At 55.5% G+C, this 48,728-nt stretch carries 45 protein-coding genes and 1 pseudogene; 30 read left to right on the top strand and 16 right to left on the bottom strand.

The features are described 5' to 3' along the window. The coding region (locus ABWQ15_RS14115; RefSeq protein WP_353909422.1) for a transposase at positions 1 to 123 on the bottom strand (123 nt) is incomplete at its 3' end. A 202-nt stretch (positions 124 to 325) separates the two neighbouring features. On the opposite strand from ABWQ15_RS14115, the gene ABWQ15_RS14110 reads away from it, so the two are divergent. Continuing rightward, a complete protein-coding gene (locus tag ABWQ15_RS14110; protein WP_353909420.1) occupies positions 326 to 1,507 on the top strand; it encodes a DUF3644 domain-containing protein in 1,182 nt (393 codons plus the stop codon). A 112-nt stretch (positions 1,508 to 1,619) separates the two neighbouring features. On the opposite strand, the gene ABWQ15_RS14105 is transcribed toward ABWQ15_RS14110, so the two are convergent. The 5 genes from ABWQ15_RS14105 to ABWQ15_RS14085 all read right to left on the bottom strand — a co-directional run bounded on the left by ABWQ15_RS14105 (position 1,620) and on the right by ABWQ15_RS14085 (position 5,506). After that, a complete protein-coding gene (locus ABWQ15_RS14105) occupies positions 1,620 to 2,861 on the bottom strand; it encodes a tyrosine-type recombinase/integrase (protein WP_353909419.1) in 1,242 nt (413 codons plus the stop codon). A gap of 72 nt (positions 2,862 to 2,933) precedes the next feature. Then, entirely contained in the window at positions 2,934 to 3,152 is a 219-nt protein-coding gene (locus ABWQ15_RS14100) for a helix-turn-helix domain-containing protein (RefSeq protein ID WP_353909418.1), read from the bottom strand. Between the two features lie 95 nt (positions 3,153 to 3,247). Further along, positions 3,248 to 3,940: a tetratricopeptide repeat protein gene (locus ABWQ15_RS14095; protein ID WP_353909417.1), complete on the bottom strand. Its 693-nt coding sequence runs from the start codon at positions 3,938 to 3,940 to the stop codon at positions 3,248 to 3,250. Further along, complete coding sequence (locus ABWQ15_RS14090; protein ID WP_353909416.1) at positions 3,933 to 4,796, bottom strand: tyrosine-type recombinase/integrase; 864 nt, start codon at positions 4,794 to 4,796, stop codon at positions 3,933 to 3,935. Before ABWQ15_RS14090 ends, ABWQ15_RS14095 begins: the two co-directional genes overlap by 8 nt. Next, complete coding sequence (locus tag ABWQ15_RS14085; protein ID WP_353909415.1) at positions 4,793 to 5,506, bottom strand: site-specific integrase; 714 nt, start codon at positions 5,504 to 5,506, stop codon at positions 4,793 to 4,795. The genes ABWQ15_RS14090 and ABWQ15_RS14085 overlap by 4 nt, the downstream gene beginning before the upstream one ends. 105 nt (positions 5,507 to 5,611) lie before the next feature. On the opposite strand from ABWQ15_RS14085, the gene ABWQ15_RS14080 reads away from it, so the two are divergent. The 9 genes and pseudogenes from ABWQ15_RS14080 (at position 5,612) to gltS (ending at position 13,337) form a co-directional block, all read left to right on the top strand. After that, entirely contained in the window at positions 5,612 to 6,160 is a 549-nt protein-coding gene (locus tag ABWQ15_RS14080; RefSeq protein ID WP_353909414.1) for a CDP-alcohol phosphatidyltransferase family protein, read from the top strand. A 24-nt stretch (positions 6,161 to 6,184) separates the two neighbouring features. Further along, positions 6,185 to 6,643, top strand: a complete 459-nt coding sequence (locus ABWQ15_RS14075; protein WP_353909413.1) for a SufBD protein — start codon at positions 6,185 to 6,187, stop codon at positions 6,641 to 6,643. 18 nt (positions 6,644 to 6,661) lie between these two features. Continuing rightward, positions 6,662 to 7,249 (top strand): GNAT family N-acetyltransferase, encoded by a 588-nt coding sequence (locus ABWQ15_RS14070; protein ID WP_353909412.1) that lies wholly within the window; start codon positions 6,662 to 6,664, stop codon positions 7,247 to 7,249. An 83-nt stretch (positions 7,250 to 7,332) separates the two neighbouring features. Continuing rightward, complete coding sequence (locus tag ABWQ15_RS14065; protein WP_353909411.1) at positions 7,333 to 7,731, top strand: SRPBCC family protein; 399 nt, start codon at positions 7,333 to 7,335, stop codon at positions 7,729 to 7,731. A 101-nt stretch (positions 7,732 to 7,832) separates the two neighbouring features. Further along, positions 7,833 to 8,567: pseudogene (locus ABWQ15_RS14060) on the top strand (N-acetyltransferase); the annotation flags it as partial. A gap of 589 nt (positions 8,568 to 9,156) precedes the next feature. Next, positions 9,157 to 9,729, top strand: a complete 573-nt coding sequence (locus tag ABWQ15_RS14055; RefSeq protein WP_353909410.1) for a CatB-related O-acetyltransferase — start codon at positions 9,157 to 9,159, stop codon at positions 9,727 to 9,729. A gap of 186 nt (positions 9,730 to 9,915) precedes the next feature. Further along, positions 9,916 to 10,236: a TfoX/Sxy family protein gene (locus ABWQ15_RS14050; RefSeq protein ID WP_353909409.1), complete on the top strand. Its 321-nt coding sequence runs from the start codon at positions 9,916 to 9,918 to the stop codon at positions 10,234 to 10,236. A 793-nt stretch (positions 10,237 to 11,029) separates the two neighbouring features. Next, the gene (locus ABWQ15_RS14045) at positions 11,030 to 11,920 is read left to right on the top strand and encodes a metallophosphoesterase (protein WP_353909408.1); all 891 of its coding nucleotides are present in this window, start codon (positions 11,030 to 11,032) and stop codon (positions 11,918 to 11,920) included. A 226-nt stretch (positions 11,921 to 12,146) separates the two neighbouring features. Further along, positions 12,147 to 13,337 (top strand): sodium/glutamate symporter, encoded by a 1,191-nt coding sequence (gltS, locus tag ABWQ15_RS14040; protein ID WP_353909407.1) that lies wholly within the window; start codon positions 12,147 to 12,149, stop codon positions 13,335 to 13,337. Positions 13,338 to 13,587: 250 nt separating this feature from the next. On the opposite strand, the gene ABWQ15_RS14035 is transcribed toward gltS, so the two are convergent. Continuing rightward, the gene (locus ABWQ15_RS14035; protein WP_353909406.1) at positions 13,588 to 14,433 is read right to left on the bottom strand and encodes a DNA-binding domain-containing protein; all 846 of its coding nucleotides are present in this window, start codon (positions 14,431 to 14,433) and stop codon (positions 13,588 to 13,590) included. Beyond that, positions 14,430 to 15,485 (bottom strand): sensor histidine kinase, encoded by a 1,056-nt coding sequence (locus ABWQ15_RS14030; RefSeq protein ID WP_353909405.1) that lies wholly within the window; start codon positions 15,483 to 15,485, stop codon positions 14,430 to 14,432. Before ABWQ15_RS14030 ends, ABWQ15_RS14035 begins: the two co-directional genes overlap by 4 nt. Before the next feature lie 510 nt (positions 15,486 to 15,995). Between ABWQ15_RS14030 and ABWQ15_RS14025 the strand changes: the two genes are divergently transcribed. Then, positions 15,996 to 16,205: a hypothetical protein gene (locus ABWQ15_RS14025; RefSeq protein ID WP_353909404.1), complete on the top strand. Its 210-nt coding sequence runs from the start codon at positions 15,996 to 15,998 to the stop codon at positions 16,203 to 16,205. A 16-nt stretch (positions 16,206 to 16,221) separates the two neighbouring features. Beyond that, positions 16,222 to 16,662 carry a flavodoxin family protein gene (locus tag ABWQ15_RS14020; protein ID WP_353909403.1) on the top strand — a complete coding sequence of 147 codons (441 nt, stop codon included), beginning with the start codon at positions 16,222 to 16,224 and terminating at the stop codon, positions 16,660 to 16,662. Positions 16,663 to 16,715: 53 nt separating this feature from the next. On the opposite strand, the gene ABWQ15_RS14015 is transcribed toward ABWQ15_RS14020, so the two are convergent. The 6 genes from ABWQ15_RS14015 to ABWQ15_RS13990 form a co-directional block, all read right to left on the bottom strand. After that, entirely contained in the window at positions 16,716 to 17,957 is a 1,242-nt protein-coding gene (locus tag ABWQ15_RS14015) for an AI-2E family transporter (protein WP_353909402.1), read from the bottom strand. 47 nt (positions 17,958 to 18,004) lie between these two features. After that, a complete protein-coding gene (locus ABWQ15_RS14010; protein WP_353909401.1) occupies positions 18,005 to 18,487 on the bottom strand; it encodes a gamma carbonic anhydrase family protein in 483 nt (160 codons plus the stop codon). A 20-nt stretch (positions 18,488 to 18,507) separates the two neighbouring features. Further along, a complete protein-coding gene (locus ABWQ15_RS14005) occupies positions 18,508 to 19,740 on the bottom strand; it encodes an aminopeptidase (protein WP_353909400.1) in 1,233 nt (410 codons plus the stop codon). Positions 19,741 to 19,761: 21 nt separating this feature from the next. Beyond that, the gene (locus ABWQ15_RS14000; RefSeq protein ID WP_353909399.1) at positions 19,762 to 20,625 is read right to left on the bottom strand and encodes a YihY/virulence factor BrkB family protein; all 864 of its coding nucleotides are present in this window, start codon (positions 20,623 to 20,625) and stop codon (positions 19,762 to 19,764) included. Between the two features lie 213 nt (positions 20,626 to 20,838). After that, positions 20,839 to 22,560 (bottom strand): hypothetical protein, encoded by a 1,722-nt coding sequence (locus ABWQ15_RS13995; RefSeq protein ID WP_353909398.1) that lies wholly within the window; start codon positions 22,558 to 22,560, stop codon positions 20,839 to 20,841. After that, entirely contained in the window at positions 22,560 to 23,486 is a 927-nt protein-coding gene (locus ABWQ15_RS13990; protein WP_353909397.1) for an AAA family ATPase, read from the bottom strand. Before ABWQ15_RS13990 ends, ABWQ15_RS13995 begins: the two co-directional genes overlap by 1 nt. Before the next feature lie 379 nt (positions 23,487 to 23,865). Between ABWQ15_RS13990 and ABWQ15_RS13985 the strand changes: the two genes are divergently transcribed. The 9 genes from ABWQ15_RS13985 to rpoC all read left to right on the top strand — a co-directional run bounded on the left by ABWQ15_RS13985 (position 23,866) and on the right by rpoC (position 38,777). Next, positions 23,866 to 25,704 carry an NAD(P)-binding protein gene (locus tag ABWQ15_RS13985; RefSeq protein ID WP_353909396.1) on the top strand — a complete coding sequence of 613 codons (1,839 nt, stop codon included), beginning with the start codon at positions 23,866 to 23,868 and terminating at the stop codon, positions 25,702 to 25,704. After that, positions 25,698 to 27,440 (top strand): [FeFe] hydrogenase, group A, encoded by a 1,743-nt coding sequence (locus ABWQ15_RS13980; protein WP_353909395.1) that lies wholly within the window; start codon positions 25,698 to 25,700, stop codon positions 27,438 to 27,440. Before ABWQ15_RS13985 ends, ABWQ15_RS13980 begins: the two co-directional genes overlap by 7 nt. Before the next feature lie 68 nt (positions 27,441 to 27,508). Further along, the gene (locus tag ABWQ15_RS13975) at positions 27,509 to 27,880 is read left to right on the top strand and encodes a RidA family protein (RefSeq protein WP_353909394.1); all 372 of its coding nucleotides are present in this window, start codon (positions 27,509 to 27,511) and stop codon (positions 27,878 to 27,880) included. Positions 27,881 to 28,145: 265 nt separating this feature from the next. Beyond that, the gene (locus ABWQ15_RS13970) at positions 28,146 to 28,373 is read left to right on the top strand and encodes a permease of phosphate ABC transporter (protein WP_353909393.1); all 228 of its coding nucleotides are present in this window, start codon (positions 28,146 to 28,148) and stop codon (positions 28,371 to 28,373) included. A gap of 74 nt (positions 28,374 to 28,447) precedes the next feature. Continuing rightward, entirely contained in the window at positions 28,448 to 29,758 is a 1,311-nt protein-coding gene (gene dsdA, locus ABWQ15_RS13965) for a D-serine ammonia-lyase (RefSeq protein ID WP_353909392.1), read from the top strand. A gap of 113 nt (positions 29,759 to 29,871) precedes the next feature. Next, positions 29,872 to 30,057, top strand: coding sequence for a hypothetical protein (locus ABWQ15_RS13960; RefSeq protein WP_353909391.1), 186 nt, complete (start codon positions 29,872 to 29,874; stop codon positions 30,055 to 30,057). 213 nt (positions 30,058 to 30,270) lie between these two features. Beyond that, complete coding sequence (locus tag ABWQ15_RS13955) at positions 30,271 to 30,837, top strand: rubrerythrin family protein (RefSeq protein WP_353909390.1); 567 nt, start codon at positions 30,271 to 30,273, stop codon at positions 30,835 to 30,837. 362 nt (positions 30,838 to 31,199) lie between these two features. Continuing rightward, a complete protein-coding gene (gene rpoB / locus ABWQ15_RS13950; protein WP_353909421.1) occupies positions 31,200 to 34,919 on the top strand; it encodes a DNA-directed RNA polymerase subunit beta in 3,720 nt (1,239 codons plus the stop codon). Between the two features lie 66 nt (positions 34,920 to 34,985). Beyond that, positions 34,986 to 38,777 carry a DNA-directed RNA polymerase subunit beta' gene (rpoC, locus tag ABWQ15_RS13945; protein WP_353909389.1) on the top strand — a complete coding sequence of 1,264 codons (3,792 nt, stop codon included), beginning with the start codon at positions 34,986 to 34,988 and terminating at the stop codon, positions 38,775 to 38,777. Positions 38,778 to 38,891: 114 nt separating this feature from the next. Here the strand turns inward: rpoC and ABWQ15_RS13940 are convergent, their stop codons facing one another. Next, positions 38,892 to 39,779: a LysR family transcriptional regulator gene (locus ABWQ15_RS13940; protein ID WP_353909388.1), complete on the bottom strand. Its 888-nt coding sequence runs from the start codon at positions 39,777 to 39,779 to the stop codon at positions 38,892 to 38,894. A gap of 167 nt (positions 39,780 to 39,946) precedes the next feature. Here ABWQ15_RS13940 and ABWQ15_RS13935 point away from each other — a divergent pair, with 167 nt between their 5' ends. The 9 genes from ABWQ15_RS13935 (at position 39,947) to ABWQ15_RS13895 (ending at position 47,141) form a co-directional block, all read left to right on the top strand. Beyond that, on the top strand, positions 39,947 to 40,642 hold the full coding sequence (locus tag ABWQ15_RS13935; RefSeq protein ID WP_353909387.1) for a F0F1 ATP synthase subunit A: 696 nt from the start codon (positions 39,947 to 39,949) through the stop codon (positions 40,640 to 40,642). 42 nt (positions 40,643 to 40,684) lie between these two features. Continuing rightward, positions 40,685 to 40,900, top strand: a complete 216-nt coding sequence (gene atpE, locus ABWQ15_RS13930) for an ATP synthase F0 subunit C (protein ID WP_353909386.1) — start codon at positions 40,685 to 40,687, stop codon at positions 40,898 to 40,900. 14 nt (positions 40,901 to 40,914) lie between these two features. After that, positions 40,915 to 41,406: a F0F1 ATP synthase subunit B gene (gene atpF / locus ABWQ15_RS13925; RefSeq protein WP_353909385.1), complete on the top strand. Its 492-nt coding sequence runs from the start codon at positions 40,915 to 40,917 to the stop codon at positions 41,404 to 41,406. Then, positions 41,399 to 41,923, top strand: a complete 525-nt coding sequence (atpH, locus tag ABWQ15_RS13920) for an ATP synthase F1 subunit delta (RefSeq protein WP_353909384.1) — start codon at positions 41,399 to 41,401, stop codon at positions 41,921 to 41,923. The genes atpF and atpH overlap by 8 nt, the downstream gene beginning before the upstream one ends. Further along, a complete protein-coding gene (gene atpA, locus ABWQ15_RS13915) occupies positions 41,920 to 43,449 on the top strand; it encodes a F0F1 ATP synthase subunit alpha (protein WP_353909383.1) in 1,530 nt (509 codons plus the stop codon). The genes atpH and atpA overlap by 4 nt, the downstream gene beginning before the upstream one ends. A 6-nt stretch (positions 43,450 to 43,455) precedes the next feature. Beyond that, entirely contained in the window at positions 43,456 to 44,334 is an 879-nt protein-coding gene (gene atpG, locus ABWQ15_RS13910; protein ID WP_353909382.1) for an ATP synthase F1 subunit gamma, read from the top strand. A gap of 40 nt (positions 44,335 to 44,374) precedes the next feature. Then, the gene (gene atpD / locus ABWQ15_RS13905) at positions 44,375 to 45,775 is read left to right on the top strand and encodes a F0F1 ATP synthase subunit beta (RefSeq protein ID WP_353909381.1); all 1,401 of its coding nucleotides are present in this window, start codon (positions 44,375 to 44,377) and stop codon (positions 45,773 to 45,775) included. A gap of 36 nt (positions 45,776 to 45,811) precedes the next feature. Then, positions 45,812 to 46,216, top strand: coding sequence for an ATP synthase F1 subunit epsilon (gene atpC, locus ABWQ15_RS13900; protein WP_353909380.1), 405 nt, complete (start codon positions 45,812 to 45,814; stop codon positions 46,214 to 46,216). Between the two features lie 190 nt (positions 46,217 to 46,406). Beyond that, a complete protein-coding gene (locus tag ABWQ15_RS13895; protein WP_353909379.1) occupies positions 46,407 to 47,141 on the top strand; it encodes a flavodoxin family protein in 735 nt (244 codons plus the stop codon). A 171-nt stretch (positions 47,142 to 47,312) separates the two neighbouring features. Here the strand turns inward: ABWQ15_RS13895 and ABWQ15_RS13890 are convergent. Next, on the bottom strand, positions 47,313 to 48,728 hold a 1,416-nt coding region (locus tag ABWQ15_RS13890), incomplete at its 5' end, for an S-layer homology domain-containing protein (protein ID WP_353909378.1).

Genomic DNA, 48,728 nt, shown 5'->3' with positions numbered 1-48,728 from the left:
CTTCTGCCGCCACTCCGCCAGAGAGTAATACGGAATGCCAAGTTGTGCCGCCGCCTGCTTCACGCCGATTTCATCGGACAGCTTGACCGCTTCTTCTTTGAACTCCTTGTCATATTTGCGCATTGCAAACACCACCTTGTTCTTTCTTTGATTCTATCACTTTTGGGGTGTTTGTCCTCTGCACTTCTATGATATCCCTCCAAAGAAAATCCGCCGCCAAAACGCTCAAATCCCTAACCCATCCCAAACGGGAGCGAAAACGGGAAATTAAAGTGCTGGCTCGACAAGTTTATTGTAAATCTAGGGAGTTAGAATTATACTTAAAATGACTATAGGCATTGCGATTGCAGGGGTAACTAAGCATTTTTTTACGGGACTATTATTTATTTTCGGATTGGGAGGAATCGCTGTGATTATTCTTCGGCAAGGAAAGACGAAAAGCATATTAGAGAACTCCATCAACAGCGCACTAACTGCAGTCGAAACATATAATCGTCCGCGTGTCCAGTTCAGGATAGAAAACTATATCATACTTATGATTCTTGCATGGACAAAGCTGTTTCACGCTTACTTTCAGAGTGAAATAGGTGAGCGTTATTTTTACAAAGAGAAGAATGGCCGCTATAAAAAAGTGGATGGGGAGAAAAAAGCATGGGAGTTGACTGAATGTATCAAGGAGTATCAGAAGATGCAAAAAGCATATCCTAATCTTTCTGAACCTGTTGTTGCAAACCTGCGCTTTTTTATTGGTATCCGAAACAAAATTGAGCACCGATATTGGGAAGGCTCTTCTTTAGATATTCTACTTTTTGGTGAGTGCCAATCGTTGCTTTTTAACTACGAAACGTTCTTGGTCACACTTTTTGGTGAAGACTATTCGATTAACACCTGTCTTGCTTATGCATTACAATTTTCTCACTTACGTGCAAAAGAGCAATTGCAAGCTCAACGTGATTTATTGTCAAAAGACATGCAGGATATCAAGAAGTATATTGATAAGTATAAAACGGACTTACCCCAAGTAATTTTTGACAGCCAAGAATACAGTATTAAGCTGTTACAAATTCCTAAAATCAGCAACACTAACCGCAATGATTTAGCAGTCGAATTTGTAAACTGGAATAGTCTTACTGAGGAAGATCGTGTAAACTATCAGCAAATCTGTACCATCATCAAAGATAGAATTGTTGTGCAGCAAGTATTGAATGCAGATTTGCTCAAGCCTGGTGCTGTCATACAAGCAGTTGAAGGCAAAACCGGAATAAAGATTTCGCAGAATGATCATAGCTTACTCTGGAAGGCGTTCCAAGTTCGGCCTGTATCAACAGCAGAATCCAAGTTCGATACCGTATCTAAGTTTTGCATATATGATGAACCACACAATGATTACTTGTATACGGATGAATGGGTCGCGTTTATCGTGAATTTACTTGAAAAGCATGGCTTTACAAAGGATAACATCAGAATTAAGTGTAAGCAAAAGCTGCTTTTTTCTGACTACGCATAAAAACTTATTGTCATAAAATAATGCAGCGATATGCATGCAAGAACTGAACACATAAAACTGATAGCGGTGCCCTTTGAATGAGGGCACCGCTGTCCGCTGAGAAATGTCTTTCTCATCCCACTCTCTGGAACGGAATAATCTTGCAGCCGCTTTTCGCGGACGTTGGTTCCGGATCGGGCGGCTCCGGCGCAGGCGCGGTGCCTGTGACCTCGGCCATGAATCCGCCGACCTTGGCGGCGGCGCTTTGCTGCATCCCGTTCGTCACATGGGTGTAGGTGTCCAGTGTGAAGCCTGCCGAATAATGTCCCAGCATACTGGAGAGCGTCTTGACGTCCACGCCGCTCTGCATCGCCATGGTGGCGAACGTATGCCGAAGGTCATGAAAGCGCACGGCAATGTCGATGCTGGCGCTTTTCAGCAGCTTTTTGTGTACCCGCCCAAGGGCATCCGGACTCCAGTACGTTCCCGTTTTGGGAGACGGAAACATAATGGGATTGTCAAGATGCTTCTCATGCTCAGCAGTCAGAAGATCCACCGCCTGTTGGGGAATTGCCACCTTGCGGACGGAGTTTTCCGTTTTGGGCACCGTCACGGTCAGCACGCCGTCGATGCGGGTGACCTGCTTGTCCACCGACAGGATGCGGTGCTGCACGTCCAGATCCTCCCACAGCAGCCCCACCAGCTCGCCGCGCCGCAGGCCGCTGGTCAGCTCCAGATAGAAGATGGGCAGCACGCCATAAGTCTCAGCCTCCCGCAGATAGGTCCCGACCTGCTCCGGCGGGATGATCTTCATCTCGGGCTTGTCCTTTTTGGGGATGCGGCAGCCGTCGCAGGGGTTATACGGAATGAGGCGTTCCTTCACCGCCTGCTGCAGGCAGCTGTGTAGCACCATGTGCGTCTGCCGCACGAAACCGCCCGACAGTGTGAAATCCTCCATCTTCTTGCCGCGTTTGACCCGGCCGTGATGCCGTATGTCGTTATACATCTGCTGAATATGAATCGGCATAAGCAGTCGTAACTTGAGGTTCCCGATGGCGGGGATGATATGCTGCTCCAGCACATTGGCGTAATTGCGGACCGTGTTGGGCCGCAGGTTTGGCTTGCTGTAGGTTTCAAACCACAGGCGGCACCATTCTCCCACGGTGTAGTCGCCGGTATGACTCGTGGACACGCCGCGGTTATCGGCGATGGCGCGCCTCAGCTTATCCCGGCACTCATTCTGTGTCTTGGCGGACACGCTTCTCTGGATGGCGCGGCCGGTGGCTGGGTCGATGCCTACGGTATAGCGCCCTTCCCAACTGCCGCTGGGCTTTTTTCGGATGCTGCCTTCGCCGTTCGCTCGTCTTTTACTCATGAAATAACCTCCTTTTCCTGACTTTCCGCAACACCAACCAATACCACAAAATTGAGTAAATAGCTACTGTTTTCAATGGATTTCTCCCTTTTCTTCGGTGAGCTTTGCGATCCATTCGGTAAACTGATCCCGCGGAATAATGATGCGGGAGCCCAGCGTTATGGAGGGAAAATCCGGACGCCGTACAATGCTGTAAGCGTTGGCGAGACCGATGCCCAGCACGTTGGAGACATCCGGCACCGTCAGCATCAGGGGTAGTTCGTCGAAGGATTTGAATTGTGATTTTTTCATGGTTGTCCTTTCTCCGCATCGCGGCGGAAGCATTTTAAATTGTTGTTCTGCGTCTTGTTGATTTATTTCCCCCTCGTTGCGTAAAGGGGGATGGGTTACATCGACATGGTTGGGCCGGTGTATTCCTCGTGGTCGTCCGGCTTGTGACCCATGGCGATCTTCTTCTCCCGAATCTTTTGCAGCCGTTTGCGGTCGATCTGCATTCCCATGGGGCTGGACTTCGGCAGAGAGTTGTCCTGGAAGATGCGGCTCATGTGATGAAGCAGCCGGGTCGTTGATAGCATGACGGAGGTTGGCTTGAGGGAATCCATGCGGTCGAGGAAGAATTGTGCATACTGATTTCCTTGCTGGGCAGATCGTAAAAACCAGTGTTCTGCCGTGGGTATGTCACGTTTCGTTACGGACCCGGTCAGATACAACTTGCCCAGCGTGTACTGGGCGTACTGGTTTCCATTCTTAGCGGAGACCGTCAGGCAGTCCACCGCCTTTGCCGCGTCTTGCGGCACGTGCGTTCCCGCGAGATACTCCTTGCCCAGCCGGTAGGCGGCTTGGGCGTTTCCGTTTTCCTTCGCCATCTCCAGCCACTCGATTCCGAGCGGCGGGTCACGGATTGCGGCATCGTCGGAGAGCAGCATTTTCCCAAGCTGATACTGGGCAACGGGGAGCTTCTGCCGTGCTGCCTGATAGAACCAGTTGATGGCCAGCTTTGGGTCGGGAATCAGCAAACCGCCGTCGCGGTAGATCGTTCCGAGAAAATATTGGGCGTAGACGTCGCCGCCATCAGCCAACTTCCGCAGCTCCAACATAAGGGCGGGTGTGGCCCAGCAACGCCGACACCGTTTTTGCTTCCGTTTTGCTTTCCAGCGCATGGACAGCCACCGTGTGCCGCAAATCTTCAAAGCGAATATGGTCAAGTCCCGCTTTTTCGATGATCCGTTGGTGCAGCAGGCGTACCATGGCGGGCGCGTAGGGCTTTCGTGTGCCAGAGTGGACGAATATTGCCTCGCTGCTGGGGTGCCGGTTATGCTCCTGCCGGAGCAGAGCGATCGTGTCTATGCTCAGGGGAATTTGCCGCGTGTTGCCACCATAGTCTTTCAGTTTGCCCTTCACCACACTGCGCCCTGACCACACGGTGAGGATGCCGGTCCGCTCATCCAGATCGCTCCATTTTAAGGCAAGGAGTTCCCGTTGACGCAGACCAATGGTCAGCATAAGTGTGAACATGGGCAGATAGCCCAGCGCTTCTGCGGCATCCAGATAGTCCTCGACCTCCGAGTCTCCGAGTACGCTTGCCTTGACCTTCCGCTGTGTGGGGTAGTGGAAAGCTCGCGCCGGATTGACCGGAATCATACCGGTTGAGACGGCGCTGTCGAGACATTCCTGCAGGCAGCGATGGATGTGGCGCATGGTGACCTGGCTCAGGCCGGGGTATTCAGCGCTCTCGGGACGGTGGCTACCAAAGCGTTTTCGCTCGTCGAGAAAACTGCCGATCTGCACCTCGGTCAAGTCGGAGAGCGGAATGTCGCCCAGCTTGGTCAGAATGTGGTTTTGCAGGACATAGCGCTTGGCCTCGTAGGTTGTGGGGCGCACCTTGGGGCGGACGTCGGCTTCCATCCACCGCTCCGCCCATTCCTTCATCGTCATAGTTTTCCCTCCATACATTGCGTTTGCAGATCGCGGAAGCCCCGCTTTGGCATCCGCGCCTGTTCCAATAGCTTTCTGTGCAGGTAATAAAACTCGTGCAGACGGAACGGCTCACCGGTCTTGGGATTGAGGAAGGCATGGGGGATGTCCGGGTGCCGCTCATGCTCCGCAGTCAGCAGGGAGACGGCCTGTTCATCCAGCGTCAGCAGCCGCTTGCCCCGCAGAATATATCGGTGCTGTAAATTGAAGTCGGCCCACAGCAGTGTGAACAGTTCACATTGCCGCAGGCCGACGGTAAGTCCAATATAAATGATGGGTAGCACACCCCCGCATTCCGCCGCGTCCAGATAACGGCGAATCTGCCCAGACCGGACCCGCATGGCAGGCCTGCGTTCCGAGGTCGGGACTTCGCATAAGTCCGCCGGATTGACGTCGAGGAACCCATCCTTGCAGGCGTCGTCCAGACAGTGCCGAAGGAGCAGATGAACGCACCAGATACTGCGGGAACCGAGCCCGCTTTCCGCCAGCGCTTTATAAAAGGCACTGATGTGATGTGGCTTCAGCTCGGCGAGCTTGATTTTCCCCACACCGAGGACGATGTGCCGGTAAATCAGATTGCGGTATCCGCCCTCGGTGCTGGCACGCCACTTTCCGGCGTTCCGCGCAAACCAGATCTCTGCCCACGCGTCGACTGTGTATTCTTCCTGCATTGTCCTCGCTTCCTTTTGCAATACGGACAATATCACAGAAAGAGGAAAATAGCTACTGCAAAGAGACTTTATCCCAGGAATAAAATATGGTATGATGATAAAAAAGTGCGAGGGGATATTGCCATCAAAAATCTTGCCAATGGAATCACTTCCACGCGGTTTCTGTTTGCAGTCGGAATGATGCTGGCCGCTCCATTCTCCACCGCTTTTTGGACTTGCTATCTGTGCGGTGGAATCAGCGATCTGATGGATGGCGCGCTGGCCCGCAGGCTGAAAACGCAAAGCGTTGCTGGAGCGAAGCTGGACAGCGCCGCGGATCTGTTTTTTGCCGCGGCGATTGCAGTTTTCGCCGTGCGGTATCTCCCATTTCCCATATGGCTGTGGATCGGTGCCGCTTTCATCGCGGCTTTGCGTCTTGCGGGCTATGCCATCGGGTTTGTGAAACACCAAACCTTTTCCGCCCTGCATACTTACGCGAACAAGGCCACGGGCGCGCTGATTTTCACATTCCCGGTTCTGTATGCGGCGCTGGGGCTGACTGCCGCGGGTGTCATCCTTTGCGCCGCGGCGCTGTTATCGTCTCTGGAGGAACTCGTGATTACCATAAACGCTCCGGTGCTGAACCGCGACTGCCGGGGCATCTTCCTAAAATAAACAACCTTTCAGGAGGCCGGAAATATGACCGATCAAGAGGAACTGCTTGAGCGTCTGACCGACAAGGACGCCAAGTCCGCCTGCGCCTACGCGGATAAACTTGCGGCGGAAAGCCGGGAGAGCGACCGGTTTTATCCGTATCTCGACGACTTCGCCGCACTGCTGCACCATAGAAATTCACTGGTACGGAACCGGGCTATCTCCATTCTTGCTGTCAACGCCCGCTGGGACAGCGAAAACCGCTATGACGCTTTGATTGACGATTTTCTCGCCCATGTTACGGACGAAAAGCCCATTACAGCCCGACAGTGCATTCAGGCGCTGCCGGAGATCGCGGCGGCGAAGCCGAGCTTGATTTCCCGAATTCGAGCGGTATTGGAAAATGCGGATCTGTCCGGATACCGCGACAGTATGCGACCGCTGATTTTGAAGGACATCGTGAGCGCTTTGCAGAAGATAGCGGAACAGGAAAAGAAGATTTAGTTGAAGGGGCGGGAAATTATGGAGATTCGAGAGCTTGCGAAAGAGGAGTACGGCGCGGCGCTGGATTTGGCGTGGGAAGTCTTTGGGGAGTTTGAAGTGCCGGACTACACCCCACAGGGTGCTCAGGCGTTCTATGCCTCCATCCATGACCCGGACTACCTTGCCCGGCTCCGTATCTACGGCGCTTTCGAAGGAAACACACTCATCGGCGTTCTTGCCACCCGCAATGGCGGCGCGCATATCGCGCTGTTCTTTGTGCGCGGCGCGTACCACCGGCAGGGCGTGGGCAGGCGGCTGTTTTTCCGCGCCTGTCAGGAGAATTCCGCCGGACAGATGACAGTGAATTCCTCGCCCTATGCGGTGGAGGTTTACCGGCGTCTGGGCTTTTGCGAGACAGGCGCGAAGCAGACGACGGACGGCATCCGCTATACGCCCATGCTCTGCGTAACTCAGCGTACGGACTGCCCCTGCAAACGTACGCGCTGCGCGCGGCACGGCGATTGCGTCGCCTGTCGGGAGCATCATAAGACGGACAAAAAAAATACGGTTTACTGCCAACGGCCCACGAGAGAGGAAAAGCGCCTACGCCGCAGGCGGGACTCCTAATAAACACAATCGGGGAACAGCGCAAATAAAAGGCAGTCGGAATTTGAAAGTGAGATTATTGGTATACAGCGAAGGGATGCAGAATGAAAAAAGCAACCGTTATTGCAAGGTTCCATAGTTCAATAGAAGCTGTTTGGAATATAGTTACGGATAACACAGCCTTTGGCTGGCGCAGTGATATCGTTAAAATAGAAGTATCCGACGACGGTAATCGTTTTACTGAATTTACGAAAGACGGATTAAAAACTGAATTTACGATTGCACTCAAAAAGCCCTATGAACGCTATGAATTTGATATGAAAAATAAGAATATGGACGGACATTGGATTGGGCTTTTTTCAAGAGACGACTCTGGTACAAAAATTGAATTTACTGAAGAAGTTGAAGTCGCTAATCCCATTATGAATTTATTTGTAAAGGCGTATCTTAAAAAGCAGCAAGCAACTTATATTACGGATTTAAGAAAAGCAATGGGTGAATAAGGCGAGCACAACTCGTGGATGATCAATTTTTTGGTTAATATTGGAATCGCAGGCATGCGCGCTGCGTTTTTTCCGTATTTTGTTCCGACAAGGGGGTTCCTATGGAGTATATTCAGATGACCCCGGAAAATCTGGAGCGGGAGCACATCTGCTGCGCCATCTCCAGTAATAAGGACCCGCAGGTGGCCTCCAAAAAGGCGTGGCTGCGGGACAGATTGGACGAAGGGCTGGTCTTTCTCAAGGCGGCAGAGCGCGGCAAGTGCTTTATCGAGTACATCCCGGCAGAATTTGCGTGGGTACCGATCGAAGCGGACGGGTACCTCTACATAGATTGCTTCTGGGTATCCGGCGCGCTCAAGGGCCACGGCTACGCAGACGACCTGATGGAGCGCTGTATCGCGGACGGGAAAGCAAAGGGGCGGCAGGGCCTTTGCGTGATCGCATCAAAGAAAAAGCAGCCGTTTTTGTCCGACCCAAAGTATCTGGCCCACAAGGGCTTCCGGCTGGCGGATACGGCGGAGCCGTTTTTCACGCTGCTGTATCTGCCCTTTGACAAGAGCGCACCTGTGCCGCAGTTCAGGCCCTGCGCCAAAACGCCGCATATTGACGAGAACGGTTTTGTGCTCTATTATACCGCAGGTTGTCCCTATACGGCAAAATATGTGCCGCTTATCGAACGCTCGGCAAAGGATGCAGGCATCCCGTTTAAAAGTATTATTCTGGATAGCCGGGAGAGGGCCCAAAACGCGCCCGCCGCGTGGACAAACTATGCGCTTTTTTATAACGGCGTCTATGTCACCAACGAGATATTGTCAGAGAAGAAATTCCTCGCGCTGGCGGCGGAAAAATCAAAAATAGAAAAGGAAGGTCAGTTTGACATGGAAAATGAATGGGAGCGCTTTAACCAGAAGTTTTTCAATACGCTGGAGAGCGGCATCGAAAAGTTGCCCCAGAGCGAGCGGGAGGAGTTGTACCGCCCCTGCGCCGTGAGCTGCGTACAGAATTATGTCCTGAAAGAGCAGCAGCGGCAGTTTGACGAGTGCGGCGGCGATCTTGATTTGCAGTATGAAAAATACGGGCGGTCGGAGTTCTTCTTCGCGGACATCATCGAGCGCGGCCGCGTCTACGAGATCGGCTATCCGCGCTGTCTCTGCCCGGTGGTGGACGCGAGGCTTGCCTCCGCGCCGGTACACTGCGAGTGCTCCCGGCAGAGCATCCTTTATGTGCTGGGGACACTGCTGCCGGAGAAGAAAATCCAGGTGGAGCAGATACATACGGTCCTCTCCGGCGCACAGGAGTGCCGCTTCCGTGTGACCGTGGAATAAAAGGAGATCCGCAGGGATTTTGCTGTAAAACCTTATGAAAAGCAGAGGTGGTGCGCGGTGAAGCGCTGCATTGGCATGACCGGAATAGCAGACGGTCTATTTGAAAAATGTTGTTGATGACCCGAATATCGAGGTCGGCGACTACACGATGTACAACGATTTTGCGGACAATCCCTGCGATTTTCAGAAGAATAATGTGCTCTATCATTACCCCATCAACCATGATCGGTTGGTGATCGGAAAGTTCTGCTCCATTGCCTGCGGCGCAAAATTCCTTTTTACCAGCGCCAACCATACCATGCGGGCCCTCTCCACTTATCCGTTCCCTCTGTTTTTTGAGGAATGGGGGCTGGACAAGGCGGATGTGACGCAGGCGTGGGACAACAAGGGCGACATTGTCGTGGGCAATGACGTGTGGATCGGTTACGAGGCGGTGATTCTGGCGGGCGTGACCATTGGGGACGGGGCTATCATCGGCGCCCGCGCCATGGTCACAAAGGACGTGGAGCCATATACCATTGTGGGCGGCGTACCGGCAAAGCCCATCCGCAGACGGTTTTCGGACGAAACCGCTGCGCAGCTGGAATCCATGCAGTGGTGGAATTGGCCGCACGAACGCATCGCGCGAAATATTCCCTACATTCAGGCCGGACAGCTCGACCGAATCGAATAACATATATCCAATCATCGAAGGGCCGGTACACAGGCACGTGCGTACCGGTTCTTTTAGCAATCCTTGCGCGCGAACTACCGGCGTGCTAAAATGGAAAAAACGTGCAGTTGCCGTGGAAATACCCGGCCACTGGAAGCATGGCACGGGTTACGGATCACTTTTATGCTCTGCTGAAGGAGGACGATTATGGCGTCGAGTAAAGAATACCTGGACTTCATTCTGGAACAGCTTTCCGGTTTGGAGGATATTTCCCACCGCGCCATGATGGGCGAATATCTCCTCTATTACCGCGGCAAGCTCGTGGGCGGCATTTACGATGACCGACTGCTGGTCAAGCCGGTGAACGCGGCGCTGGCGCTGATGCCAAATGCGCGCCGGGAGCTACCCTATGGCGGGGCGAAGGAAATGCTGCTGGCGGAGGATGTGGACAATCCGGAATTTTTGGAGCGGCTGGTGAGCGCCCTGTACGAGGAGCTTCCCGCGCCGAAAGCAAGACGAAAGAAGTAGAGGAGGGGTACCATGGCGAAGGCCAATTATATCGCGATGCGCGGTGTCGGCGACCCCAACGAGGAGGACGGCACATAAAAATACATATTTGAAGAAACAGATATCCTACGCATTTTGCAGAGGCTTTTGCCTACAATACCGACTCCCGGCGTGAAGAAACGCATCATCGCCTTCGATAACGATGGCAGATACATGGAGATGCTCAACCCCAAGATTATGAAAAAGTCCGGACTTTACGAGGTTACGAGGACTGTTTGTCCCTTGACGGACCCAAAAGGCAAAGCGATGGAAGTCGATTAAGATGCGGTATCAGAATCGGGTTTTCGAAACGCCTTAAGATCTTTACCGGCTTCACGGCGCAGATCCTCCGGCTGGAAATCGATCACTGCAAGCCGCTCAGGACCACACTTTTTCGCAGAGATGAACTTGCAGTTTAAGACTTTTCGCCTCAAGGGTTTTTTATGCGGATATATGCAAAAGTACACGGCTTAAATGACAGATGGCGGGGAATACTAGGGCTTGTTGCCTGTAGCTTTATTTACAGCTTGACAGTCAAGTTGATGATAGATCCATTTCCGGTAAGAAAGTGGAAGCAGTATTGAGTCGGATTTCATTTCGCACTGGATAATTTGCCCCCAGATAAATCTGTGCTTAAGATTTTGGGGTGACAACTTACTTTTGTGGCGGACGGATTCAGAGGGTAGGTCAAATTTACATAACCTTGATAAATGGCCAATTTGAAAATACCAATTCCATCGTCTGAATCTACATCATATGAAATCGTGGAGTGAAAATGTTCACAGATAAAAGACTGACATCTGCATACCAAAATGCGAAAGTTGAATACTTTGACGCAAAGTCTAAGTATATAATTTTCAGTGATTCCCATCGGGGCGACGACAGTGCTTCCGATGAATTTACCAGAAACCAAAGTGTCCTGCTGCACGCCCTTGAATACTACTATGAGAATGGATACCGATACGTTGAAGCCGGAGACGGGGATGAATTGTGGGAATATTCCGATTTTAAAACCATACGGCTGGCGCATTCCGACGTTTTTATGTCCATCAAGAAATATTATGATGCAGGCAGGTTGGTTCTGCTCTACGGTAATCACAACATTTATCTGCGTTCAAAATCTTTTGTCCAAAAAAATTACTATTGCTATTATGATGAATACAGTCAGGATACGCAGGAATTTCTGAGGGGCTTGGTCCCATATGAGGCACTGGTATTAAAGAGCAGGGATACCGGGCAGGAAATACTGATTGTACACGGGCATCAGGGCGATTTCATGAATGATCAGCTCTGGGTGGTCTCTATGGCGCTGATGCGGTATTTTTGGAGGTTCATGCATGTGGTCGGATTTCAAAATCCGGCCAGCCCGGCAAAAAATCTTTACAAAAGGTCGAAAATTGAAGTCAAGTACAGGAAGTGGATCGCAGAGCATCATAAAATGATTATCTGCGGGCACACGCATCGACCGAAATTTTCTGAGAAGGACGAGCTTCCGTATTTTAACACAGGCTGCTGCATTCACACAAAGGGGATTACAGGAATTGAAATAGCCGGCGGCGAAATCATGTTGGTGAGTTGGAGAATCCGGGCAGACCCAGACGGAAATCTCAGGATCGAGAAAAATATTGTCAGAGGCCCCATCCCTATTGAAGATTATGATATTTAATAACAGACGAATTCTTTACAGAGAGCTTGAAACTTTTGTTTTCAGCTCTCTGCTTTTTATGGAATAAATATTGGAGGTCAGATGAGAACCGCTCCGCTCAATGGCATGGTTGTTGTCATTCAATATAAAAATTTTAGATAATAATTGTACTTTTTTGTATTATTTTGTCTACCACAAGTTATTCTTTGTTTACATTCTAACAAGGGATTACATAGGAGGAGAAACAATGACAGCAATTAAACTGGATATGTTCCAAGCCGGGGCCGTGGCGGCCTTGGTCTACTGTCTCGGGCGTTTTCTAATTCTCAAAGTGCCCGTTCTGAACAAATACTGCATCCCTGCTCCCGTGGTAGGCGGTCTCATTTTTTCCATTCTGAATCTGATCCTGCATTCTACCGGTGTAGCTGAAATTTCTTTCGATAACACGCTCCAAACCATATTCATGACCATCTTCTTCTGCACGGTCGGTTTCACCGCTTGCTTCAGCCTGCTGAAAAAAGGCGGATTTCAGGTTCTGCTATTTTTGGGGCTTGCAATTGTCATGGTCATCTCACAGGATTTGATTGGCAGCGGCATGGCCAGCGTCTTTGGTCTGGACCCCAAGCTTGGTCTTTGCATGGGCTCTATCCCTCTGGTGGGCGGTCATGGTACCTCCGGTGCATTTGGCCCCTTGCTGGAAGACAGCTTCGGAGTGACAGGCGCTACGACCGTGGCCATCGCGGCGGCAACGTACGGCTTGGTTGCGGGTGGTGTGATGGGCGGCCCCTTTGCGCGGCGCAGAATCATAAAGCTGCAGCTGCACAGCACCGCAAAGGAAGAACACATCTTTGACCAGCAGGCCGAGAAGGCAACCACCATTGACCCGCAGCGGTTTGTCAACGCCGCTTTGTTCATTGCCGTGGCGATCGGTGTCGGAACGCTGTTGGTCGCTCTTTTTAAAAGCTGGAATTTCACCGTTCCCGGTTATATCGGTGCAATGCTGATCGCCGTTGTAATCCGCAACAGCTTCGACGGCATGAAGAAAGATGTCCCCATGCCCGAGATCGACTCTTTGGGCAATCTCTCCTTGCAGCTGTTCCTGGCAATGGCGCTGATGGGCCTGCAGCTGTGGCAGCTGGCTGCCCTGGCGGTTCCCATGATCGTGATTCTGCTGGTGCAGACCGTCTGGATGGCGCTCTACGCCAATCTTGCAGTGTTTAATATTATGGGTAGAGATTACGAGGCTGCGGCCATGACCACCGCATTCTGCGGCTTCGGTATGGGTGCCACTCCCAACGCCATGGCAAACATGGGCGTTCTGGCCGACAAATACGGACCGTGCCCCCGCGCGTATTTCATTGTGCCGCTGGTGGGAAGTCTGTTTATCGACATGTTTAACAGCGGGATTCTGACGATCTTTATGAATGTCCTCCACTAAGCGGAAAAAATCCGACTCCCAGTATTTATAGAAAGACTTTCCAAGGGACAGACGGCTTTTACCTCTCCTGCAAAACGTTTCTCATTTTAAAGCACAGGCCGAACGATATGACTTCGGCCTGTGCTTTGTCATTCACATTGTTTCGCAGAACCGTCTTCAAGCAAATAAGAAAAGCCTTTGTGCAGACAGCTTGCCTGTCTGCACAAAGGCTTACGTTTTAAGGTTTTTCTCCGGTCGCACCTACTCGGCCTCACAGCGAAAATTCATCCTGCTCCGATAGAATGAGAAGTCCGCCGATAAAGCCCTTGACACTGACTTTTCCGCCCCGCTTCTGCTTCCTGCGGATGTAATCCATCTCGGCCTTGACCTCTTCAAACGAAAACAAACTTCCCGAGTACTCCACAAATGTTTCGTTCATGTAGTCTTCAATTCCAAGCTGAGCAAGATTCCGCATTCCTTTCGCGATCGCCCTGCGGATTCGCTGCTCCATGCTCTGCGGAGCCGCACTCAGAGAGGTACAAATCTGCCCGAAGTTTACATGATAAATGGAGAGCTTATTGTCGTGCATATACTCACAGATTTTCAGGATGTCAATGCAGCCCTTTTCTCCTGACATTCCAAGCTGATTCATTGCCAGCTTGGCTCTTTTCAAGAACGCATCCTCCTTACGCACATCGGTGGGAATGTTCTCCCCAAACAGGCTGCGAATACTTGCGATGGTACGTTCGTTCTGAATCTGATTTGTAACAGCACGGATGACAGACTTCACTTCAATGGCATTAATCGGTTTACTGATGAAAAAGTCCACGCCTGCGTGATACGCCTTACCGATCAGGGTTTTGTCGGAAACCTGAGAGATCATCACAAATTTTGCGCCGCACCCCAAGAGCTTAAGGGACTGTACAATTTGAATACCGTCCTTTTTTGGCATCAAGAAATCAATCAGCACAATATCCGGCCTGGCCGATAGGACGCTTTGCTCATCCGGCTCTTTTCCTCCTGAATCTCCGCAGATACTCCCTAAATTTTGCTGCTCAATCAGGTCCTCCAAGATATCGATGACAGCATGGTCGTCTTCTATGACATAAATCTTCATGCTTCTTCCTCCAGAGAGCTGGTGGGAATCCGGATCTGAAATTCCGTTTTTACATTTGGCTGTGACATAACGGAAATTGCTCCATGAAACCGTTCTTCCACAACACTTTTCACTCCGGACAAGCCAACACCGCGATAGATATTCCCGGTTGTCTGGTCGAACTTGGTGGAGAATCCGTGCTGAAAAACCCTGGGAAGGTTTTTCTCCGATATTCCCGGCCCATCATCACAGACGCTGACCATATAGTCGTCTTGGACCTTGCGTCCCGTAATTATGACACGGCCCTTTCTGCGTTCAAATTCAATCGCTTCCACCGCATTGTTCACAAGATTCTTTAAGATCAACATCAGAGAATAATGTGCCTGCGTCATGAAGTCATCCTGACACTGAAAGTCCAGAAATATGGACAGATGCTTGGCATCGATCTGAGAATAGGTGACCTCCTTCAGGATGGTGAGAAGATCGCTGAACTTCATTTCTGTTTCCGGATACTCGTTATTGATCTCCCGCTCCAGTCCCATGATGATTCCAAGATAATCCTTTTTGATCTCGTGTACATCTCTTGCAATCGCCAGAGCGCAATCCAGAATCTGCGGCTCGATCTGCCTGTCCGACAAGGATTCATACAGCCGATATGCGTTGCCCATGATCTGCTCAATTTCCTCGGAGTTCTTTTTCATGAAGTAGATCTCGTTTTTCAGTTCCGCAGTCATCAGAAAAAGCCGCTGGTATCGCTGTTCATGCTCTTTCCTGGCCAGAAGGGAATGATAGCGATCAATCAATACAAACGTGAAGCCGACCAGCGTGGTGCGCACAACCGCGATGGCCAACAATTCCAGCGAATGGGATTGGCTGGGAAACCCGCCGCTGCGCAAAAGGCTCTCCATCCAATTTGAAATAAAATCGCAGCCAAGTACGCTGATGATCAGGCGGAAAAATTTCACGGTATGCCTATTGCGCACGGCAAGATAAAAGAGCAGACTATAAAACACATAGTACAGTCCGCCCGGCAGCGCGGTCAGGAATGCGTGCGTCAGCGAATCCTGGCCCATCCAGGCCAGGATCCCGCGAAACAGGAATATCATGATACCGGAAGTAAATCCGATCCAGAGCGTGCCCAAATCCAGGTCAAGCGTTAAAAGCAGGATTGGTAGCAGCGCCACAGACATTGAAACGCGGAGACCATTGTTAAAAAGGTTCCAATAAATTTCTGATACCAGGGTGATACAAAGCCCTGTTACCAAAGTATATTTCCATTTTGTGTGACTCTTCATCCACTCCCACTCTCTCAAGGGCCTATTTCCAGCTTGGCCTTTGCGGAACACATCTTGCAACATTTTATTATAACACATTTCCACACAAAAGCCAAAAGGAATTGCTATCTTTTTTATTTACTTTGACCGCTGTCGGAGAAAGCGTGGGAATATCACGGAATTATTTCGCTGTTTGCCATCATTGACGGCAGGAGTGGCAGGGGATAGAATCGTAATAGGGACCCAACCTATAGACGCACCGTGTGGCAGTATCTGACGCTGGCAAACCGACAACAAAGGGAGAAAGATATGAGTAATTATACCACAGAGGAGCTGTTGGAAGCCAAGCGTTCCCTTGCTTCCACTCTCAGCAAGTGCGAGAAGGCGGTATTGAAGCTCACGCCGGGGAAATCCCAGCACACGCTGACGATTCGCCGCATTCGGGCATTTCAGATTTCATTGGAGTTAATCGATCAGACCCTGAAAGACGCCGAACCTGAAATCACTACAAACTTATAAATGAGGTGCTACTATTATGAAAACTGCGATTTGCTATTACTCTCGACACCACGGAAACACGCTGAAAGTTCTGGAGTCTATGGCCGAGGAGAAGGATGTCGATCTTTTCGACGTGACCTCTCACGCGGCAGCGCATCTGGAGCAGTACGATGCCGTGGGCTTTGCCTCCGGCATCTATTACGGCAAGTTTCACGACAGCGTGGTAAGCTTTGCGCGATACCTTCCTGAGGGCATGAATGTGTTTTTCGTCTATACCTGTGGCTCAAAACGAGGCAACTATACCAAGGCCATTGCTGAGGCCGTGGCCGCCAAGCGTGCCAACATACTGGGGGAGTATGGCTGCAGAGGCTACGACACCTTCGGCCCATTTAAGCTGGTGGGCGGCATCGCCAAGGGACATCCCAACGCGGGCGAACTGCAAAAGGCGAAGGAGTTTTACCGCTCCATCTGCAAGTAAGTGACGAGAAAGAAGTCTTCCTTGTTCAATACCCGAATTCCTTGCATAACCGGTCAAGCACCCGAGCGTTTCTCGGCTCCGGTCGCAGGTGGACGCTTTTCCACGTTCCCATGAGGCGGTGAGCCATCCGGATCCAGTTTTGCGGGTGAAATTTTCTTCTTAGCAAGGCGGTCCTTCACATATTGTCTGAACAGGGTGTACAAAACCGAGCACAGCGGAATGAACACCAACATTCCGCTGATTCCCATGAGCTTTCCGCCCAGAATGACTGCGGTCAGCACCCAAATGGAGGGCAGCCCCACGGAGGACCCCACCACACGGGGATAAATCAAATTTCCCTCAATCTGCTGAAGGACAAGGAACAAAACGATGAACAACAGCGCCTGGACCGGATCCACCATCAAAATCAGCAGCACGCCCACGCCGCAGCCGATGAACGCCCCAATAACGGGAATGAGGGCCGTAAACGAGATCGTAACGCCCACCAAAAGCGCATAGTGCATTCGGAAAATCGCCATGGACACGGTGAACATGCTTCCCAGAATCACAGCCTCCAGGCATTGGCCGGAGAGAAAGTGTGAAAATGTACGGTTGGAGAGGGCGGCGATTTCCAGCACCCGGTCCGCCGTCCTTTCAGGGAGCAGTGCATACAGGCACTGGCGGACCTGCCGGCCCAGCTTTTCCTTCTGGAACAGAAGGTAGATGGCAAATACCAGACCGATAAAAAACGTGCTGACGCTGCTGACCACGCTGCCCACGATGCTCATGCCGCTGAGAACGCCGCCCACACCGACTCCCACCAGACTTCTGCCAAGATTCTGAAGCTGTTCCAGCGCCTTGCCGGACAGGGTCGCCCAATCGATCTCCAAACCCGCCATGACCGCCTGAAGTTCCGGCAGCCTGGCCTCCAGCTCTGCCAGAGTCGCCGGAAGCCGCGTGAGAAAGCTCTGTGCCTGCTGGATGACAGAGGACACGGCGTCCCCCAGATTGGGAACGACGACAAGGCTTGCCAGCGCCAGTACTCCCGCCACCAGCGCAAGTGTCAGCACAAAGGCCAGCGGGCGACGAAATCTATCCATATGTTTCCCGCCGTCGCCCAGATGCCGCTCCACGGCCCGCATAGGTACATTCAGAATGAATGCGATGGCGCAGCCCAGCAGGAATGGGGACACCAGCCCCATCAGCGCTTTTAATGCTTTCTCGATTGGCGACAGGTTTTGCAGGCACCAATACCCCGCCAGCACGGCAAATGCCGCCAGCGCCACGGTCCGTACCGTCTTTTTATCAAAATTCATATCTTCTCCTTATAGGGGAATCAACGTGCGCTTTATGTCTCGCCGTATCAGCTCCGGCGGTAGTTCTCCGCCGCCTTCAGGTACGCCCGCGCCTCCGCTCGGTTGCTTTCGATCTCAGGCGGTGTCAAAGGTCGGACCACTCTGGCGGGGCTGCCCAGAATCATGGAGCCGTCCGGCGCGTCCAGCTTTCCGGTGACCAGAGCCCCGGCACCCACGATGCAGTCGTTTCCGATCCTTGCTCCGTTTAAAACCACGGAGCCCATGCCCACCAGCGTATTGTCCCCCACGGTGCAACCGTGGAGAATGGCCCCGTGGCCGATAGTGCAGCCCCGGCCCACGACGGTCCCCTCGTGGAGCAGACAATGGTCCTGAATATTGGTGTTCTCTCCCACCTCGATATGGCCCCAGTCACCCCGAAGCACGGCGTAGTACCAGACGTTGACGCCATTGCCCAGCGTCACGTCTCCGGTCACCACCGCGCCCTCGACAATCAAAACATGTTCGTCGGTCTCTCTCTTTTGATACGGCATTGCTTTTTCACAATCCTCTCTCAGATGGCGAAGTTTCCATTCACGAACACGGGAATCTTCTCTCCGTCGTGTGTAGTCCCCACGATGGAGAGATCCTGCGTTCCCACCATGAAATCCACATGGGTGATGGAATAGTTCAGGCCTCTCTTTTTCAACTCGTCCCGGCTCATTTGCTGTCCGCCCTTCAGACAGGGATACGCCTCGCCGAAGGCGATGTGGCAGGCGGCGTTCTCGTCGAACAGTGTGTTGTAGTAAAGAATTTTCTGGTTGGAGATCGGGCTGTCATAGGGCACCAGCGCCACCTCCCCGAAATAGGACGCGCCCTCGTCCACGGAGATGGCGGCTTTCAGCGTCTCCTCTCCCTTTTCCGCGCGGGCCTCTACGATCTTGCCGTCCCTGACGACAAAATGAAATTTGTCGATGATGTTGCCGTCGTTTACCAGAGGCATGGCGGCGTATACCACGCCGTTGACCCCGGTTTTCAGCGGGGAGGTGAACAGCTCCTCCGTGGGGATGTTGGCAATATAGGCCTGGCCCTTCAGCGTCACGTCGTCTCCGGCTTCCCAGATATGGCCCTCCGGAAGTTCTACCGTCAGGTCGGTGCCAAGAGAATTTGTGTAATGAAGGAATTTGAAATTCAGCTGATTCAACTTTTCCTTACGCTGAGCTAATGTCTCGATGTGGCGCCGCCACTTCGCAACGGCGTTGCCGTCTCCGCTGATGCGGACGGCGGTAAAAATAGCGTCCCACAGCTTTTCCATGGCCTCGTTCTCGCCCGCGTCCGGGAATACCCGCTTCGCCCAAGAGGGAATGGGGATGGAGGCGATGCACCAGGGGAATCCGCTGCACATCTGGAGGCGGTCGAATTCCCGCAGAGCCTTGCCGCTGGCTTGCTGTGTCCGAACAATGCGCCCGGAGTCCACACCCTTCAGATTTTCCGGATTGCTGGCCGAGATGGCGAGATAGGCCGCGCCCTCCAGCGCATAGTCATTATAAAAGTGCCGCCGCCACAGGGGAACGCTGTCAAACACATCCTCCTCTGCCCGGAGGTATTTCATCCGGCTCAGCGCATCGTCGCCCCAGTTCATCACTACCTCGCGGCAGCCCGCGTCATAGGCTTCGGCGGCACACATCCGGGCAAACCAGGCGCATTCCACCGGGGAAGAGATCACCAGAGTCTGGCCTCTTTGTACGTTCAGCCCCACCCGAATCAGCAGAGCGGCGTATTCCTTGGATTTTTCCTCATAATCCATGTTCATCAGCCTCCATTTCACTTAAAAGTTACCTTTTTCCTCCCTGCGCAGGGAAATCAGGGTCCCGTTCAGCTCCGCCCCCATGATGAGCGCTGTCGCGCTCATATACATCCACACCAGCAGGGCCATCACCGTTCCGATGGAGCCGTACAGCAGGGAATAATTCGCGATGTTCTCCATATAGATGGCGTAGATCCACGACAGCACCATCCATGCTGCAAGAGATGCCAACACACCGGGGAGCAGATTTCGCCAGGGCTGGCGGGTATCCTGAGTAATGGCATACAGCGCCAGCAGCGCGAAGCAGGCCGTCACCGCAGCCAGCGGAAAACGCAGCCGGGCCCACAGCTCCGCCACGAAGGCGGGCAGATAAAAATGCTCCACCGCATACTGGAGGACCGTGTTGCTGACGCTCATCAGCGTCAGTGTCAGCACCAATGTTGAAAGCAGAAGCACCGTGTAAGCCAGCGTCCGGATCAGGTGTGCCATCGCGTGCCGGGGCGGGCCCAGATGGTATGCTGTGCGCACGGAGCGCATCAGGGTATTGGCTGCCCTCATGGGAAAGTAAATGGAGAACACCAGACCAAACATCAAAAGGCGCACGTTGGAATTGGCCCCCACATGAACCAGATACATTCCAACGAAATTCACAGCGACCTTCGGTAAAATCTGTCCCAGGTCCGCCAGAATTTCCGCCACGTCCAAATGCAGCAGACCCAGCAGGGAACTGATGAAAATCAGCATGGGAAAGATCGCAAACAGCAGGTAAAACGCCAGCGCCGCGCTCTGAATGTTCACGTTATGCCGTAGGTACCGCCGTGCCATAAAATAGACGCCTCTCCAGAACTTGTTTTTCGGCAGCGGCCGCAGATATGGTCCGTTCATGGCGTCTCCCTCCTTCGCGCATACACATATACAGTATTTACCGGCGGAGCAAAAATATGACAGCCGGCAAATCGCGTCACATCGCAGGTGTGATTTTATCATGGTTTTGGGCCGCCGTCCACTGTCTTTTCCCGGTTTTTCCATTTTTTTGAAAAGGAACCGCCGCTTTAAAGCGGCGGTTCCTCCTCTCCCTGCCCGCAGGCGCGGAGAGACTCACAGATTTCGGATCTGATTCTGGATCAGACTGCCAACTGTATCTGCGAACTGATCCAGCCGACGGATGCGGGTGAAATTCCGTCCGTAGATGGTCCGTGCCGTGCTCAGATCCTCGTCCTCCCCGGTAAAGACGCAGATCACCGCCGTGCCGGTACGGATGATGCCGCGGACCTCCCGGGCGGTGTCCAATATGCCGGTCCGCTCCGCGTAGTCGAGATAGCTTCCGTTGCGGGAGACCTTAATGACGTCGTTGGGTTTCGCGTCGGACAGTATAATGACCAGCCGGTGCTCGCAGGGCGCGCCCTCCAGCTCCCGTCCCAAAGCGCGGATGGCTAGGCCGTCCCGATTGCAGCCGGTGGTGAAATAGTGAAAAATGTTCCCGTTCCGGTCCGTCTCCCGATAGTCCCGGAACCGGGTCATGACCGTGTACCCGCTGAGAGAACAAAACGCCGTCACCCGCACGGGGATGCCGCAGCGGGTGAGACTCTCGGCGATCATATACCCCTGGGCGGAAACCGTCTCCTGACGCAGAGTCTGAGAGGTGGAGCTGTCCAGCAGAATATCCACGCACAGATCGCCGAAATCGCTCCGCAGCGTGCGGTTAAAGACCTTGTCGTCGTTCAGCGCTGCGGCCCGCCAGACCCGGGCCGCATCCAAAATCCCAGCCGAAGTCCGCACCACCGTGGGCTGCAAATGGGCCAGCATGGCGTTACGGATGCGGGCGGTAAGCCGGGCAATGCTGGTTCGGTTACAGGTCAGATTTGCGTCATAGGCCGCTTTGTTTTTCACCATCTGCTTTAGGGCGGCCCGGCGCTGAGCGCCCGCATAACCCCGGGCGCCTTTGTCCAGATCGTCCCCGCCCCGGGCGTAGTACAGCTTGCAGTTTTTATGGTCCCCCACGCACAGATCGCGCTCCAGCTTTTCCACCTGCTCCTTTGGGTACAGGGGCGTTCCGAAATAGCTGGCGATATAGACCCGCAGAGCCTCCGCGCTCTGGGTGACGGACATGTCCCCCAGTCGACGCTGAGGGGCGGGACCGCCTTCGCCAGTGAGGTCCCGGCTGTGCTCGCCGAAGCCGTATCCAAAGCCACGGACGGCGGGCAGACGGACCCGGTTTCCCCGCTGGCTTCCAAAAATGCGGTGTTTCTTCCTGACATCCGACCCATCCGCGACTTTTGATAGGGCGGGGTCTCCAGGGACATAGCCGAAGTAGGCTGTCAGGACTCCGCGAAGCCGCTCTGCCAGGGCGTCTCCATCCAAATCACCGGGCAGGTCCAGCGCGGCCAGAATCTCCCGATCGCGGCTCTTAAGTTCCGGGTCCCGCCCCAGAATTTCCCGACAGCGGCCTGCGGTGAGAAGGTGGACGGGCCGGTCGGAGGGAAATTGCGCAAATTCCTCCAGCGTCCGCCGCGCATACCCCTGCCGCAGGGCGGGGAGCGCGGGACGGCGGTCCTTTTCCCGCTGAAACGCCGCACTTTCAAGTCCCAGCCATGTCAGCTGCTCATAGAGCTGGCAGTCCACAGACTGCTCAAAGGAGGCCAACAGCGTCTCCAGCGCACCGCCCCAATTCCGGCGGACGCAGCCCACTGCCGTATTCCAGTACAGGTCTGCCCGGCCCCTGGAATCGTAGGTCTTCAGACTCGGTTCAAACTCATATTCTTCCGCTGCGGTCCAAACCTGATTTCTCGCCCGGCGCTTTTCATTATCCTGAATTTCCATCAGTGTTCAAAGGCTTCCAGGCCCGTCAGGTCCTCCGGGATGCGGCCCCGGACCACATCTTCCACCAATTGGCGCTCAAAATCGTCGAAGCACTTGTTCACGATGCCAAGCTCCAGCGCCCGGGCTCCGGGAAGTCCCTGGCGCATCAGGCGGATGGAGGCCAGCAGGCCCCGCAGGTCCAGTGCCTTGGTAGAGATTTCCGCGCTGTCGCACTTTTTGCGGATATCGGTGAACAGGCTCATGAACTGCCGGGCATAAGCCTCCTTCAGCTCCGGGAATTCCCGATGCAGCAGCTTCATAAGATTTTCCTCCGAAATAGGCGGCATATCGATGACCAAAAAGCGGGAGGCCAGCGCCTCGTTCAGGTCCCGGGTCCCCGCGTAGCCGTAGTTCATGGTGGCGATGAAGCGGGTGGCGTCCGACAGCGGAATGCGGTCGTAACCCGGTACGTCGATGCAGCGGCGGAAGTCCAGCGTGGCATGGAGCACGGCCAAAGACTCATTTTTCGCCATGTTGATCTCGTCCAGAACGCCGAACCCTCCCTCCAGTGCGCAGCTGGCGATGGGTCCGTGGCGCAAAGAGACCTCGCCGTCGGAGAGGGTGTCTGTCCCGATCAGTGAGGCAGCGTCGGTATTGATATAGAACGACACGTCCCACTGGGGACGGCCAAACAGAGCGGAGAGGTTTTCCGCCAGATCGTTCTTGCCGGTGGCCTTGGGACCCACCAACAGCAGATGCTCCCCACTCAAAAGGGCGGAGATTGCCTCCTCCCACACGTCCCTCCCATAGTAGGGATAGCGGGGTCTGGGAACGCGGTGGGCAACGTTGTCCCGCGCCGGGGCCTGTTTTGTCCGCCAAGCTTCCGCCGCGTTCAGAAGACGTTCATCCACACCTTCCGTCCGCAGAAATTCGATCAGTTCACTCATATAATCCTCCGTTCCGCAGCCGGCGGCAAGCCACCCGTCCCGCGTTCTTTTCACTGCCCCCGTTATACGCGTATTTTCCTTATTTGTCAAACTTTTCACCAATATTTATGGCTTTATTAGTGAAATTTCATCAAAACAGTTGTTTCTTCCGCCGGAAAAGAGTAGACTAACAAAAAGTCAAATTTCGCCGCAGACGGGATCCACCGGCGCAGCCGTTTTCCAGCAATTCTGGCGTTCGCAAATTTTCCCCGCAAGCTAGGAACTGTTTGAATTCCGCCGCGAAAGCGCCGGTTCTCAAAATAAAATCAGCAAACAAGCGTCGGTGAAGGGAACTGACAAAGAAGATTGCCGGAATTGAAAAGAAGGAGTGATCGAAATCATGAGCAGACTTGATATCAAAACACCCAGCCAGGCTCAGGCCGTAGTCGACCAGCTTTACCGCGGTGTGGAGCGCCGTATCGCGGCCAGCCCTCCGGGTCTATGCCCCATTGACATGGCGCTGAATTTTTTAAATCTCTGCCATGCGCAGACCTGCGGCAAATGCGTTCCTTGCCGCATCGGACTGGGACAGCTGTCCAACATGCTGCAGGCGGTTCTGGACGGAGAGGCCGAGCTGCGCACGATTCACCGCATTGAGGAGACGGCTCAGTCCATCGTGGACACCGCTGACTGCGCCATCGGCATTAACGCGGCGCAGCTTGTCCTGATGGGACTGAAGGGCTTCCGGGATGACTACGAAGAGCACATCCTCCGTCACCGGTGTCTGGGCGGACTGAAAAACCCGGTGCCCTGTGTGGCCCTGTGTCCCGCGGGGGTGGATATTCCCGGCTACATCGCCCTGATCAACTCCGGACGGTACGACGATGCAGTAAAGCTCATCCGAAAGGACAATCCCTTCCCCACCGCCTGCGCGTACATCTGCGAGCACCCCTGTGAGGCCCGGTGCCGCCGGAACATGGTGGATGACCCGCTGAATATCCGCGGACTGAAGAGATATGCAGTGGACCACGCGGGAGACGTGCCTCAGCCTTCCTGTGCACCCGCCACCGGCAAGACCGTGGCCGTGGTGGGCGGCGGCCCCGGCGGACTCTCCGCAGCTTATTACCTGTCGTTGATGGGTCACAAGGTAACCGTGTTTGAAAAGCAGAAGCTGCTGGGCGGCATGCTGCGTTACGGCATCCCCAGCTACCGCTTCCCCCGGGAGAAGCTGGACGCGGAGATCGCCTCCATCCTGTCTCTGGGCATAGAGGTCCATGCGGGGGTAGACGTGGGTACCGAGCCCTCGCTGGACGATCTCAGAAAGCAGTTTGACTGCCTGTACCTCTCCGTGGGCGCCCACACCGACAAAAAGACGGGTATTCCCGGAGAAGACAGCCACGGCGTGGTCTCTGCAGTGGAGATGCTTCGCCACATCGGAGATGGCGAGCTGCCCGACTTTACCGGCATGAACGTCGTGGTGATCGGCGGCGGCAACGTGGCCATGGACGTGACCCGCTCCGCCATCCGCCTGGGAGCTAAAAAGGTCTCCTGCGTATACCGCCGCCGTCAGGCGGATATGACCGCCCAGCCGGAGGAAATTGAGGGCGCCATTGCCGAGGGCGCGGAGGTTTTGACACTGGAGGCCCCGCTGAAGATTGAGCCCAGCGAGGACGGCCATGTGACCGCTCTTTGGACAAAACCTCAGATCATCGGTGAAGTGGATGCCATGGGCCGCCCCCGGCCCAACAACGCCGCCGTGGAATCCAGGCGCATTCCCGCTGACGTCATCATCGTCGCCATCGGGCAGGGCATTGAGACTCACGGTTTTGAGCAAAGCGGCGTAAAAATTCAGCGCGGAGGTACTGTGCTGGCCAACGCCAGCACGCAGCTGCCGGATGTGGAGGGCATATTCGCAGGAGGGGACTGCGTCACCGGCCCCGCCACCGTTATTCGCGCCATTGCCGCGGGCAAGGTAGCCGCAGCCAACATCGACGAGTATCTGGGCTTTAACCATGAGATCGTGACGGATGTCCAGATTCCGACGCCGGATCTCTCCGACCTGCGCCCCCGGGGTCGCATCAATACCAGTGAGCGGGATGCCGGCGAGCGCATAGGTGATTTCCAGTGCATCGAGTGCGGCTTCACCGACGAGGAAGCCCAGAAAGAGTCCTCCCGTTGTCTGCGCTGCGATCACTTTGGATATGGAAACTTCAAGGGAGGACGTGTGGAAAAATGGTAAATATCGAAATAAACGGCAAGGCCCTCTCTGTTCCTGAGGGCTCTACGATTTTAAGCGTCGCGCAGCACGCGGGTATCCCCATCCCCCACCTGTGCTTTTTGAAGGACATCAACGAGATCGCTGCCTGCCGCATCTGCGTGGTGGAGTTGGAGGGAACCCAGCGTCTGATTCCCGCCTGCAACACCCAGGTGGAGGAGGGCATGGTCATCAAGACCAACAGCCCCCGTGTGCGCTCCGCTCGCCGAACGAACCTTCGTCTCATTCTCTCGGAGCACAACTCCACCTGTACCACCTGCATTCGCAGCGGAAACTGCGCTCTTCAGACTTTGTCCCACGATCTGAACATCCACTACCAGCCCTATCGGCTTCAGCCGGAAAAGTCCCGGGTGGATTTGGAGGCTCCGGTAGTCCGGGAGGCCAGCAAGTGCATCAAGTGTATGCGCTGCGTCCAGGTCTGCGACAAGATACAGGGCATGCACATCTGGGATGTGGCGGGGACCGGCTCCCGCACCACAGTGGACGTCAGCTTTAACCGTCTTCTGAAAAACACAGACTGCACCTTCTGCGGTCAATGCGTTACCCACTGTCCCACTGGCGCCCTCACCGTCCGGGACGACAGCAACAAGGTCCTGCGGGCACTGGCGGACCCGGAGATCACGACGGTGATTCAGGTGGCCCCCGCCATACGGGTGGCCTGGGCGGAGGCGTTCAGCCTCTCTCCCAAATTTGCCGCCGCCGGGCGCATGGTGGCCGCTCTGCGCCGTATGGGCTTCGATTACATCTTTGACACAAACTTCACCGCTGACCTTACCATCATGGAGGAGGGCAGCGAGTTTTTGGAGCGGTTCACCCACCGGAGTAAATACCGCTGGCCCATGTTTACCTCCTGCTGCCCCGGCTGGGTCCGATTTGTGAAGTCCCAGTTCCCGGCCTATACGGAGCGTCTCTCCTCCGCAAAATCCCCCCAGCAGATGTTCGGTGCCATCGCCAAGAGCTACTTCGCGGAGAAGCAGGGCATCGACCCGCACAAGATGTTCGTAGTGTCCATTATGCCCTGTTCCGCCAAAAAGGCTGAGTGCGAGCTTCCCACCATGAAAGATGCCTGCGGTGATCCGGATGTGGACGCGGTACTGACCACCCGCGAGATGGTGCGCCTTCTGCGCAGTGATTCCATTGTCCCCACCGACCTGCCGGAGGAACCCTTTGACAGTCCCCTGGGTTCCGGCACCGGCGCAGCAGTGATCTTCGGCGCCTCCGGCGGCGTGATGGACGCGGCGCTCCGCTCCGCCTACTATCTCGTTACCAGCAAGAATCCAAAGCCGGATGCTTTTGCCGCTGTCCGGGGAGACAACCCGTGGAAGGAGTCCTCTTTCGCCATCCCCGGAGCGGGAACGGTCCGGGTGGCGGTGGTCAGCGGCCTTTCCAGCACCCGGGCACTGATGGAGGCACTGGAGGCCGGTACCGTGGATTATGATTTTGTGGAAGTTATGGCCTGTCCCGGCGGCTGTGCCGGCGGCGGCGGACAACCCATCCACGACGGCGTGGAAATGGCCGAGGAGCGGGGCGAACTTCTATGGGATCTGGACGCCAGGAGTAAGATTCGATTCTCGCATGAGAATCCCGACGTCAAGGCGCTGTACAGCGAATATCTCAAAGAACCGCTGGGCAAAAAATCCCACCACCTGCTCCATACCGACCACGCCGCCTGGTCTGTTCCCACAAAAGAAAAAGCATAAGGCTTGAAATCTGTCTTCGGATGAAGTACTATTAGAATAATCACAAATATTGAAAGGAGTCTTCTCGTATGAAACTCATCCATACAGAAAATGCCCCCGCCGCCATCGGTCCCTATTCCCAGGGATATATTTCAAACGGATTCTTCTTTACCTCCGGTCAGGTGGCTCTGGATCCCGGTACCGGCGCGGCTGTTGGCACGGATATCAACGCCCAGACCGAGCAGGTCATGAAAAATCTGAGCGCGCTGCTGTCTGCCGCAGGCACCGACTTCACCCACGTGGTGAAAACCACCTGCTTCCTTGCGGACATGGGCGATTTTGCCGCATTTAATGAGATCTACGGCAAATACTTTACCGGGAAACCCGCCAGGTCCTGCGTGGCGGTAAAAACGCTTCCCAAGAACCTGCTGGTGGAGGTCGAGCTGATCGCAGAGGTCTGAGTGCCCTTTGAACATTAAAGATTAAAAATCACCGGCGCGCCATGTATAAGGCGCGCCGGTGATTCTATATAGGTAAGACCTCACCCATTTAGAATATAGTTCGTCAGAGTGAGCAAAATAGTTCGTCGATCTGTGTGAAAGAATCCCAAAAAAGCACTGTTTTGGTGCTTTCCAATTAAAATCCCTTGTTTTAAACGGAGAGCTGTATTAAGATTAAATATAGATTTACCAAAAAGAAAATCACATTGAGTAGGAGGGCCGACTTATGAAAAAACTGTTTTCCGTTGCTGACCGCTATCTGCGGGTCTGTGATTGGAAAGACTTTGCAGTGCTGAAGTTCTGCCTGTGCGCCTTGGGCGTGCTGATAGGACTGGCGGTTCCAACGCGAAGGAAAAAGCCCGCCGCTAAAATTGCGGGGCTGATTTTCGTGGCCACGTATATTCCGCTGATTGCTAAATTTTTGTTTGTGCTGCGCAGCAAAGAAAGCAAATGAGTCTCGAATCCGATAACCGGAAAGCAGAGGCGCATGGGCCGACTGAGAACTGAAAATTGACGGGAGGAAAGACCATGAGAGCTGCGTGGAATGAGAATCCCGTGCTGCGGGATGTGATGGCGGCGGCGGAAACCTGCTGGATTAATCCCCAAAAAGCACCGTTTGAGGCTGTCCGGGGCGGTCTTCCGGTGTGCCCGGCAGAGGTGGATGACGCGGCGGCCCGACTGGACCGCTTCGCGCCGCTGCTGAGCAGGCTGTTCCCTGAGACGGCTGCAGACGGCGGGCGGATCGAGTCGCCGCTGAGGGAACTGTCCGCACTGCGCGAAAGGATGGGCTGGCGGGAGCGCATTCCCGCGGGACGGCTTTTTATGAAAATGGACAGCGATCTGGCGGTGGCCGGGTCTGTCAAGGCGAGAGGCGGCATCTACGAGGTGCTGAAGCACACGGAGGATCTGGCTTTTTCGGCGGGGCTGCTGCGTGAGGACGGAAATTTCGCGGACCTTGCCGATCACCGGGACTTCTTTGCAAACTACACGGTGCAGGTGGGGTCCACGGGAAATCTGGGACTTTCCATCGGGATCATGTCTGCCGCGCTGGGCTATCGGGCAGTGGTACACATGTCCGCCGACGCGCGGCAATGGAAAAAAGACTTGCTGCGGCAAAAGGGCGTGGACGTACGGGAGTACGCCGGAGATTACGGAAAGGCCGTGGAGCAGGGACGGGCGATGTCTGATGCGGACCCCATGAGCTATTTTGTGGACGACGAGCACTCCAAAAACCTGTTTCTGGGCTATGCAGTGGCGGGCCGCCGTCTGGCGGAGCAGCTGAACGCGCAGGACGTGGCGGTGGACATGGATCACCCCCTGTTTGTCACGATTCCCTGCGGCGTGGGTGGAGCCCCCGGAGGAGTAGCCTATGGGCTGAAGCTGCTGTACGGCGAGAGCGTTCACATATTCTTTGCGGAGCCGGTCCAGTGTCCCTGTATGCTGCTGGGACTGGCCTCGGGTGAAAAGGACGGCGTGTGCGTACAGGACGCGGGCCTCTCCGGCATCACGGAGGCAGACGGCCTCGCGGTGGGACGGCCGTCCAAACTGGTATGCGACATGATGGGACGGACGCTCTGCGGAGAGTTCACCGTTGCGGACGGACGGCTGTTCGACGATCTGAGAGAGCTGCACGCCGCAGAGAGTGTCTTCATCGAACCGTCCTCCTGCGCGGCTTTTGCTGGGTATCGCGGCTTGATCCAATTTCCGGCGGCGCAGGCTTATCTGGAGGAGCACGGTCTTGCGGAGAAAATGGAGAACGCGGCTCACATCCTGTGGGCGACCGGGGGGAAGCTGGTGCCGCCGGAGACCCGGCGGGAGTACCTCGCAAAGCGCTGCTGAGTCTTTGCGGAAAACCCCCTTGTAATATTTTCCCGTCGGGTGTATCATACTAAAATAGCTGAACGGTTTCTCCGTGGAACTGTGAAAAGCACCCCGTAAAAGGAGGACACAATATGAGCAAAACCGCCCGTATGGTTATGAAAATCGTCGGAGCAGGTCTGGCGCTGGCTGCGTTCGTATGTCTGTTGATCGGCGGATGGCACGATCTCAGCGTGGGTTGTTGCGGTCTGAAAAAGAGGCTGAATAAGAAGTTTGGCAGTGAGTATGACGATTACGACGACGAGCAGCTATATTCCTGAAAAAGCGGGCTGCCTTCCAACGGGAGGGCAGCCCATTTTTTGGGTAGAGCGAAATGAGTCACAGTCTGGGCCCTGCAAGTCTCCCCTTGGCGCTCCCTTTCCGCGTGGCATTTCGCTGATTTTGAAATGATATATCAGACTGTGTGATTTGCCACTGACGCATATCCATTAAGCGGATAAAATAAAGAAAAAATAAAACAGGAGGAAAACGAGATGGAACTGAAGGGTACACAGACAGAGAAAAACCTGAAAGCCGCATTCACGGGAGAGTCCATGGCCCGGAATCGCTATACATTTTACGCGGAGAAGGCCAGACAGGAAGGTCTGGATGAGATCGCGAACCTATATGAGCGGATGGCGAAGAACGAGACCATTCACGCGAAGCTGTTCTATCAGCATCTGAATGGCGGAATTTCCGCGACCGCGTCGAATCTGATGGAGTCCATGAAGGGCGAGCTGGGGGAGTGGAGTTCCATATATCCCGGCTTTGCCAAGACTGCCCGGGAAGAGGGCCTTTTGGATGTTGCTGAGCTGTTTGAGAAGGTTGCCGACATTGAGTGCAATCATGAGCACTCGTTTCTGGCGGCACTGGCGAAGCTGAGCGCCACCCCCGGAAAGTCCGCGGCGGCAGAGACGCCGGAGACACAGTCCAAGACGGTCACCGTGAACGGATACCGGTGCATGTTCTGCGGCGCGACCTATGAGGAGAGACCGGATGTGTGCAGCGTGTGCCACGCGATCGGATCCTTTGAAACAGCGTCCTTCCAGAAGGAAGTTTGATAAAAATCAACCCAAAGAATTGGCGCAGGCATCCCTCTGGGGGCCTGCGCCAATTCTTTGGGTTGTGCGCATTCTTTTCCATCGCTGTTGGATAAAAAGAATGCATAAAAAAAGAAAACCGCCTTGACAGGCGGAAAACAAAATGGTATAATAAATTGCTTATGACAATTAGAAAATAGCACGCCATTCTCACTTACTGTAAATAAGATAGCATAGTTCCTATAAAAAAGCAAGAGCAAAGCGAAGAAATTTTAACAACTTACCCGTGTGTTCCTAAAATTTTGATGCCTGCTCACAGTTCAATCCGTTTTGCCGACCGGACAGGGCCGATGGGACGGACAGAAAGGTTGCGTGAATCAGAGATGTCCAAAGACAAGTACTACGGAAAGACCCTTCGTAAGAACTTTGCCCGGCACGAGGAAGTCATGTCTATGCCGAACCTGCTGGAGATTCAAAAGAAGTCGTACCAGTGGTTCTGGGACGAGGGCCTGCGGGAGGTCTTCGCAGACGTTGGCGCCATCGCCGACTACCAGGGGAATCTGGAGCTGACATTCATCGATTATAAGATGGACGAGGATCCCAAGTACGACGTGGAGGAGTGTAAAGCACGGGACGCCACGTACGCCGCACCCCTGAAGGTGACGGTCCGCCTGCGCAACAAGGAGACGGAGGAAATCAAGGAGCAGGAGATCTTCATGGGGGATTTCCCACTGATGACCCATGCCGGCACCTTTGTCATCAACGGAGCCGAGCGGGTTGTGGTCTCCCAGATTGTCCGCTCCCCCGGCGTTTATTACGGCAAGGAGATCGATCTGAAGACCGACCTCCCCATCCTCACCGCCACGGTCATCCCTTACCGCGGCGCATGGCTGGAGTATGAGACGGACGCCAACGAGTGCTTCTGGGTCCGCATCGACAAGAACCGGAAGCTCCCCATCACCTGCCTGCTGCGTGCCCTGGGTCTGAAGACCGACGCGGAGATTACCGGGCAGTTCGGGGACGACCCCCGGATTCTGGCAACCCTTGAAAAGGATCCCTGCAAGACCTATGAGGATGCCATGCTGGAGATCTACCGCAAGCTTCGTCCCGGCGAACCCCCAACGGTGGAAGCCTGCGTAACCTTGATGAACAATCTGTTCTTCGATCCCCGGCGCTACGATCTGTCCATCGTGGGCCGGTATAAATTCAATAAGAAGCTGTGCCTGTGGCCCCGGATTACCGGCTATAAACTGGCTGTGCCCGTGGCCGATCCTTCCACCGGCGAGATTTTATTTGAGGACGGCCACCTGCTCGCCGCCGACGAGGCCAAGAGCCTGGACGCCTGTGGCGTCAGTGAGGTCACCATCACCGTGGACGGCGAACCCATGAAGATCATCTCCAACAAGATGTGTGATCTGAGCCACTTTGTGGACTTTGACCCCCTGACTGAGTGCAAGATCAAGGAGCGGGTGCGCTATGACGTGCTTCAGGATCTGCTGGGCCAGTATTCCGGCGAGGAGCTGAAAGATCAGATCCGTTTGCACAGGGACGAGCTTGTCCCTAAGCACATCATTATCGACGATATGCTCACCTCTATTAATTATATGAACGGTCTCGCGCGGAATGTGTCCAACAGAGACGACATCGATCATCTGGGCAACCGGCGCCTGCGGTGCGTGGGTGAGCTGCTGCAAAACCAGTTCCGCATCGGTTTTAGCCGGATGGAGCGGGTAATTCGGGAGCGCATGACCATTCAGGACATGGATATTGTCACGCCTCAGAGCCTGATCAACATCCGGCCCGTCACCGCCGCCATTAAGGAGTTCTTCGGATCCAGCCCCCTGAGCCAGTTTATGGACCAGACAAACCCTCTGGCCGAGCTGACCCACAAGCGGCGTCTTTCCGCACTGGGCCCCGGCGGCCTGAGCCGCGAGCGCGCCAACATGGAGGTCCGAGATGTCCACTACAGCCACTATGGCCGTATGTGTCCCATCGAGACTCCCGAAGGTCCCAACATCGGCCTGATCTCCTATCTGGCGACTTATGCCCGCATCAACGAGTACGGCTTTATCGAAGCACCTTACCGCGCGATCAACAAGAAGACGTTCCACGTGGCGGAGAACATCACCTATATGACTGCCGACGAAGAGGATAACTATATCGTCGGTCAGGCCGCAGAACCGTTGGACGAAAACGGCTGCCTCATCAATTCCCGTATCACCGCCCGCCACCGCGATGAGATCGTGGAGGTGGACAAGGAGCGGGTGGACTATATCGATGTGTCTCCCCGGATGATGGTCTCCATCGCTACGGCCATGATCCCCTTCCTGCCCAACGACGACGCGAACCGCGCCCTGATGGGCGCCAACATGCAGCGCCAGGCCGTGCCTCTGCTGAAGCCCCATGCGCCGATTGTCGGCACCGGTATGGAGCACAAGATCTGCATTGATTCCGCGGTTGCCGTGCTGGCCGAGGGCGATGGTGTGGTCACCTCCATGGACGCTCGCCATGTCGCCGTGAAATACGATTCGGGCGCGACCAAGAATTACAAGCTGGTGAAGTTCCTTCGGTCCAACCATACTACCTGCATCAACCAGCGGCCCATCGTGGAGGTGGGCGAGCGGGTCCACGGAGCGGGCATTGGCCCCGACGGAAAACCCCAGGACCCCACCGTCCTGGCGGACGGCCCTGCCACCGAGCAGGGTGAAATCGCTCTGGGCCAGAACATTCTGGTCGGCTTTATGACCTGGGAGGGCTACAACTACGAGGATGCCGTCCTTTTGAATGAACGGCTGGTCCGCGAAGATCTGTACACCTCCATCCACATTGAAGAATTTGAGCTCGACTCCCGGGATACGAAGCTGGGCCCCGAGGAGATCACCCGCGACATTCCCAACGTGGGCGAGGACGCACTGAAGGATCTGGACGAGAGCGGTATTATCCGCATCGGCGCGGAGGTCCACGCAGGCGATATTCTGGTGGGCAAGGTCACCCCCAAGGGCGAGACCGATCTCACCGCCGAGGAGCGGCTCCTGCGCGCCATCTTCGGAGAGAAGGCCCGCGAGGTCCGCGATACCTCCCTGAAGGTACCTCACGGAGAGAGCGGCATTGTGGTGGACGCGAAGGTGTTCACCCGCGAGGCCGGCGACGAGTTGGGGCCGGGCGTGAACCAGGTGGTCCGCGTCTATATTGCCCAGCGCCGGAAAATTCAGGTGGGCGACAAGATGGCAGGCCGCCACGGTAACAAGGGCGTTGTCTCCCGGGTTTTGCCGCAGGAGGATATGCCTTTCCTGCCCGACGGCACACCGCTGGACATCGTGCTCAATCCTTTGGGCGTGCCTTCCCGTATGAACATCGGGCAGGTGCTGGAGGTCCATCTGGGCTATGCCGCACACGCCCTTGGCTGCAAGGTGGCCACCCCTATTTTTGACGGAGCCAACGAAAAGGACATTGCCGACATGCTTCAGCAGGCGGGTCTGAACCCCGAGGGCAAGAGCGTGCTGTATGACGGCCGTACCGGCGAGCCTTTCGACAACAAGGTCACCGTCGGCTATGTTTACTTCCTCAAGCTCCACCATCTGGTGGATGATAAGATCCATGCCCGTTCCACCGGCCCGTATTCTCTGGTGACCCAGCAGCCTCTGGGCGGCAAGGCCCAGTTTGGTGGCCAGCGCTTTGGCGAGATGGAAATGTGGGCGCTGGAAGCTTACGGCGCAGCGTATACCCTGCGTGAGATGCTGACCGTCAAGTCCGACGATGTGACGGGCCGCGTTAAAACCTACGAGGCCATTGTCAAGGGCCACAACGTACCTGAGCCGGGTGTGCCCGAGGCTTTCAAGGTGTTGGTGAAGGAGCTGCAGTCCCTGTGCCTGGATATCCGGGTGCTGGATGAAAACGGCAACCAGATCGAACTGAGGGAAGATGAGGATGCCATGGATACCTTCAATCTGGCCCGCATGGACGCCGAGGATGACCGTCACCACAACGTGGTGGAGGAGGCGGAGTTCCAGGAGTCCGGATTTGACATCGAGGACGCTCCTGACGACGCCGGCGCGGATGCCGGTCTGGACGGAGGAGACGACGCCGGTTTTGACGACGAGTGATTTGGAATTGAGAAAGACCAACACGGAGAAAACTCAAAATTCTGAATCATGATAGGAGGAAACCATATGATTGACACTACTACCGGCAACTATGTTGCTTTTGACGCCATTAAGATCGGCATGGCCTCTCCTGAGCAGATTCTGGAGTGGTCCTACGGCGAAGTCAAGAAGCCGGAGACGATCAACTACCGCACTTTGAAGCCTGAGCGGGACGGTCTGTTCTGCGAAAAGATTTTCGGGCCCACGAAGGACTGGGAGTGCCACTGCGGCAAGTATAAGAAGATCCGTTATAAGGGCAAGGTCTGCGACCGCTGCGGCGTGGAGGTCACCCGGGCCAAAGTGCGCCGTGAGCGTATGGGCCACATCGAACTGGCCACCCCCGTTTCCCATATCTGGTATTTTAAGGGTATCCCCTCCCGGATGGGCCTGCTGCTGGATATCAGTCCCCGGATTTTGGAAAAGGTCCTGTATTTTGCCAACTATATTGTCACCGATCCCGGCGAGACGCCGTTGATGAAGGATCAGATCCTTTCTGAGAAGGAGTACCGGGACTATCGGGAGAAGTATGAGGACGACTTCCAGGCCGGAATGGGCGCGGAAGCCGTGAAGAAGTTGCTTCAGGACGTGGATCTGGAAGCCCTCTCTCAGCAGCTCCACACCGAGCTGAAGGACGCCGCCGGGCAGAAAAAGGCCCGGATCGTCAAGCGGCTGGAGGTGGTGGACGCCTTCCGCATCTCTCACAATAAACCGGAGTGGATGGTCATCGACGTGCTGCCGGTGATTCCGCCCGAGCTGCGCCCCATGGTGCAGCTGGACGGCGGCCGGTTTGCAACGTCCGATCTGAACGATCTCTACCGCCGGGTCATCAACCGGAATAACCGTCTCAAGCGGCTGATCCAGCTGAACGCCCCCGATATCATCGTCCGCAATGAAAAGCGGATGCTTCAAGAGGCCGTGGACGCCCTGATTGACAACGGACGTCGGGGCCGCGCCGTCACCGGCGCCAACAACCGGGCGCTGAAATCCCTCAGCGATCTGCTGAAGGGCAAGCAGGGCCGCTTCCGCCAAAACCTCTTGGGCAAGCGCGTGGATTACTCCGGCCGAAGCGTTATCGTAGTCGGACCCGAGCTGAAGATCTATCAGTGCGGCGTGCCCAAGGAGATGGCTGTGGAGCTGTTCCGGCCCTTCATTATGAAGAAGCTTGTAGAGGATGGCACCGCCAACAACATCAAGTCCGCCAAGAAGATGGTGGACAAGGGCACTGCCGAGGTGTGGGATGCTCTGGATGTCATTATCAAGGACCACCCCGTCATGCTGAACCGCGCGCCTACGCTGCACCGGCTGGGCATTCAGGCCTTCGAGCCGGTGCTGGTGGACGGTCGCGCCCTGAAGCTGCATCCCCTGAACTGCACGGCCTTTAACGCCGACTTCGACGGCGACCAGATGGCGATCCATGTGCCTTTGTCCTCCGAGGCGCAGGCTGAGGCCCGTATTCTGATGCTCTCTGCCAACAACCTCCTGAGGCCTCAGGACGGCGGTCCCGTTACCGTTCCCACGCAGGATATGGTGCTGGGTTCCTACTACCTGACCTATGAGCGCATAGGCAAAGCCGAGACCGGGGCGGAGGCCGTCTATGTGGACAGCGTCGGCGAGACCGGCTTGTTTGTGGGCGCAGAGGTGGACGCCGACGAATTCCTTGCAGCCAATAAAGCGGCTAAGGACGCCGGAAAGCAGGAGGCCACCTTCCTGCCTACCCATGTGTACGCCAACGAGAACGAGGCCCTGATGGCCTATAATAACGGCGACATTGGGCCCCACTGCCCCATACTGGTGCGAGTCACCCGGGTGTTGGACGGCGTGGAGCACACCGGTATTATCCGGGCCACCGCGGGCCGTATCATCTTCAACCGCAATATTCCTCAGGATCTGGGCTTTGTGGATCGCAGTGATCCCGCAAAGGCCCTGGACTATGAAATCACGTTCCAGTGCGGCAAGAAAGAACTTGGCAAAATTGTGGACCGCACCATCAACAAGCACGGGTTCACCATAGCCGCCGAAGTGCTGGACGCAGTCAAGGCCACCGGTTATAAGTACTCCACGCGGGCCGCTATCACTGTGTCCATCGCGGACATGACCGTGCCTCCCATTAAGTACGAGCTGGTCGCCCAAACTGAAAAGCGGATTCTGGATATTGAGAGCCAGTACAAAATGGGCTTCATGACCGATCAGGAGCGCTATAAGCAAGTGGTGGCCGAGTGGGAAAAGACCACCAACGAGGTCTCCGACGCCCTGCAGAAAAATCTGGACCGCTATAATCCTATCTTCATGATGGCGGACTCCGGCGCCCGCGGCTCCATGAAACAGATTCGTCAGCTGGCCGGTATGCGCGGCCTGATCGCCAACACTGCCGGACGTACCATTGAAATCCCCATTAAGGCAAACTACCGCGAGGGCCTGACCGCTCTGGAGTATTTCATTTCCTCCAGAGGCGCCCGAAAGGGTCTGGCCGATACCGCTCTGCGTACCGCCGACTCCGGTTACCTGACCCGCCGTATGGTGGACGTTTCTCAAGATGTCATTATCCGCGAGCAGGACTGCGGCGTCACTCACGGCATCCGAGTCTCTGAGATCAGCGAGAATGGACAGGTCATCGAGAAATTCTCTGACCGTCTGCGGGGCCGTTTCCTGGTGAGCAATGTCTACGACGCGGACACGGGCGCGGAACTAATCTCCAGTGAGAAGATGATGGACGAAAGCGACGCGAAGCTGTTGGAGACCCGGCACTGGGTTCAGGAGAACCATCGCGAGGGCGATGCCTGCACCTTCGACCCAACGGTGGAGGGAAGCAAACCCATCGTCATGATCCGTACTGTCCTGACCTGCCGCGCCCACAGCGGCGTGTGCGCCAAGTGCTACGGTATGAACTTGGCTACGTCGCAGCCCGTGGGCCCCGGCGAGGCGGTTGGCATTATCGCCGCCCAATCCATCGGCGAACCCGGTACGCAGCTGACCATGCGTACGTTCCATACCGGCGGTCTGGCCGGCGGCGACATTACCCAGGGCCTTCCCCGTGTCGAGGAACTGTTTGAGGCCCGCAGGCCCAAGCGGATGGCCCAGCTGGCAGAGATTGCGGGTGTCGTCAAGTTTGAGGAAGCCACAAAGGGCAGCCTCCTGAACATCATTATTACCGCCGACGACGGCGATAATCGGATTTATGCCGTTCCCCATACCGGCCTTCTCGTTAAGGACGGAGACCGGGTGGCACAGGGTACCGCCCTGACCTACGGCGCACTGAATCCCCATGAGGTTCTGCGTCTGCGGGGCAGCGACTCGGTGTACAACTATCTCATTCAGGAAGTCCTGCGGGTGTACCGCCAGCAGGGCGTGGATATCAACGATAAGCATATCGAAATCATTGTCCGTCAGATGATGCGCAAGGTCCGTCTGGAGGACGCCGGCGACACCAAGCTGTTGGATGGCTCCATGGTGGATGTTCTGAATCTGGATGACGCCAACGCGCAGGTTGATCGCCGCAATGCTGCCGGAGAGCGCCGGGAGGACGGCGAGCTTCTGCGCCACGCGGAGGGGTCCCAGCTGCTGATGGGCATTACCAAGGCATCCCTGGCTACCGATTCCTTCCTGTCGGCCGCCTCCTTCCAGGAGACTACCAAGGTTCTGACCGAAGCCGCCATCAAGGGCAAGGTCGACCACCTGCTGGGGCTGAAAGAAAACGTCATTATCGGCAAGTTGATTCCTGCGGGCACCGGTCTTGCGGCCTACAAGGAATTTGCTGAGTTACTGGTCCCCGCGTCGGTTGCCTCTGGCGCAGAGGATGAGATTCCCATGTTCGAGGACTGAGATCCTGTTTCACAATTTCTGAAAAAGCACCCGGACGCGTTATGCGTCCGGGTGCTTTTTGCCTTGCATGAGGGAACTGCTAAGATGAATCCAGTTGATGATGCGCGAACCAAATCAAGTCTGCCGCAGCAGCTTTTCCAACTCCTTCGCGGCGATGCTGAGCGGGCGGAGCGTGTCCTTCACCAGACAGATATTCCGCTCAGGAATGGATTCGGCCAGACGAATCTGAAAGACCTCATTGCGCTCAAGCGCCTCCGCAGCGAGATTTTCTGGCAAAAAACCGATACCTAAGCCACTTTTTACCAGAGGTAGTACCTGGTCAGTGGTGGCGGTCTCCATATCCGGGTGCAGCGTGAGGCCGTGCTCCAGAAAGAGGCGGTCATAGAACTCAAACGTCTTGGTGTCCGCCGCGAGGCAGATCAGCGGATAGTTCTGTAAGTCCTTGAGGCTCAGAGTCTGTCCTCTTAAGAAGGAGAAGTCCGGTCCACCCACCAGGATCTCCCGGAAGGGCTTCAGCGGAATTTCCCGGAAGGGTCTTCTCACGCCGGTCGGCGTTGTAACCACGGCCAGTTCCAAAAGGCCGTTTTTGAGAGCCAGAACGGCTTGCGGCGTGGCATAGTTGGCAATGCGGATGCGGATGCCGGGATAGTCCTTGTGTAACTGGCGGAGTTTGGACAAAAGAATGCCGTGGAGCGCTGTCTCGTTGGCGGCGATGGAGACGGTGCCGCTCTGCAAGCTCTTGTCGTTAGCCAGTTCCGCCTCGCCTGCCTCCAACTGCTCATAGGCCGTAGATACGTGAGTAAACAGCTTTTTTCCCTCGGGAGTCAGCGTGACACCCCGGTTGGAGCGGACAAAGAGCCGGCAGCCCAGTTCCTGCTCCAGATTGTTCATGGAGCGCGTAATATTAGGCTGACTGCTCAGCATAATTCCAGCAGCCCGGGTAAAGCTTCTGCTTTTGGCAACAAAGTAAAAAGTTCGGTAATAATCATAGTTGACTGACATAAAAAACATCCCTCGGTTGTACAAATGGCCATATTATTTTGATATATCAAGCATTCTAAAGATACATTTTACAAATTACACCTGAGTTATTATAATGTGCTCCTGTAATAAAAGCAAGGGCTGCAAAGGTGCGCTTTTGTCGAATGATACAGGAGGTGATATTTGTTTTGTCTGGGATTCAAAATACGCTGACGGTGGAACTGCAAAATAGAACTGCCTTTACAATCCCGGTGTTCGGCGGGATTCCAGTGGCGGATTCGGTATTGACGAGCTGGCTTCTGATGGTGCTCATCATGATCTCCGTACTTCTGGCAACGCGGAGGCTGAAACCGGACCGGCCGGGGCGGGTACAGGCGCTGCTGGAAGCGGCGGTGAGCTTTTTAAACGGATTTACCAAGGAGAACATCGGCCAGCACTGGCGATCCTTTGCCCCTTGGCTGGGTACGGTAGCGGTGTATATTGCCTGCGCAAATCTGAGCGGTATTCTGGGGTTCACGCCGCCCACCAAGGATGTGAGCGTGACCGCGGCTCTGGCCATAACCAGCGTCTTTTTGATCTATGGAGGCTCCTTCCGCTTTTTGGGCGTTTCCAGGGGGGTTCATAAATTTGCCGAGCCTCTGCCCCTGTTGGTGCCCATCAATGTGATGGAGATTGCAATCCGTCCGCTGTCGCTCTGTATGCGGCTGTTTGGCAACGTGTTGGGGTCTTTTGTGATCATGGAGCTTATCAAGGCGCTTGTTCCCGTCGCGGTGCCTGTGGCGTTCAGCCTTTATTTCGATGTTTTTGACGGGCTCATTCAAACCATTGTGTTTGTCTTCCTCACTGCCCTCTTTACCGGAGAGGCACTGGAGCAGGAAGCGTAAATCAAACTTATTTCAGCATGATTTTTTAAGGAGGAATTTATTATGTCCGTAACAATTGGAGCAGCAGTCGCAGTATTAACAGGAATTGGAGCCGGTCTGGGTATTGGATTTGCCACCGGCAAGGCCACCGAGGCCATCGCCCGTCAGCCGGAGGCCGCCAGCCAGATCCGAAGCAACCTTCTGCTTGGATGTGCGCTTGCCGAGGCTACCGCGATCTACGGCTTTGTCATCGGTCTGGCAATTATCATTTTGAAGTAAAGGGGACGATCCCTGTGCTGGACTTTAACCCCTACACAATTGTATTTACGATTCTGAATCTGCTGGTGCTCTGGCTGTTTCTCAGGCACTTCCTGTTTGGAAAGATCACGGCCATTCTGGATCAGCGGGCGCAGGCGGTCCAGAGCGAGTTGGACGGCGCTGCACGGGAAAAAGAGCAGGCTGAGCAGCTGTACCGGCAGTATGACGAACAGCTCGGACAGGCTCGGCAGGAGAGCGCGGAGCTTTTGACGAGAACAAAGGCGCAGGCGCAGCAGCAGTATCAGCTCACTTTGGATGCGGCGCAGGCCGATGCCCGGCAGCTGATGGAGACAACGCGGAAACAGCTTGAGACAGAGCGGGAAAGCATGCTCCGGGGAGCCCGGAAAGAGGTGGCCCAGCTTGCCTTGCTTGCCGCTGCCAAGGTGGCGCAAAAGGAGCTGGACGGCCAGAGCGATCTTGCTATGGTGGACGCTTTCCTTGCCGAAACGGGTGACGTGAATGAGTGAGCTTGCCCGCCGCTATGCCGCGGCCTGCTATGATCTCTTTCCGGACGCGGCGCGTTTTGCGGACGCCGCACGGTTTATCGGCGGCTGCACTCCACTCCGCGAGGCGCTGGAGGCCCCCACCATTGACTGGCGGGAAAAGGAACGGGTACTTGCCCGCCTGCCCCTGTTTTTAGACTCTCCCCAGCTTCTGGACTTTTACCGCCTGCTGGTGCAAAAGGGCCGCATGAAGCTCCTGCCCGAGATTGCGGAGGCTTTTCGGGCGTTGGATCTGGAGACACATAACACCGCAGTGTGTCAGATGCGGTGCGTTCGGGTTCCGGACGAGGCGCGGCAGGCGAAAATCAGAGCGGCCCTGTGCAAACTGCACCACCGGGACCAGGTTCTTTTGGAAATTACGACGGACCCAGACCTTTTGGGAGGCTTTCTCCTGAAGATCGACGGGGTCACGTATGACCATAGCGTCCGCGGCCGGCTCCGCAGCCTGGCTCGGCAGCTGCAAGAGAGGCGAATGATATGAAAATGGAATCAGATGAAATTATCTCCGTTTTGCGCGAAGAAATCGCGGCTTTTGACAACAGGACTCTGCGCAGTGAGACAGGCACCATTCTGGACGTAGGTGACGGCATCGCCACGGTCTACGGCCTGAACAATGCCGTTTACGGGGAACTGGTGGAATTTGAGACCGGCGTGCGCGGCATGGTGATGAATTTGGAGCGGGACAGTGTGGGCTGCGTGCTTCTGGGCCGGGAAGACGGCTTGGGCGAGGGCTCCACGGTCCGACGGACTGGCCGTGCCACCGACGTGCCCGTGGGCGACGCGATGCTGGGCCGAGTGGTGAACGCGCTGGGCAGTCCCATCGACGGGCGCGGGCCGGTTGAAACCAGCGAGACCCGCCCCATTGAGCACGAGGCCAGTGGCGTTGTAACCCGTGAGCCGGTAAAGGTGCCCCTTCAGACCGGCATTCTGGCCATCGACGCCATGGTGCCCATCGGCCGCGGCCAGCGGGAGCTGATTATCGGTGACCGGCAAACCGGGAAGACCGCCATCGCGGTGGACGCAATCATCAACCAGAAGGGGCAGAACGTGGTGTGCATCTACGTGGCCATTGGACAAAAGGCGTCCAGTGTGGCCCGAGTGCGCAATACCCTGGAAAAGTTCGGGGCCATGGATTACTCGGTAATCGTCGCCGCCACCGCCGGTGATCCGGCGCCGCTGCAGTATATTGCACCCTATGCCGGCGCGGCCATGGGCGAGTACTTCATGGAGCAGGGAAAAGATGTTTTGATCGTTTATGATGACCTGTCCAAGCACGCGGTGGCCTATCGGACACTGTCCCTGCTTTTAAAGCGCTCTCCCGGCCGCGAAGCCTATCCCGGCGACGTGTTTTACCTGCATTCCCGGCTTTTGGAGCGGGCCTGCCGCCTGACAAAGAAGTATGGCGGCGGCTCCATGACTGCGCTGCCCATCGTTGAGACGCAGGCGGGCGACGTATCCGCCTATATTCCCACCAATGTAATTTCCATCACCGACGGCCAGATTTATCTGGAGACCAACCTGTTTTTTTCCGGACAAAGGCCTGCAGTCAACGTGGGCCTCTCGGTTTCCCGGGTGGGCGGCGATGCGCAGACGAAGGCCGTTAAGAAGACAGCCGGAACCCTGCGGATTGATCTGGCCAGGTTCCGGGAGCTGGAGGTATTCAACCAGTTTGCCTCCGATCTGGACCCGGCCACGCAGCGGCTGCTGGACCACGGCAAGCGGATGATGGAACTGCTCCGGCAACCCCTTTACCATCCCCTCCCAGTGTCCCGGCAGGCCGTCATCCTCTTTGTGGCCACAGGAGGTCTGGTGGACGACGTACCCCTGGAGCAGGTAAGAGAATTCGTCCAGAGTTTTGCCGACGAGATGGATTCCCTTCATTTGGATGTCATGTCGGAGATTCAGACGACAGGCACCATTTCGGACGCTGCGGCGCAGACGGTCCGCACGGAACTGCAAGCTTATAAACGCCGCGTCCTATCGCCCGCGGAAGAGAAGGGGCGGTGATCTCCCATGGCAAACATCCAGGAGATCCGCACCCATATTCGGAGTGTACAGGAGACTCGGAAGATCACAAACGCCATGTACCTGATCTCCTCCAACAACCTGCGCAAAGCCAGGAAGCAGCTGAGCGACGTGAAACCCTATTTTGAAAAGATTGAAACCACCATTACCGATATCCTCCACCGCTCTCCGGAGATGCCGAATCTTTATCTGGAAGCACGACACAAGGTCCATGAGGAAGAGCGGAAGGTCGGGTATATGGTGATCACCGGCGACAAGGGGCTGGCCGGAGCTTATAACCACAATGTGCTGAAGTTGGCGGAGAAAGCCACGGCGGAACATCCGGGCTGCCGTCTGTTTTTGGTTGGACAGGTGGGGGTTGCCTGGTGCCGGGAACGAAAAGTTCCTTTTGAGATGGAGTTTGCATATAGCGCCCAGAACCCCAATATGCACCGGGCCCGTGAAATCGGCCGGTTTTTGGTGGAAGAGTACCGTCTTGAGCGGTTGGACGAACTGCGGGTGATTTACACGGAAATGGTGACGCCGCTCAGGCTGGAGCCCCGCGAGGTGAAGCTGCTGCCCCTGGATCGGGATGTGTTTCCGTGGAAGCCACGGACCAAGGGCGTAGGAACGGTGAACTATGTTCCCTCTGAAACCGCGGTGCTCTCCGCTCTTGTGCCCCACTATGTGAACGGCATGATGTTCAGCACGCTGGTGGAGTCCTTCTGCTCCGAGCAACAGGCGAGGATGTCCGCCATGGACGCCTCTACCAAGAATGCCGGAGATTTGCTGCGGCAGCTGAGTTTGGAGTACAACCGCGCCCGTCAGGCCGCCATCACGCAGGAGATCACCGAGGTGGTGGGCGGTGCGCAGGCTGGCAGGGAATAACGGCAAGAGTCCGTGAACTAGTCAAGAAAGAGTGATTCTTATGTCTGAAAATAAGGGAACCGTCGTTCAGGTCATGGGACCGGTGGTGGATGTGGAGTTTCCCATGGGAAAGCTCCCCCTCATCCGAGACGCGATTTGGGTCTCTCTGAACGGTGAGAGGGCCGTGATGGAGGTCGCCCAGCACATGGGCAATAACACAGTCCGCTGCATCATGCTCTCTCCCAGCGAGGGGCTTGGCCGGGGAATGGAAGCCGTGTCCATCGGCGGCCCAATTTCAGTGCCGGTGGGCGAAAAAGTTCTTGGCCGTATGTTCAACGTGTTGGGTGAGCCCATTGATGAAAAAGGCGAAGTGGCCACAAAGGAAAAATGGTCCATTCACCGCCAGCCTCCCCGGTTCGAAGATCAAAGCCCCGTGGTGGATATTCAGGAGACCGGAATCAAGGTCATCGATCTGCTGGCCCCCTATGCAAGGGGTGGAAAGATCGGCCTGTTCGGCGGCGCAGGCGTTGGGAAAACCGTGTTGATTCAGGAACTGATTCACAACATTGCCACGGAACACGGCGGGTACTCCGTCTTTACCGGCGTGGGAGAACGCACCCGGGAGGGCAGCGATCTGTGGCACGAGATGGCCAACTCCGGCGTCCTTTCCAAAACCGCTTTGGTGTTCGGCCAGATGAACGAGCCACCCGGAGCGCGGATGCGGGTGGCCCTCACGGGTCTGACCATGGCCGAGTATTTCCGGGATCAGGAGAAGCAGAATGTGCTCCTCTTTATCGACAATATCTTCCGCTATGTTCAAGCCGGCAGCGAGGTCTCGGCCCTGATGGGCCGTATGCCATCCGCCGTGGGCTATCAGCCCACGCTGGCCAATGAGATGGGCTCCCTGCAGGAGCGGATCACCTCCACAAAGGACGGGGCCATTACCTCGGTCCAGGCTGTCTACGTACCTGCCGACGATCTGACGGACCCTGCGCCCGCCACCACCTTTGCCCATTTGGACGCCACCACCGTGCTGTCCCGGAAGATCGTGGAGATGGGAATTTATCCGGCGGTGGACCCGCTGGAGTCCAGTTCTCGGATTCTGGAACCCGAGGTGGTGGGTGAGCGCCACTATAAAACCGCCCGTGCCATTCAGGAGCTTTTGCAGCGCTACAGTGAGCTGCAGGACATCATCGCCATTCTGGGGATGGAGGAGCTCTCTGGAGAGGACCGTCTCACCGTGGAGCGGGCCCGCCGAGTCCAGCAGTTTTTGTCCCAACCCTTCTTTGTGGCAGAGGCTTTTACCGGATTGAAGGGCTGCTATGTGAAGCTGGAGGACACCCTGCGCAGCTTCGAGGCCATTTTAGGCGGCGAGACTGACCGCTATCCGGAATCCGCCTTCAGCAACGTGGGCACGATTGACGAGGCGGCGGAAAAGGCGAAAAAACTGGGCGCTGTCTGACGGCCCCCGCCGCCGTGAAGGAAGGATGGCTTTTTCATGGAAAAGACCTTTTATCTGGAGATCATCTCCGTGGACCGGCAGTTTTACATCGGTCTGGCCGAAGGGCTGATTCTGCCGATTCAGGATGGCCAATACGGCATTCTGGCCGACCATGAGCCTACGGTGACCGCCATAGAGCCCGGAGAACTGAAATACAAAGTGAACGGGCAGTGGCAGCTGGCGGCCGTCTCAGGAGGATTCGCCGAAATTATGCCGGAATACGTCGTTGTGTTGATTTCCTCTGTCGAGCATCCTGAGGAGATCGACATCAAACGGGCGGAGGCGGCACGGGAGCGCGCTGAGGAGCGTCTGCGCCATAAGCAGAGCGTGGAGGAATACTATAATTCCAAGGCTGCTCTGGCCCGGGCAATGGCGAGGCTGAAAACCCGAGGCCGAAAATAAAGATAAATAAAACCACGCGGGTTACCGCGTGGTTTTATCTGTTGCTGCCAATTAAGTGCACGTTTGTCTTGAGATACTTCCGAAATTGCCGGATGGAGACAATCTTTCGATATCTGGCGCCAGGCGCTGCATACAATGTCTCCTGGCCGTATATAAAAGAAGTTGACGCAAACAGGTAGGAGATGCAAAAATGAACATCGTCATTATAAATGGGCAGAACCACAAGGGCAGTACGCGCATGATCGCACGGGAGTTGGCAGAAAAGGTTGGCGGGAAGATCACGGAATTCTTCCTGCCCCGCGATTTTGATGAGCCCTGCCTTGGCTGTTGGAGCTGCTTCAAGACAGACATGACGCGCTGTCCGCACTATGAAAAACTGTGCCCACTTACCGAAGCCATGGACAAAGCGGATCTCATCATTCTGGCGAGTCCTGTCTATGTATTCCATGCCACCGGACAGATGATGTCCTTCCTCGATCACTACGGCACTCGCTGGATGGTGCATCGTCCGAAAGAGCAGATGTTCCGCAAGCAGGGCGTCTGCGTTGCCACGGCAGCAGGCGGCGGCATGAAGGGCACGAACAGGGACATGTACGACAGCCTGTTGTTCTGGGGTGTGCCAAAAATCTATCAGTTGGGCTTCGGCGTGCGGGCAGCAAGTCCCGATGAGATCCCCGCGAAAATTTTGCGAAGAATCCACCGTGAAACGGATGTGACAGCGGAGAAAATCCGCAGGAACGCGGGCAGGTCTGGCGTGTCCGTGCAGGGACGTTTCTGGTTTTATGCTACACGATTCGCACATAAGCACTTTAAAAGATTTGAGCCTGATTATTCCTATTGGGAACAGCGCGGCTGGCACGGAAAACAAAGACCGTGGAAAATAGCAATTAAATCCGGCAATCTGGAACAACAGGAAAACAAATGAGCATACGAAATCAAACAAAAAAATTTGAACCAGCGCTGACGCTGGTCTGAAGGTGTTTTTGGAGTTTGAAGCGTCCAATTACAGCACAGCGGGCTTGGCGGAGTCAAAATCGAGCGGCCGGGAAACGAATCCCAGCCGCTCAATTTTTACTTGCTCACTTTAGAAATCTTATTATTTTCTCAGCAGGTTGTATAGCACCTGCGCCATCTGGGCGCGGGTTGTCGTTGCGGTCGGCCGCAGATTGCCGTTGCTGCCACTCACTGCGCCGGATTCTACCAGACTTGCCATTGCTTCCTGCGCATAAGAAGAGATGTTTGCGCTGTCCGTAAAGTCGGCGAGCATCTTGCCGGAATCCTCCTCGGGCAGCTGGTCAATTGCCTTCAGTGCGTTGTACAGCAGGGTGAACATCTGCTGACGGGAGACGGCCTGCTTCGGGGCAAATTTGTTGCCACCCACACCGTTGGAGATCCCCAGCCGCTTTGCCGCCGCCAGATAGCCGGTGTAATAGGTGTCGCCCGCGTCGGAGAAGTTATCCGCCGCGCTTTCATCCGGCTCAATACCGTAGGCACGCATGACCAGCGTGATGAACTGACCGCGGGTCAAGGTTGCATTGGGGTTGAACGCTGTTTCGGTCGTTCCGCCGGTGATACCGCGGGCCGCGAGGAACGTGACCGCATCGTAACACCAGGCGTCCTCCGCCACGTCGCTGAACGCCACTTTGTGATAGCCCACAGCATAGGTTGAAAAGTGCGTGGTGGTGAACACCAGAGTGCCCGTCTGGGCATCATAGTGGCAGTTCTGCATCAGCTCCGGCTCACCGTTGGCGTTGATATAATACGCCACGATGGCATCGGGATTTTCGCCCGCCGCCGGGGTATAGGGTACGGAAACTGTGACGGCTCCGCCGAACTGGGAAATTGTGCTGCCGCCGCTGGTGACACTGAAATTATATACCGGGTGGTTGCCCACTGTCTGCCGCGCCGCGTTGGACAGCGAGCTGTTATCCACCTTGGAGGATGCGAAGGCCACGTCACCGGAGGCCGCGCCGGCAATTGCGGATATTGCCTGTGCGTCGAATGTCATCGCAGCCACGGGGCCGGACAGGGTCAGGGAATCCATCTTGCCGGAAACCATCGCCTGAACGGCGGCTTTGGGGATTGTGGTTTGCACCGCGTTTGCATTGGAGCCGCCGGATACATGGATTTCCACACTAGGAGCTTCTCCAGAACTCTTCGCGGCCGCCTGTGCCTTTTCGATCGCGCTGGTTACCTGAGACTGGGTGACGGAGGCGGTTGCCGTGCCGTTTGTGCCGGTCTGCGCCGTCACAGTGGTGGTGGCGGTGGCGCCGGAAGCGGTGGGCGCTGTCGTTGTGGGAGTGGAAACTCCGCCGCCACCGCCGCCAGTGGAACCGGGATTGCTGCCGCCCCCGGTGGGTGACCACTGGGCATAGAGTAAGATGTCATCGGAGCCGGGGCCGCCGATCAGCGGGGCACCCACAGCATAAGGCGTTCCCTTGCCGTCCGCCTCCGTATTCCAGCCGGTGAAGGTATAATTCGTTCTGGTAAAAACATTTGTGCTGACGGTATA

The organism is Oscillibacter sp. (assembly GCF_040505565.1).
Lineage (GTDB): Bacteria > Bacillota > Clostridia > Oscillospirales > Oscillospiraceae > Oscillibacter.
Note: the sequence above shows the minus strand (reverse complement) of the source record. Positions and strands in the feature narration are given on the sequence as shown.

What these genes read in the sequence shown, in the direction of transcription:
- ABWQ15_RS14110 (WP_353909420.1), top strand. Translation starts at nt 326, where the DNA reads ATGACTATAGGCATTGCGATTGCAGGGGTAACTAAGCATTTTTTTACG.
- ABWQ15_RS14105 (WP_353909419.1), bottom strand. Translation starts at nt 2,861, where the DNA reads ATGAGTAAAAGACGAGCGAACGGCGAAGGCAGCATCCGAAAAAAGCCC.
- ABWQ15_RS14100 (WP_353909418.1), bottom strand. Translation starts at nt 3,152, where the DNA reads ATGAAAAAATCACAATTCAAATCCTTCGACGAACTACCCCTGATGCTG.
- ABWQ15_RS14090 (WP_353909416.1), bottom strand. Translation starts at nt 4,796, where the DNA reads ATGACGATGAAGGAATGGGCGGAGCGGTGGATGGAAGCCGACGTCCGC.
- ABWQ15_RS14085 (WP_353909415.1), bottom strand. Translation starts at nt 5,506, where the DNA reads ATGCAGGAAGAATACACAGTCGACGCGTGGGCAGAGATCTGGTTTGCG.
- ABWQ15_RS14075 (WP_353909413.1), top strand. Translation starts at nt 6,185, where the DNA reads ATGACCGATCAAGAGGAACTGCTTGAGCGTCTGACCGACAAGGACGCC.
- ABWQ15_RS14070 (WP_353909412.1), top strand. Translation starts at nt 6,662, where the DNA reads ATGGAGATTCGAGAGCTTGCGAAAGAGGAGTACGGCGCGGCGCTGGAT.
- ABWQ15_RS14065 (WP_353909411.1), top strand. Translation starts at nt 7,333, where the DNA reads ATGAAAAAAGCAACCGTTATTGCAAGGTTCCATAGTTCAATAGAAGCT.
- ABWQ15_RS14050 (WP_353909409.1), top strand. Translation starts at nt 9,916, where the DNA reads ATGGCGTCGAGTAAAGAATACCTGGACTTCATTCTGGAACAGCTTTCC.
- ABWQ15_RS14045 (WP_353909408.1), top strand. Translation starts at nt 11,030, where the DNA reads ATGTTCACAGATAAAAGACTGACATCTGCATACCAAAATGCGAAAGTT.
- gltS (WP_353909407.1), top strand. Translation starts at nt 12,147, where the DNA reads ATGACAGCAATTAAACTGGATATGTTCCAAGCCGGGGCCGTGGCGGCC.
- ABWQ15_RS14035 (WP_353909406.1), bottom strand. Translation starts at nt 14,433, where the DNA reads ATGAAGATTTATGTCATAGAAGACGACCATGCTGTCATCGATATCTTG.
- ABWQ15_RS14030 (WP_353909405.1), bottom strand. Translation starts at nt 15,485, where the DNA reads ATGGGCCAGGATTCGCTGACGCACGCATTCCTGACCGCGCTGCCGGGC.
- ABWQ15_RS14025 (WP_353909404.1), top strand. Translation starts at nt 15,996, where the DNA reads ATGAGTAATTATACCACAGAGGAGCTGTTGGAAGCCAAGCGTTCCCTT.
- ABWQ15_RS14020 (WP_353909403.1), top strand. Translation starts at nt 16,222, where the DNA reads ATGAAAACTGCGATTTGCTATTACTCTCGACACCACGGAAACACGCTG.
- ABWQ15_RS14015 (WP_353909402.1), bottom strand. Translation starts at nt 17,957, where the DNA reads ATGAATTTTGATAAAAAGACGGTACGGACCGTGGCGCTGGCGGCATTT.
- ABWQ15_RS14010 (WP_353909401.1), bottom strand. Translation starts at nt 18,487, where the DNA reads ATGCCGTATCAAAAGAGAGAGACCGACGAACATGTTTTGATTGTCGAG.
- ABWQ15_RS14005 (WP_353909400.1), bottom strand. Translation starts at nt 19,740, where the DNA reads ATGGATTATGAGGAAAAATCCAAGGAATACGCCGCTCTGCTGATTCGG.
- ABWQ15_RS14000 (WP_353909399.1), bottom strand. Translation starts at nt 20,625, where the DNA reads ATGAACGGACCATATCTGCGGCCGCTGCCGAAAAACAAGTTCTGGAGA.
- ABWQ15_RS13995 (WP_353909398.1), bottom strand. Translation starts at nt 22,560, where the DNA reads ATGGAAATTCAGGATAATGAAAAGCGCCGGGCGAGAAATCAGGTTTGG.
- ABWQ15_RS13990 (WP_353909397.1), bottom strand. Translation starts at nt 23,486, where the DNA reads ATGAGTGAACTGATCGAATTTCTGCGGACGGAAGGTGTGGATGAACGT.
- ABWQ15_RS13985 (WP_353909396.1), top strand. Translation starts at nt 23,866, where the DNA reads ATGAGCAGACTTGATATCAAAACACCCAGCCAGGCTCAGGCCGTAGTC.
- ABWQ15_RS13980 (WP_353909395.1), top strand. Translation starts at nt 25,698, where the DNA reads ATGGTAAATATCGAAATAAACGGCAAGGCCCTCTCTGTTCCTGAGGGC.
- ABWQ15_RS13975 (WP_353909394.1), top strand. Translation starts at nt 27,509, where the DNA reads ATGAAACTCATCCATACAGAAAATGCCCCCGCCGCCATCGGTCCCTAT.
- ABWQ15_RS13970 (WP_353909393.1), top strand. Translation starts at nt 28,146, where the DNA reads ATGAAAAAACTGTTTTCCGTTGCTGACCGCTATCTGCGGGTCTGTGAT.
- dsdA (WP_353909392.1), top strand. Translation starts at nt 28,448, where the DNA reads ATGAGAGCTGCGTGGAATGAGAATCCCGTGCTGCGGGATGTGATGGCG.
- ABWQ15_RS13960 (WP_353909391.1), top strand. Translation starts at nt 29,872, where the DNA reads ATGAGCAAAACCGCCCGTATGGTTATGAAAATCGTCGGAGCAGGTCTG.
- ABWQ15_RS13955 (WP_353909390.1), top strand. Translation starts at nt 30,271, where the DNA reads ATGGAACTGAAGGGTACACAGACAGAGAAAAACCTGAAAGCCGCATTC.
- rpoB (WP_353909421.1), top strand. Translation starts at nt 31,200, where the DNA reads ATGTCCAAAGACAAGTACTACGGAAAGACCCTTCGTAAGAACTTTGCC.
- rpoC (WP_353909389.1), top strand. Translation starts at nt 34,986, where the DNA reads ATGATTGACACTACTACCGGCAACTATGTTGCTTTTGACGCCATTAAG.
- ABWQ15_RS13940 (WP_353909388.1), bottom strand. Translation starts at nt 39,779, where the DNA reads ATGTCAGTCAACTATGATTATTACCGAACTTTTTACTTTGTTGCCAAA.
- atpE (WP_353909386.1), top strand. Translation starts at nt 40,685, where the DNA reads ATGTCCGTAACAATTGGAGCAGCAGTCGCAGTATTAACAGGAATTGGA.
- atpH (WP_353909384.1), top strand. Translation starts at nt 41,399, where the DNA reads ATGAGTGAGCTTGCCCGCCGCTATGCCGCGGCCTGCTATGATCTCTTT.
- atpA (WP_353909383.1), top strand. Translation starts at nt 41,920, where the DNA reads ATGAAAATGGAATCAGATGAAATTATCTCCGTTTTGCGCGAAGAAATC.
- atpG (WP_353909382.1), top strand. Translation starts at nt 43,456, where the DNA reads ATGGCAAACATCCAGGAGATCCGCACCCATATTCGGAGTGTACAGGAG.
- atpD (WP_353909381.1), top strand. Translation starts at nt 44,375, where the DNA reads ATGTCTGAAAATAAGGGAACCGTCGTTCAGGTCATGGGACCGGTGGTG.
- atpC (WP_353909380.1), top strand. Translation starts at nt 45,812, where the DNA reads ATGGAAAAGACCTTTTATCTGGAGATCATCTCCGTGGACCGGCAGTTT.
- ABWQ15_RS13895 (WP_353909379.1), top strand. Translation starts at nt 46,407, where the DNA reads ATGAACATCGTCATTATAAATGGGCAGAACCACAAGGGCAGTACGCGC.